This window comes from Cellvibrio sp. 25HG11W-0 (genome assembly GCF_057815475.1).
This window is the reverse complement of the sequence record NZ_CM174230.1, coordinates 4,671,391-4,729,061: the sequence shown is the minus strand read 5'-3', so window position 1 is coordinate 4,729,061 and position 57,671 is coordinate 4,671,391. Positions and strand designations below refer to the sequence as shown.

The following is a 57,671-nucleotide window of genomic DNA, read 5'->3' as shown; positions in this document are numbered from 1 at the left end:
CAAATCAATAAGTGGAACACCCTCTGCTGCGGCCAGCTCGCGCATGGCTTGTGCCCAAGCTCCAGTGCCATTGCCGCCCGTGCAATAGGCCGAGTTGCGCGGGGTCGGGGTGACCAGCGCCACATTGATTCCACGTGCACGTGCACCGGTTATGTATTGCTTTAGGTAGCTTTTGAAATCCGTATTGGGGTCGAGGTAATAGGGAATGGTTTGTCCGTTGAGGGTGTAGGTTGCAGTTTTATGCCCATCATTGGTACCAAACTGAACCAGCAAATAATCACCTGCTTTAGCGGCTCCCCAAATGGAATCGAGGTAGCCTTCATCAATAAAACGACGCGCGCTACGGCCGCCTACGGCGTAATTATGAATAACGACGTTGGACATGTATTGCTGCTGCAACATTTGCCCCCAGCCAGCCTGATCCGTGGTGCTTGCCGTGTCGGTATAACTTTGCACGATGGAGTCGCCGGCCAGATACACGTTGACGGGCGCTGTAGTATTCGTGCTGCGCAGGTGCTGAGCTAGGGGAAGATTTAGGTCCCGCACGCCTTGTACAACCAGATTGCCAATGTCTTTGGCTCCGCCTGCATCAAAATGCGTATGGTCATCACAGAAGAAGGCACCAACAGCGCCACCGGTACTGGCTCCGACATCACCACCCGCAACGGGACAGAAGCCGCGCTGGTTATATAACTGAATACTGCGTTGGTGCAGGTCGATGACCGGGACATTAAGACGCGCGCCCAGATTATTGGTTTCTGATAAAAACCCGCGGGATGCTACAGCGGTATTACCTGAACAACGGATTGCCGATACTGGCGTAATGAAGATGGGTGTTGCGCCGCGCGCGCGCGCTGCTTCTGCCATCATTTGGTATTCCTGCATGAACGCAGTAGAACCTACATGCCGTGGACAGGCCGTATCGCCGTCATTAATCCCGAATTGGATGAACAAATAATCGCCGCGTTTCATGCCCGAAAGCATTGTCTGCCAACGGCTTTGCACGACGGGTTTGCCGCTGGAGTCGGTGGTTAAGGTGCATTCCCCATCACCGCCAAGAGTGGATTTAACATCGTAAAGCCAGGTGCGCACACTGCGCCCGGCAATTGCTAAGTTTTCCACGCTAACGTTGCTGTTGAAGTAACTGGCGAGGTCGCGACCCCACCCGTATGGACAAGCTGAGCCACCATTTGCCACTGTGGAGTCGCCTGCTATCCAAAGGGTAATGGGGCCGTTGGTATCGCCACCGCTGGTATTGCCACACATACCTGCTGTAGGACGGTTGCCGGTGATAGCCACACTATCAATATTTGCCAACCCAGCAGCCCCAGTGGCTTGCAGCCGGAGCAGGTTATTACCTTGGTTCAGGTAGATTATTGCGGAGTTAGTGTCGGCCCAGGTAGTGAAAGCGCCGGTGGCACCGAATGCAATACTGGTCGGACTCCCGCCGTTGACCAGTAAATTTGCTGGGCGTGCAGCAGCACCGTTGGCAAAGCGGAATTGAACCTGATAGTTGCCACTGGCAGGAACCGTAACGGCGTAATCAATACCCTTGCCTTCGACGTTGTCCGAGTTAGCAAATCCTGCACCACGAAAACCCGTGTGGTTGCTGTCTATGGTTCCTTCTACTTGACAGAAACCGGCCGTATTTTCCTCGAGGGTGAAAGTCGTATTAGTTGTGCCAATGGAGGCGCTGGATTTGCTAGAAGCTAGGCTGGACTTGCTGGAACTCAGCCTCAAGCTCGAAGCGGGGCGGCTTGATGCTGGACTGCTCGATAGCGGCGCTGGAGTTGACGAGGCACTTTCACCCTCAGCCGTACAGCCCACAATAGTCGCTGTCGAATTATCACCATTACCCTGAACCCCAAAACGTTGCGAAGCACCCGGCGCAATTTTGCCATTCCAATCCACATGGCGGCCAGTATAAGGATTGCTGCCTGATATCGTCGTATTCCAGGACGAGGTCACCGTGGAGCCGCCATTTTGTTGCCATTGAACCTGCCAGCCAGTGACGGCTTCAGTGCCGTTGTTGGTCACGGTGATATCGGCGGTAAAGCCACTGCCCCAATCATTATTGACGTTATACGTGCATTGCAATGCAAACGCCTCTGACGGCAGTATCAGGCTAGCCAACAGCAAGGAGCCACATTTCACGCTAGGCGCACGCCTGAGCGCTGCTGAGAAAGATGTATTTGAGTAAATCGTCCACCTCAATTGGTGCAAGAGTTTAGGAATAGCGGTAATAAAACAGGCTGTGAGTGACATAGATAAATCCTTAATTATTGTGTTGGATTTGGCTCTTAATGGGGCGCTGAAGCAACCGATAATGCGATATCTACAGGCGCCGCCAGTCGAGCGTCAGACTATTATTAATTTAATCAAGCACTGCGGAATGGGTGGATTAAAGCGCAGGGCTTATACCGTTCGCGAGACATTACCAATTGTTAAATGGCTAACCAGAAGCGCCGTATGCGACTAGCGTAGCTACGGGGTGTGAGAGGACGGAGGCCGTGTGGCCTCCTCCTTGATTTTTACAGTGTTATTGATGGTTAGCGCTTAGTTACAGGCAGCGCCGCTAATAGTTGGTGTTTCTGCGGTACCTGAGTGGGTGCCTTGGAAACCGAACTCTACGGCTTGGCCCGGTTGAATGGTGCCATTCCAGCCTATATCAGTGGCGCTGTAGGGGTTGCTGCCACTGACGGCGGCATTCCAGCTGCTGGTGATGCGGGTGTTGCCGCTGTATTTCCAGCTGATGTTCCAGCCATTGATCGGGCTGGTGCCATTGTTCGCAATACGAATAGCGCCGGTAAAACCTGAGCCCCAGTTGTTGCTGATGACGTAGGTGCATTTACCGCCACCGCTTGCCGCTTGTGAACTGGCTGCGACCGAACTTGGTGCGATTGAGCTAGCAGGTTTGGAGCTGGCGGCTATAGAGCTGGCTGGTGTAGAACTCGGTGCGGTCGAGCTTGGGGCTATAGAACTGGGCGCAACAGAACTCGCGGGCTTGGAGCTCGCAGGTGTTGAGCTGGGCGTCACTGAGCTAGTCGTACCGCCGACGACACCGTAGGGGGCGGGTTGGCTAGTGCAATCACTGCGCGACACACAGCTTTGGCTGTTTTCCCAGCCCCAGCCGCTATTGGTGTTAGCGCAGACAGGGTAGAACGTGCCGTACCAGTTGCACTGGCTGCCTGTTGTACCCGCTTGGCTTGATGCCGGTGTGCTAGAAGCTGGCGCACTGGATGCAGGGCTACTGGATTTAGGTGTGCTCGACGCGGGTGCCGAAGAGGCACCGCCAAGGGTAGTGGCGGTAAAGGTGTTGGAGTTGTGCCACTCATTGTCGGTAGTGCGGTACTTCACCCAAAATGAATAGCTTGTGCCACTGCTTAAGCCCGTTGCGGTGTAGCTGCGATCGCTGGTGGAGAGTGAGTCTAAGCGCACGCGGCCAGCGGGGTCGGTATCGGTATCGTAGTAAATTTCCTGCGCATTAATGTCGCCCGTGAGTGACCAGCTTAGTACCACTTGGTTGCTGCTCGCGCTGCCACCCAATACGGCATTGGCGGTTGCTGGCGCTGAACTTGCCACTGCGCTACTTGAAGACGCTTGAGCGGTGCCGTTGGGATTGGTGCCCACAAAGTTGAGACTCGGTGCGGGTGGTGTCGCCATGCCATCGCCCAAGAAAAAGCTGGGGTGCGGCGGTTGGTTGTAGGCGACGTTTTGCCAGGCGATAGCTTCGCGGTACTGAATATCGTGCATCAGGGTGCGCAGCTTGTGCGTGGTTTCGATATTAGTGGTGAAAATCATCAACTGATTGTTGTTGCTGTTGCGCAACACCACTTCTTCGCGCCAGTCACCAAACAAGTCCGCCAGTAGGTTTGGCGTGGCCTTGGTACCGTTGTTGGTACCAGCGCCGACTTGGTAGCCGGTTAGTAAACGCTGGGTTTTGCTGTTGGCATAGTCCCATTTTTCAATCATGGTGCTGTTGAATTGCTCGCGCAGGAAATCGCCGTCCCACCAGATGCCGAAGTTGACCGAGGCCGGGCGAGTGCTGGTGATTTGCTGGCCCTTAGCTGAGTGGACGCCGCTGGAGGTAGACCAACTTTCGCTGCCGGGGTAGCGCGGGTCAATATCCATGGTCACACCGCGACCCACATCGCCGGTAACGCCGGGGACATTCCACAGTATTTGACCGGTTTTAGCATCGTGCATTTCTACGCCGTTTGCGCCGTAGCTGCTGGGGCTTTCATGCACCATAAATACTTCTAAACCGGGGCGGCTGGGATCGAGATCGCCTAGATGCAAGGCATCACCGTGGCCCAGTTTGGTGGAGTAGAGACCGCTGCCGTTGTCATCAATGACCGCTGCGCCAAACACAATTTCATCTTTGCCGTCGGCATCCACATCGCCCACGGTAAGGCTGTGCGCGCCCTGACCAGCGTAGGCACTGTTGCCTGAGGAGGTGCTGTCAAAGGTCCAGCGGCGGGTGAGTTTGCCGTTGCGCCAGTCCCATGCGACGACGACGGCGCGGGTGTAGTAACCACGGCTCATAATCAAGCTGGGGCGGCTGCCATCCACATAGGCGATACCGGCCAAAAAGCGGTCGACGCGATTGCCATAATTGTCGCCCCAAGAGCTAACGGTGCCGCGTGCCGGTACATAGTCGGTAGTGGCCATGGCCGCGCCGGTTTGACCGTTAAACACCGTGAGAAACTCGGGGCCGGAGAGCACATAACCATTGCTCGCACGATAGTCGGCACTGCTGCTGCCAATCACCGTTCCATTGCCATCGCGGGTGCCATCGGCGGTTTTCAGGGCGACTTCGGCTTTGCCGTCACCGTCTAGGTCGTAGACCATGAATTGGGTGTAGTGAGCGCCCGCGCGAATGTTGCGGCCTAAATCGATACGCCACAGTTGGGTACCGTTCATACGGTAGGCATCGATGTAGACATTGCCGGTATAGCCGCTTTGGGAGTTGTCTTTGGAGTTGGACGGGTCCCACTTAACGATTAATTCATACTGACCATCGCCATCCAAATCGCCCGTGCTCACGTCATTTGGCGAATAGCTATAGGCTTCGCCTGCGGGAGTGGTGCCGTCAGCGGGCCGCTGCAAGTTCACGACTTTGTAGGTATCAGACCAAGTGGCATTGGCCGCGTTGGCGGGCTGTTCTACACCATTGATAATAGGGCGAACGGTATAGGCTGCACTGGTGGTGCCGCTGGCATCAAAGTAGTTGGTGCTGTTGGTGATGGGCGCTGAATTGAGCTTGGTGTTATTGCGGTAGACGTTAAAGCTGATGTTATTGGCATCGTCGCCGAGCATGCGCCAACCGATATAAATACCGGAGCCAGACGGCAGCGCCACTACGCCGCGGTCTAAATATTCCGCTTGGCGGGCAGCTTCGGCGCTGCTAAAGCCGAGGCTGGCGCAGCTGAGTAAGAGCAGCGAGCTGACGAATTTAGTACTGGGTACTTTACGGCTGGTAACCCAGTGCCGCAAGCTCTGCCCTGTTAGGCAAGTCAGTGAGGGGAGTATTTTCATGTTGTGACCTTTAATTATTGATTATTAGGCGAGTCAATTGGCTGGCGGTACTGCGGTCATTGGCAATTGAAAGATATATCCTATATAAATCCTATTTTGATTCAACTGTGAAATACTTTTTATGAGTAATCTGTACACCTAAATACCTTTTTTTCGGGTTTTGATGGGTGTAAGGCTATTTTTAACGACAATAATAATGTTACGGATTTCGCTTATGAGCATTCGCTTGTTGCAGCACCTTGTTGTACGCCCATTCTTTGGGCTGTGCGTTGTACTTTTTTTTAGCCACAGCGCGGTGGCGCACGAACCTTTTGAAATTACCACTACGGCCAAAATTCTGCCTGACAGCATTAGCCTTAAGTTGCTCATTACCGATGCCACCGCCAGCAAAATTTGCTGGGGCAATGACAGCGACAAGAGTCTCTCGGCCACTTCGCTGCAAGAGGATCAAGCGCACTGGCAGGCCTGCGCCCATGAATTATTTATTGTGGAAGAGGCCGGCCAGCGGCGCGCGGCGACCGCATTGATTATGAGTCTCAGCCCAGAAAATGATTGGGAGGTGAGTTTGGTTTACCCTCCCAGCGCGACAGGTCAGCTGCGTTTTACCGCGCAGCATTTGTTAAAGCTCGATGACAGCAGCTACGGCGCGACCTTTACCGCGACTACGGCAGAGCGCTTTTTAGTGCAGCAGTTATTGTTGGCGGAAAATCCCACCTTGGATATTCAACTTGAACAAGCGCCGGTGCAGACTCGCTTTAGCGAATATGTACATTTGGGCATAGAACATATTCTGAGCGGCTACGACCATCTATTGTTCCTTGCCGGTTTGCTGTTGGTCTGTCGCAGCTTGCGCGCTTGCGTGTTGATTATTACAGCCTTTACCTTGGCCCACTCGCTCACGCTTCTCTTGGCGGCGAGCGGTGTTATCACCCTTGCCAGCCGTTGGGCGGAGTTGGCCATAGCGGCCACTATTGTGTTTGTCGGCGTGGAAAACCTGTGGCTTTGGCGCCGTGGGGCGGCTCCGCGCTGGCGCTGGCAGCTGAGTTTTGGGTTTGGTTTGATTCACGGTTTGGGTTTTGCGGGGGCACTGCAGGCCTCGGGTTTAAGCGCGAGTGGCTGGGCGCTGGTGCCGCCTTTATTTGGTTTTAATCTGGGGGTGGAGCTGGGGCAGCTCGCGCTGGCGTTGATTTTTTTACCGCTGTTATTTTGGTTAAAAAAATGGCCCAAGCTGCGTTTGCTTGAGCCATTGTTGTCTTGCCTTGTGTTGTTGATGGGCGCCTTTTGGCTGTGGCAGCGCTTGCTCTAGCCAGCAGGTTTTCAGCAGCTTCGCTTAGGTTGCGATAGGCGTGGTCCAGCGCTCTAACAATTTCGCTTGCGAATCTATAGCGTCGTCTTCGCCCGGTTGTGTCGGTAGATAGCTGCCATCCGCCTGTAATAACCACGCATGGGTATTATCAGACAGGTAGAGATGCATATCTTCAAGGATGCGGTCGCGAATTTTCTTGTGCTTGATGGGGAAGCAGGTTTCCACGCGGTGAAACATATTGCGGCTCATCCAATCGGCACTGGAACAGTACAGCTCTGGGTTGCCGCCGTTTTCAAAGTAAAATACGCGATGGTGTTCCAAAAAGCGGCCTATGACGGAGCGCACGCGAATATTTTCCGATAGCCCTTCCACCCCAGGGCGCAGCTGGCACACACCGCGCACAATCAAATCAATTTGCACGCCCGCTTGCGAAGCGGCATAGAGTTCATTCACCAGCTCTTCGTCGTAGAGCGAGTTCATTTTGGCAATAATGCGCGCGGTCTTGCCCTGTTCGGCATTTTCTTTTTCGGTGCGAATGCGGCGAATCATACCTTTGTGCAGAGTGAAGGGGGCGTAGAGCAAGGCATCCATTTTGGATGCTTTGCCCATGCTCGAAAGCTGCAAAAAGATGCGATAGACATCATCGCCTATTTCTTTGTCGCTGGTGAGCAAGCCGTAGTCGGTGTAAATCTTACTGGTGCGCAGGTGGTAGTTACCGGTGCCGAGATGCACGTAGTAGCGCAGCCCCGCCACTTCGCGGCGCGCAACCAAAATCATTTTGGAGTGGGTTTTAAAACCCACCACTCCGTAAATAACGTGAATGCCATAGCGTTGTAAACGCTCGGCGAGGGCGACGTTTTGCTCTTCGTCAAAGCGCGCGCGCAGCTCCACAATACAGGTGACTTCTTTACCCGCTTTGGCAGCGGCGACCAGTGCGTCCACAATCGGTGAGTTGGAGCCAGTGCGATAGAGGGTTTGTTTTATCGCCAGCACCTGCGGGTCAGCGGCAGCCTCGCGCAGAAAATCCACCACACATTGAAAGGAGTCAAAGGGGTGATGCAGCAAAATATCCTGCTTTTGCAGCACCTCTAAGTAGGAATTGCTGCGTTTGGGCAGCTTGGGCATGGCTTGAATAAATTGGCGGAAGTAATAGTCGCTGTCTTTGATCAAATCAAACAGATCGCCAAAGCGATTCATATTGACTGGGCCGTTAATGCGGTAGAGGTCGCGCTCTTTAATTTCACAGCGCTGCAATAAAAACTGCTCTAGTTCCTGCGGGCAGGTGTCGGTCAGCTCTAGGCGCACTTCGTCGCCGTATTGGCGATAGGCCAGTTCACCTTGTACTGCGCGCAGCAGGTCGTCGGTTTCCTCTTCATCGAGGAAAATATCGGAGTTGCGGGTCAGGCGGAATTGATAGCACTCCATCACCTGCATGCCGACAAAAATTTCGGCCATAAAATGGTGAATGATGGAAGAGACAAACACAAAGGCGCGGCTGCCATTGGCCAGTTCGCTGGGCAGCTCGATCATATGGGTGAGCGAGCGCGGTACCTGCACTATGGCGCGGCCAGAGCTGCGGCCAAAGGCGTCTTTACCGTCGAGTTTGACGATAAAGTTGAGGCTTTTGTTGAGAATACGCGGAAATGGGTGTGCGGGGTCGAGCCCAATCGGGCTGAGCACGGGCAACACATCCGATAAAAAGTAATCGTTGAGATACTGGGTTTGCGCGGGCGTCCATTCATCGCGACGCAAAATATTGATGTTGTGTTCGCGCAGTAATGGCAGTAGTTCGCTGTTGAGAATTTGGTACTGCTCGGTCACCAGCTGATGGGCGCGCACTGACACTTCGCTCAGGGTTTGGGTGGGCGTCAAGCCATCGGGCCCGCTCGCACTTGCGTTGCGCTCGAGCATTTCCACGAGCCCACCAACCCGCACCTCAAAAAACTCATCGAGGTTGGTGGCAAAAATACATAAAAAACGCAGGCGTTCGAGCAGTGGCAGCGTTTGATTGTAGGCTTGATGGAGCACGCGCTTGTTGAACTCAAGCAGGCTTAATTCGCGATTAAAATAGGCGTCTGACACCTGGGAACCCCTATGAAGCAAAGATGTTGCTGCAGATTATGGCAATTGTGTGACAGATATGTGACGGACTGGATTACATACAACACTAGCAGAGATTTGATGCGCAGGGTTGCAGTGTAGCAGCGCGCTATAGGTTGAACTGGTGCGTGAAATAAACGATGGTGCCGGTTAACAGTGCGCGGTCACCCCCTGCGCAGCAGAGAGTGACCTTGTCTTCAGCGCTTAGTTACACTTGTAAACGTCGAAGCTCTGACGGCCTTCTTTGATCAAGCTTACGGGCACTATAGTGTCACCGCCAAATTGAACAGCTTCGTTGCGCGCCATATTGGTCAACTCAGTGGCTACTTTGTTTGGGTCGCGTTTCATGGAACCTACAAAGTTGTCTTTCACTTTGACGTTCACATTGCGCATTTTTTGGCAGTTTTGCACATTGGCCATGTTGGCAACGGCAATGCTGCTGCCTTCTTCGTTAACTTTCACCCAAGTACAGGCACTGGATAGGCTGGCAATAGCGATGGCTAAAACGGCAATTTTTTTCATAGAAAGCTCCTCGAAGTGTGAGAAAAAAGCGGGGGTATGGATAGCGTCGCTACACTAATGCTAAGCGTGGTCGCTTGCAAGCTGCGACTGTTCAGGTGGGCGATATATTTACAGGGCGAATTAGACTTTGGCATTGGCAGCGCAGCAAGGTATCGTAGGGCGCTGGCTCGCGCCGTCACCTTGCTAGGCAATAATAAATACCCGTGTGTAGGTGCGATCTTCATCTGTATGTGCCCTTGCGTCATCTAATAGGAAACCTTCATTAATAGGAGTTATGGCTATGCGCCCTACTGCGTCCCCACTCACTCGTTTGTTTCGCCCGCGCAACCTGCTGCGGTTGCTGTTGTGGCTGCTGCTTATTTCGCTGCCCTTTTTTCTCACCTTAGCGCTGGGTAAGCTTTACCAGAACTGGGACGATGACCCAGACCGCGGCGCCGTTGCTATAGACAATGGTCTGTTCGGAGAAAACTACAGCACCCCTATTTATCTCGACCAGGGTTGGAGCGAATCGGACAGCCTGTGGTACTACACCACGACTCAGGGTTCGGCGCTTATGCCTTACGATATTTTCTTGGCGCTCGAGCAGGCGGATTCAACCGAGTTATTTCGCGCAAATAACAATGTCGATAAGTTTCGCTATCTACCGCAAAAACCGACCTTTTTTAACCCCGATGGCCTGCCAGTAGGTTTCACCAAGGAGGCCTATCAGGGTATGGATTACGTTGGCTATACCTGCGCCGCCTGTCATAGCGGCCAAGTTAACTTCAAAGGCAAAGCCATTCGTATTGATGGCGGCCCTGCGATGGCCGACATGGTCGGCTTCCTCACTAATTTAGAAACTAGCATGAAGGCAACCCTCGCTGACTCGGCTAAAAATCAGCGTTTTGTGGCGCGCGTGTTAGAGCGTAACAATGACTACAGTGAAGCGGCGCAGGTTACCAGTGATCTGAAAAAATGGACAAATACTCTCGAACTTTACAATAACGTCAATCACTCCCACATTGATTACGGCTTCGCGCGTCTCGATGCATTTGGGCGTATTTATAACCGAGTGCTGGAACATGTGATCAGCCGCGCTCAAGTGCGCGATCAGTTGTTGGCAGTGGAAAAGGTCAATGAACAACCGCTCATGACCGTTGCTCAGGTCGATAAAGTGTTGGAAGGTATAAGCCCGACAATTATCGGCGATGTGCAATTTGCACTTATTATTGATCGCCTTGTCTCCAAAGAAGCGGGTTATCCAGGCTTAAGTCAAAAATCCCTGCAGAAAATTAAGCGCCGTATTTTCAATGAACCTAATGCACCTGTGAGCTACCCCTTTTTGTGGGACATAGTGCAGTCTGATTATGTGCAGTGGAATGGCTTGGCGGCCAATGCGGGCGTAGGCCCTTTGGGGCGCAATGCCGGTGAAGTGATCGGTGTTTTCGGCAAGCTCGATTGGACTGCAGAAAAAAGTGGTTGGAGTCTCTCCTCGGTATTGACCGGGCAAGAGAGCAAGAGCCACAAGATCGATTTCAAATCCTCGATTGATTTGGTCAATTTGTCGCGCTTGGAATCGCACCTCAAAACCCTCACCTCGCCGCAATGGCCGGAAGAGATTCTCGGCGCTATAGATCGCCCCAAAGCCGCGCGCGGACGTCATCTTTATGCGGAGTATTGCGAGTCTTGCCACGAGGTGATTGATCGCACCGACTGGGATCGCATAGTGGTTGCCAATATGTCGGCGCTGAATGTGGTGGGTACTGACCGCGCCATGGCAGAGAATGGTGTGAATTACTCGGGCTTTTCGGGCAACTTTAAAAATACCTATCAAAAAGAAGACGTGGGTTCGCTGATTATTAAAGACCGCGCGCCAGTGGTGCAGGTATTAACCGCAGCGACCATGGGCACTGTGGGTACACCCGATGCAGACAAGTGGATTTGGCGTCGCATGTTGGACTGGGTATATATGTTGGCCAAGTCTTTTTTCGACAATGATATTAAAGCCAGTGTAAAAACCGGAAATTATCAGCCGGATACTACCGCGCAGCCCTATCAATCGCTGCTATCCTACAAGGCACGCTCATTGAACGGCATTTGGGCGACAGGTCCATTCCTGCACAATGGGTCGGTGCCGAGCTTGTATGATTTGCTCTTGCCGGAAAAACGTAAAGACGATCCTGAGGCGGGTGAATATCGTCCCAGTGAATTTAAAGTGGGCAGCCGCGAGCTAGATCCGATAAAAGTCGGCTTTAAAAGTGAAGGCTATGATGGATTTACTTTCACCACCCATAGGCGTGGTGATAGGAACATGGGCCACGAATACGGTAGTATTCACGACCCCAGCTTAAAGGATGGTGAAAAGGATGCACTCACCGAGGAAGAGCGCTGGGAATTAATCGAATATATCAAAACCTTGTGATCTAAGGTCGATGCGGTTGGTTAACCACAGTCGCTCCACCGCCAAGATTACAGCGCAGAAAAGTTCTTTATAAACAATCGGTTATAAAGGCAAGCACACAATCAGAACAGCTTTAATCTAAAGCGACGGCATCAAAGGAAAGAGAGCGCCACTGAGTTGATGAAAGCATCGAGCTATAGGTTGTTCGAGGCTCAATCAATTCAGTGGCGTTGTTGTTTTTCACTAAAGGCAACCACACCCGTTAAAAGCGAGAACCTTTGCATCATCATGCGTGAAACCAGTTGTCAAACCAGCCCGGTCCCCTTTTCTGTTTTACGCGCTAAGTCTTGTCTGGGCGCTCGGTTATTGTCTTGTGTTTTATTGCTCGCCATAAGTAGTTTTGTGCACGCCCAAGAGCGACGTGTGACCGTGCCCTTGGCGCTGCCGTTTCAACAAGCGGCGCATAGTTCAGGCGAAAGTGCTTCCAGCACCGCAGCCTATGCCATTAAATCTACTACTTTCACACAATCGGTACCTATTCCGGCCGCGCCGCCAGTGACTGCACCTAGCAGTGCACCTGCAGTGCAGGCCAGTATTCAAGCCGCTAGCGCCGCCGCAAACGTAGTAGCCGCACCCGTTAAGGCCGCGAGTAAACCTGCGCCGGCAAAACCCGCAGCAGAAAAACCGGTACTGGCGGCTCAGCCCAAAGCGGTACCCGCAGCCCCGGTTAAATTGCGCAGGCCTGCGGCACCAACCCTCGCTATAAAAGCGGCCGCTTATCCTGAGGGTAATCGCGAAGCCTTTGTACGTGAATTTGAAAACTATGTGGCGCAGCAGATAGCACCCTACGTGCCGGGTGTAGCCGTAGCGATCATCTCCGAGGGCAAAATTAAATCTCTGCAGGCTTTTGGGGTAAAAACCGCAGGTACGCGCGACAAAATTACGCCCGATACGCTGTTCCGTTTAGCTTCTGTCTCCAAGACCATTGCCTCGACGACTACCGCCCTTGCGGTCGCCGAAGGCAAGTTGAGCTGGGATATGAAGATCGTCGATGAACTAAAAGAGGTGCAATTCAAAACGCCTAAATATGGCAATCAAATCACCCTACGTCACTTGATGTCGCAATCGACAGGTTTACCAACGCACACCTACAGTCACTTTATTGATGCCAATATGGCCTATGCCGAAACCGTACGCCGCCTGCGCTACGTGAATTTTGTATGCCCACCGGGCAAGTGCTACGCCTATCAAAATGTCACCTACAGCCTTGCGGGTGAACTGATTAAAAAGAAAACCGGCGGCAGCTACGAAAACTATGTCGAAAAGAAATTGTTTGATCCGCTCGGCATGACCTCGGCCTCATTCGGCTACGACAGCTTTATGGCCTCGCGCGATCGCGCCGTACCCCATGTGGCCAGTGGCAAACGCTGGGTGCCTACGTCGGTTACGGGCAATTGGTATCATGTGCCGCCTGCGGCAGGGGCCAATGCCAGCATCGCGGATATGGCGCAATTTATGTTGGGGCAATTGGGCCGTAAGCCAGATGTTCTAAGCTCGGCGCTACTCAACCAAATTCAAACGCGTGTCACCCAAAATACCCCGGCGCAAAATCACTATGGCACCCGCAAAGGTGTAGGCAATACCGCCTATGGCTTGGGTTGGCGCGTATTTGATTACGGGCGCTTTAAAAACTTTAACCATCATGGCGGCTGGGTAAAGGGCTTTCGCTCTGAGATGGTTTTTAATCGCGAGCTGCAAATTGGTATGGTGCTACTCACCAACTCTGAAACTCGCCGCGCGCGCGATGTGATTTTTAAATTTATGGATATGCACGAACGCGCGGCCGATGCGGCGCGCAAAGCCCGTTAGTTTTTTGATCAAGGTTTTTCGATTGGCACCTACTGCTTAAGCAAGGGGTTTAGTGCTGCCTTAATAGCTTCAGCCGCAAAAGGATATTTCCATGTCAGGTTTTTTTCTGCACCCGCGCCGCATACTGCAAGCGCTTGATCAACTGGATCAAACGGCGCCTTCCTACAGCATGACGCGCCCACAAGCCCTGCGGCGCGTATTGGTGGTGCTGGCCTGTGTGTCGGTGTGCTTGCTGTTGCTGCACTACGCCAAATACGCGAATAATCTGCATGATTTTTTAGGCTTTGTCGCACACCAGCAAGGGCGCGCCTCCGATTACTATCTCGCTGCCCTCGCTACTTCTGGCTGGTTGGAGTTGGTTGACTATGTATGGTGGACCTCCTGTCACCTGCTGGCCTTTATTCTGCTGCCCTTTGCTGTTATCAAACTTTTCATGCGCACCGAAACCGGCAAACGCCCTGCCATTGCCGATTTTGGCTGGCGCTGGGGCGATGTGAGTGCGCACTGGCGCGGCTATCTGTTGTTGCTCAGTCCTATTTTGGTATTTGTGGTCTTGGTGAGCTTCGGCGAAGACTTCGTTAATCATTACCCCTTTTATCGTCAGGCGGGGCGCAGTTGGTTTGATTTGCTCAGCTGGGAATGCCTCTATCTCTGCCAATTTGTGTTTTTAGAGTTCTTCTTTCGCGGCTTTATGCTCAATGCGCTGCGCCCTGCACTAGGTGCCAACGCTATTTGGGTGATGTGTGTGCCCTATATGATGATTCATCTGCCTAAGCTTTGGTTGGAAGCGACGGGGGCGATTTTATTTGGCTTATTTCTAGGTATTCTCGCTCTGCAATCGCGCTCAATTTGGGGCGGTGTCTTGGTGCATGCGGGTGTGGCCTTGAGTATGGATATAGCCGCACTCATGCGTAAACAGGGTTTGCCGGAGCAGTTTTGGCCTTTTTAACGCGCGCGCTCATGGCGTATTTGGAACCCTGTGCCTTAGCTTGTTGTACTTAACTTCCTCCTATTTTTTGGCCCTGCGACCTTACTCTGTTTCTTTTTGCTTAGAACATTATTCATTTTAATGACGGGCTTTGCGGTGCTCTTGAGACCTGAGTGGCAAAAATACTGTCGGTAATCTATACAAAAGTACCGTTGATGTTATTTTACACGTCAAATTTCTAATGGTTCTAATCAGTTTTCGTGAACAATCAAAAAAGTCTCGATAAGAGCTTTTAGGTTCTTGCACTGGGTAGGTAGGTGCGAGCTACAATGTGACTCGCGTCACACTTTGAAAATGGATGAACTGCTCAAGTCCCGTAATGGGGAGGGAAACGATATGCAGAAGCAATGTTTAGCCTTGCTTAGGTTGGCAATAATAGGCCTAGGGCTTTTGGTGAGCCTAGGTAGTCAAGCGAGTGTTGTGCACTATGACGCTCTAGGTGAACAGGGGATATTTGCTCCAAACTTCGCCCATCAGCCGCTAACGGGTGATAATAGTGTGTCATTGAATAATTCACGTAGTTTAGTTGATTTCTTAATTAGCCCAGCATTATTAGTATCCAATGGTACTTCTTTGACGGTTGCTGCGGGACAAGGGAACGTAACTTTGCCCCTAGATGAGCACCGTGATACCAGTGATGGTCATCATGGTTATGCCGTGCGGGAACAGAGCACTGCGCCCATTTCTGGCGCCTTTATATTGGTGCTGTTGGGTTTTGTGGTGTGGTTTTTGGCTAGAGCTAAGTGCTTGAATACTAAATAAATTTACACCCAGAACGCGCTGCAACTACGCATTACAGCACCCTGTGATAAAAATATCTAATCGTCAGCATCCTTGGATTCTGGCGATTTTGTTTTTTTGGCGTATTCATTTTGCGAAGGTTCCCCTCCCCCGCTTCGAGCTGGTTCTGTTTAGGCAACCCATGACGCCGTGAGCAAATCGCTGGCTTTAGCGCTGCCTCTTAAAATCAAGGGTGGTCATCTGTATATGTAAACAGTAAAATCCCCCATCACTCTTTAGCTCATGGCCCGCTCTTATGGATGTTTCCCTGCTGTTAGATTCACTTAATGATGCCCAGCGCGAGGCGGTATCCGCGCCTGCGACGAATCAATTGATTCTGGCGGGGGCGGGCAGCGGTAAAACGCGGGTGCTGGTGCATCGCATCGCCTGGCTGATTCAAGTAGAGCGAGTTTCCCCCTACTCCATAATGGCGGTGACCTTTACCAATAAGGCGGCGCGCGAAATGCGTGGACGCTTGGATGAGCTATTCAGCCAAACAGGCCATAACATCAACAGCCGGGCCATGTGGGTGGGCACCTTCCACGGCTTGGCTCATCGCCTACTTAAGGCGCACTGGCAAGATGCCAACTTGCCGCAAAACTTCCAGATTCTCGACAGTGACGATCAGCTGCGACTGATTAAACGCGTCTATCAAAACCTTAATATCGACTCGGAAAAGTGGCCGCACAAGCAGGCCCAGTGGTACATCAACGGCCAAAAAGACGAAGGCCTGCGCCCCCAGCACATAGAAGAAACGGGCGATCCCTTTGTGCGGGTGATGTTGCAGATCTACCGTGTTTATGAAGAGGATTGCCAACGCGGCGGCATGGTGGATTTTGCCGAGCTGCTGCTGCGCGCCCACGAGCTCTGGCTTAACAAACCGCATATTCTGCTGCACTACCGCGAGCGTTTTCCGTTTATTTTGGTGGATGAATTTCAAGATACCAATAGTGTGCAATACGCGTGGCTGCGGGTGCTGGCGGGTAAAGAGAGTTGCGTGACGGCGGTGGGCGACGACGATCAGTCCATTTACGGTTGGCGCGGCGCCAAAATCGAAAATATTCAGCGCTTCACCGAAGACTTCCCCAATGCCCAAACGATTCGCCTAGAGCAGAACTACCGCTCCACTGGCAATATTCTGGACGCCGCCAATGCGGTGATCAAAAACAACTTTGGTCGCCTCGGCAAAGAGCTGTGGACCGAAGGCAGCAAGGGCGACAAGATTGCGCTCTACGCCGCCTATAACGAACAGGACGAGGCGCGCTTTATCGTCGAGCGTATTGGCGATTGGGCACGCAAGGGCAACCCCAAGCAATCGGTCGCTATTCTCTATCGCTCCAATGCCCAATCGCGGGTATTGGAAGAGGCGTTGCTGCGCGAGGCCGTGCCCTATCGCATTTATGGCGGCCAGCGCTTTTATGATCGTCTTGAAATTAAAAATGCCTTGGCTTACATGCGTCTTATTAGCAATTGCCACGATGACGCCGGTTTTGAGCGGGTAATCAATACGCCCACGCGCGGTATTGGCGGCAAAACCATTGAAGAGCTGCGCCTGTTCGCGCGCGATCAGGGCTGTTCGCTGTGGATCGCCGCCGAGCAGATGCTCGCCAATCGGGTGTTTAGCCCACGTGCGGGCAATGCGGTGCAGTCATTTATCAACTTGATTAACAAGCTCAAAGTCGCCAGCAGCGATATTGATATAGAAGGGAACACCATTGGGCTGGACGACATTGCCAAGCTGGTGCTCGATGAAAGTGGCTTGTTGGAGTTCCATCAAAACGAAAAAGGCGAAAAAGGCCAGGCGCGCGGGGAGAACTTGCAAGAGCTGATAACCGCCTGCCGTGCCTTTGATGTGGACGAAGCAGACGAAGAATTATCGCCTTTGCAGCAGTTTTTGGACACAGCTGCGCTGGATGCTGGAGAAACCCAAGCAGACGAGTTTGAAGATGCTGTACAATTGATGACCTTACACTCCGCCAAGGGGCTAGAATTCCCATTGGTATTTATGGCGGGTGTCGAGGAAGGTTTATTCCCCCATAAAATGTCGGCCGACGATCCAGACCGTTTGGAAGAAGAGCGCCGCCTTTGTTACGTGGGTATTACCCGCGCCATGGAAAAACTATTCATCAGCTACGCTGAAACCCGTCGCTTGTATGGCACTGAGACATTCAATGCCGTATCGCGTTTCGTCCGGGAAATTCCGGAAACCTGTATTGAGGAAGTTCGATTGAAAGCAGCAGTGACCCGCCCGGTAAGCCAAAAGCGTCCGGCCATGACTCAACCCTCCACCCGTCAACCCATGTATGACACAGGTGAAGGAACCGGCTTGCGTTTAGGCCAACGCGTCAAACACAGCATGTTTGGCGAGGGCGTGATTTTGCAATTTGAAGGTTCAGGCCCCACTGCCGTGATCCAAGTGAACTTTGCCGATGTCGGCAGCAAGCGCTTGGTAATGCAATACGCGAAGTTGGAAGCTATCTAGGTTTTTAACAGCATATTGTTTTGTTACGATAATTGTTTCGTTACAACTAAAGGGCAACCCAGAGGGTTGCCTTTTTGTTATGCGCAATTCGATGATTAAATAACTGAGGTACTAAGTGAGACTGATAAAAACCCTAAGTACGTTATTGCTTTTATGTGCACTGCTAAGCTGTACACCCGCCCCCAAAGACTTTGCGATGAGCATTGAAAAAGTTGATGAGCTGCACGGCTTCGTCCTCAAAGGCTTGTCGGTTTCGGGTAGGATTGAGCAGGGCTGCATCGCCAATGACGATAAGCTGATTATCACGCGCGGCGATAAGGTCGTATTTGAAGAGCTGGCGCGCATACTTAATGTGGCGGATCTTCCAAATCCAGAAGCCTTTAACGGCACGGCAGCGGCGGGTGACTACGCGACGTTCTATCTTCCCGATGCAAAACCGGGTTCAGTATTGCCCGGTGATGCTCTCTCTAGTATTAAAACTTCCTGTAAATCTACTTCTTAAATTTATTACCTGCTATGGCTAACAAAAAACTAAACAAGGGCTCCTCGGGCCAAAATCGCAAAGCCAGTGAAGACTATATGGCGCGCTACAGTCAAAAAGACGGTGTGGTCACTACGGCTTCCGGGCTTTTATACCGCGAGCTAGAGGCGGGCACAGGCTCAGCGCCCAGACTTAGTGATTGGGTTGAAGTGAATCAACGCATTTTATTTGTGAATGGCAAAGTCATTGCCGACACTTACAAATCCGGTGAAACCGATACCTTCAGTATGAAAGAAGCCATTCCCGGCATTCGCGAAGGTCTGCAATTAATGACCGAAGGTGCGCGCTATGAATTTGTCGTGCCGCCCGAGCTTGCCTGGGGTAAGCGCGGTGTGGGCGATAAAATCGGCCCCAATGCGGTGTTGATTTTTGATCTGCGTTTATTGGCGGTGAAGTTTTCTTAAGCTCGTTACTTTAAGTGGCCACCCGCATTAATTAATTTCCCTAAAGTTTTCTGCGTAGCATTCCAGTTCGGCAATAAACCCCTGTTTAGCTTGATCGCTAATAAAGCTGGCGGTAAAACTATTGTGGGCGAGCTGCAAGGCTTGCTCGCGGGTGATGTGAAAGGCGTCCGCCAGCGCGAAATAGTTGTCGTTGAGGTAACCGCCAAAATAGGTGGGGTCATCAGAATTGACGGTGACGCGCAGGCCAGCGCGCATTAATCGTAAAATATTGTGCTGCTGCATATTTTCATAAACGCAGAGGCGCACATTGGACAGCGGGCAAACCGTTAAAGGGATTTGTGTTGAGCACAAATATTCCATAAGAATCATGTCTTCTTCGGCGCGCACGCCGTGATCTATACGTTCAACCTTTAACAATTCTATGGCTTCCCAAATGTAAGCGGGTGGTCCTTCTTCGCCTGCGTGGGCAACAATGCGAAAACCTTTTGCGCGCGCACGTTCGAACACCTCGCTAAATTTACTCGGTGGGTTGCCCACTTCCGAGCTGTCTAAACCCACGGCAGTTATGTGTTCCTTCCAGGGCAGTGATTCTTCGAGTGTTTTCATGGCGCTGGCGACGCTGAGGTGACGTAAAAAATCCATCGTGAGTGCAGAGCTGATATTCCACTGTTGTTTGGCGTCGGCCATAGCGCGCAGTATGCCGCTGATGACAGTGGCAAAAGCGACGCCGCGCTCAGTGTGCGTTTGCGGGTCGAACGACAGTTCTGTGTGGCGGATGTTGTCTGCCTTGCACTTGCCAAAATAATCCCAGGCAAGATCGTAAAAATCTTGCTCGTGGTTGAGCACAGCAGCACCTTGATAATACACATCGAGAAAAGATTGCAAGCTGGTGAACTTATAGGCCGCTTCAATTTCGGCGAGGTCTTTGTAGGGCAGTTGAATCTTGTTGCGCTGCGCCAAGCTCAACATTAGCTGCGGCGAGAGCGCACCATCCAAATGCAAATGTAGTTCGGCTTTAGGCATGGAAGCCAAAAAAGCGCGACTGGCCGCTAGGTGCGCCTGAGGCACCGCCGAAAAATCGGCTTTTATGACGGAGGGTATATTGGCGTCGTTCACAAGCTGGCTCCTTTGGTCGTGTTTATTATTCCCATCATATTAACGTCGTACATAGGTGTGCTGACATGGCTTCAGCATAGATTATTTTTCTTGCGACGTTATTGCTAGGTGGAGTGAGTAAATATCGTTGAACAGTTTGTTGATACAAATGGCTATTATTATTTTGATTAAATCGTTCCGCTTAGCAATAGGGCTTGCCGTATTCAGTGTAAAAATAGTGCAGTCCCTATTGCAAGGTAAATGCTTACAGCGATGAAGGCTCCGCACCAAACGGGATGGTCGCATAGTTTAATTGTGCTGCAAGTTGCAACAGGGCCAAGTCCATCCATTTGGGCCCGAGTAGCGATATGCCCGCGGGCGCTTGATCGAGCAATAAAACGGGGAGATGCACTTGCGGTAAACCCGCTAAGCCCGCTGGTGCTGTGAGACCCAGTAGCAAACTGCGGTAGTGATCAAGGGTTTCATCGCTGGCACTGAGCAGTGGTGCAGCGCCGGGGGTTGTGGGCATGACCACAAGATCCACTCCTTCAAACCATTGGGCGATATCGCGGGTGAGTTTGAGTCGCTCAGCTTGGGCACTGCGTTGCTGTTCGGCACTGAGCTGGCTGGCCCATTCAAAGCGCGCGGCAATATCCTGTGCAAAATGGGGTTTGCGTTGGTTGATCCATACACCGTGGCTGCGCCAGAGTTCGCGCCCTTGCAGTGTACGAAAGCAGTCACTCGCGCGGGTAAACCACTCAGAGCTGATGTGGATGCGCTTGGTGATGGCTATTCGCGACTGCTGCAAGAGCCAGTGTTCATGGGCAGGTGACCAGATTGGCTGAGCGCTCTCCTGCTCAAGGGTTGGTTCAAGCAAAGCAATTTTGAGCGGGCTAGGTGTGTTTTCTCGGTTGTGAATGAAGGTGGAATTAGGCAGTAGTACTTCGCCTACACGCAGCAGCAAAGCTGCATCGCGGGTCAACCAGCCGACCGTATCGAAACTGGGCGCGAGGGGCACCATCTGGGTGCGGCTTATTAATCCATGGCTGGTACGAATACCAAATAAGCCGTTGTAACTGGCGGGTACGCGCACCGAGCCGCCGGTATCGCTGCCGAGTCCTATGTCAATTTCGCCCAGAGCAACAGCAACCGCTGAGCCGCTGCTAGAGCCGCCAGGTAAGCGCGTGGGGCTGCGCGGATTGAGCGGCGCGCCATAGTGGATATTGAGCCCATTAAGACTGTAGGTTAGCTCGTCTGTTTGGGTTTTTGCTACTAACTCAGCGCCAGCGGCCATAAGTTGCAGCACGGCGGGGGCAGTTTCGGTGGGAATGGTGTGGCTGGCAAGCCAATCAGGGTTGCCTGCTCCGGTGGGCAGTTCGGCCACATCGAAGATGTCTTTCACACCTAAACGTAAGCGCGCAAGTGCGCTTGAGCTGGGCATGGCATTGGCGGGTAAATAGGTGCCGCGCCAACTGTAAATGCGTCTATCAAGAGGCATGAGCTTAACTCCGCAGTCATTATCACTTGGGATAAATCGGCTGAGGCATTCTAATTTGCGCATCAGCTTCGTTGGATTAGCTTGCAAGTCTAATACCAGTCGACGAACGCAGACAAAAAACTGAGTCACTAGGTCGACGCAGATTGAAAAATTGACGGCGTAAGCTTCCTTCTTCAATCGCATGGATAAGTGGAGTGACTAACGTATATCCATTAAGTTGCTCATAGTAGCGTTAGTATCTTTAAGTGCTTTAGCTATGCCGCGCCTGTTTTCGCTGGGCTGATTTTGGCTCATTTTAAATTTACCTTGAATGCGGGTCACTGAAATTTCTATGCCTACAATGGCAGGGAGTAATTTATCGATGAATTCGCGTGGAGCATCTTCAATTGTCCAGGGCGTCGGTTGATCTTTTTCATGTGCGTGGGTTAGATTTTGCAAGAGTGCTAGCTTCCATTCGGCATCATGAATGTAAGAAATAACGCCGTATACATGTACGCTTCTATAATTCCACGTAGGCACTACCTGGCCATTTTCTTTTTTCGAGGGAAGCCAATTGGGTGAGATGTAAGCATCCTCCCCCTGGAAAACAATTAACGCAGATTCATTATCCGGGCCATTAATCCAAAGAGGGTTCGATTTCGCAACATGACCTTGCAGCACAAAACTATTATCTGAATGCTGGTTAACCCAAAGGGGAATATGCTCCGCATTCAATTCTAAGTTTTTGTTAGTAATGATTAATGCAAAGGGGAATTCTCGCATAAAATTAATCAAAACATTTTCATCCGCTTTTTCAAAATGCTTTGGTAAATACATGGTGGTTTCCTTCCAATAAAAAAGGTGTTACTTAGATGAAATAGGCCCAATGTAAAAGCGTGGCTAGTTAAAATTAATTATTAGCATGGAAATTAAGAGAGAAACTAGTTTTTACTACAAGTTTCAAGGTATAGCTCTTCTACTTTTTCACGTGCCCAAGGGGTTTTACGTAAAAATTTTAAGCTGGATTTGACGCTGGGGTCTGCTTGGAAACAGCGAATACTAATTTTTTCCCCAAGTACTTTCCATCCATAGTGTTCAACCAATTGAGTGACTATGGCTTCCAGTGTTAGCCCGTGAAGTGGATTGTTTTTTTGTTCGTTCATAGTGCTGCTCATTTTTAGGGTCGCTTTCTTTAACGTATTATCCCGTTAAAGAAATGCATCAGTAAATATAGATTAGGCGTATTCGCTATGGTGTCTAGTTTGCGTCAACCAAATCCACAGCTGACAGATCAGTACGCCTATTACCCCCGCCGCCATTAAGCAAGCAAAGGGCAATGGGCTGCCATCGTAAAAATACACGAGTAGCGGCCCAGCCAAGGCGCCGCTGCCAAACCGCAGTGTGCCAGTAACTGCTGTGGCTGTGCCGGAATTATGCGGAAATTTCATAATAACCAGCGCGTCGCTATTAATACCTATAAGGCTAAGGCCTGCCATTAAGGGGGTTATTGTTACCACCGTAAAAATAATAGGCATATGAAATACTGTGACTATAAACAGCGCTAATGCGCTTACTAAAGCCATCAACAGACCTGTGCGAAGCATGAACATAGCGCCAAGGTGGCTTACGAGCCGACTATTAATGAAGCTCGCTAAAATAAGCAAGCTGACATTCAGCCCAAAGAGCAAGCTGAAGACCTGTTCGTTAACACCAAAAAAATTCATGTATACAAAAGGAATAGCGGTGATATAGCAGAAGAAAGCAAACGAGCCGCAAATCATGCTGATAATAAAAGGGCGTGCCCTGCTGTGAGCAAAAACTATTTTATAGCCGCCAAAAAATTCGGCTGCTTTGAAGCGTGTTTTGTTCTGTTGTGTTTCTGTTGCGGGGAAAAATTTCCAGACTGCAAAGAGAATCAAACCGCCATAAGTAGCTAAAACAATAAAAATACTGCGCCAGTCACTTAGCCATAAAATAAAGCTGCCTATTCCCGGTGCAAGCAACGGCGCCAGCATCATGATCATGGATAAATAAGACATCCCTTTTGCGGTGTGTTCTTGATAAATATGGCGCACCATGCCGGGAATAACCACAGTGGCTGCCGCACCACTAAATGCTTGCATCGCGCGCATTATTAAAAAGCTTTCAATTGTTTGGCTAAAAACCAGAGCAATGCTGGCGAGAGTGAAACCGCTGAGACCAAACAATGCAAGCGGCCTGCGCCCAATGCCATCAGCGAGTGGGCCGAAGAGCAGCATGCCCGCACCATAGGCTCCCAAGAAAATACTGAGTGATTGCTGTAGGCTTCCTATATGGCTGTTAAGGCTCTGTGCAATTTGCGGCATAGCCGGTAAATACATATCGATAGAGAGCGGTGTTATGGCAATGACACTGGCGAGTAAAAAAATAAACCATTTCGAATAAGTGGAGTTGCCTCGATCACTCATGGCGTCGTGCAACTTGTTTTTAGTCGGGCGATAGGCTCTGGGTATTGCATTTCAAGCTGTGTTAATTGCGCACTGCCTAAATATTTTTGTGCAAATTCAAAAGGCGCAACACCATTGTGCCAATCACAATGAATAACGGCGAGGGTCGCCACATTCTGTGCAACTGAGGCCTTAAGGTATTTATCGTAATGTTCGCGACGGCTCCAATCGGCAAACTTATCTAGCTCAGCTTGGTAGAAGGCGGCAGACTGTTTGAGTTCAACCTGATTGACGCCCGCTTGTTCCATAATCGCTTTTACAAAAAGGGGTTTAAGCTCTGGCGCTGTGTCGGACCACTGGGCGAGGGTAAAGCTTCCTTGGGCGAAAGTGGGTAGCGAGAAGAGCAATGAAATAATTAATGAGGCGCCAAATCGGCTGATGGTCTGTAAGGGCACTGTAGTATTTCCGCGAAGAATAAAAGAATTGTCGTTTTGGCATCAGTACGCTAAATCTGTGGGTTCTGAGCTGTAACTGGGGGTTTAACTCGCCGTTATTATAGGGCCTATGGGCAGCAAACGGGATTTATAAGTTGACTCTCAAAAGTTGGCGTGTACAATGAACACAGCTTGAAAGTACGTCTAATATTTATGCACCGCATTTCGAAGTTCCAACCATAGTACCTCGTCCTGTTCTTCATAAGTAATTCCCACATTTCAGCACAACCGCCTTAATTGGCTTTATTACTATGTATTAACAGGAATATGACTATGTCAACTACTACTACTGGCACCGTAAAATGGTTTAACGAAGCTAAAGGTTTCGGCTTCATTCAACAAGAATCAGGTCCAGACGTTTTTGCTCACTTCAGTGCAATTTCAAGCTCAGGTTTCAAAACCTTAGCTGAAGGCCAAAAAGTACGTTTTACCGTGACTCAAGGTCAAAAAGGCCCGCAAGCCGAGAACATCGTAGCTATCTAATTGCAGATAACTACTGGGACTTGATCCCAGCTGCTGTAACAGCAGCCTAAAAAAGGTGAAATCTTAGGATTTCGCCTTTTTTATTGTCTAAAAATTCCCTTTTTGATGGATATTTCATTTACTTCCTCTGTGACCTGTACCGCTCTTTACACTCCTGTTGCTGGTATTTGCACCAGTTTGGGCTAGTCTGAAGGCTCTTAGCGTGTTTTTTCAACAAATGTAGATTTAGACGCAATCAGGTAGGGATCATGGCGAGCGAGCGAGAGGTATCGGACGGCTCGAGAAACGCAATTAGGGCCAAAATTCAGCGGCTGGAGGCGGAGCTTGCCTCTTTAAAACAGCAGCTTCGTGAAAAGCACGATCTTCCGTGTGCAGGTAGCTGTGCAGATAATAGCGTCGCTAAATCACTCAGCACTGCAGCACTGCCTACTCCTTCTCCATTTAAAAATAACTCAGATCAAGTCGTTCTTGACGAGCAATGGCTGAGCTCAGCTGTGCAGTTTTTAATAAAACAGACCCAGCCCGGCGCTGTTAGTGAGCTGCTAGGGTCTGTGGGCGATGCCCTAAGCTTGAGCGCACTAGGTGTATGGCAGTGGGACCCGCGAACTGAAGGGGCGCAGCTGCTAGAGCAGTGGTATGCCGCAGACTTAACAGAGGCGCAGCACCTAGGGTTGCAGCACAATCAATGGCTCGCAGAGGTGGTTAGGGGCGATGCTTTAGGGGATAGGCTATTGTCCCAAGCTCAGCCGTTAGTATTTATCGCAAATGATTCTGCATTGACAGGTGTTACGTCCGTACCTGCATCAGATATCTGCCCTAACACCCTGATTGTTCCCTTCTGCGAGGGTGGCTCCTTGCGTGGACTTATGAGCTTACAGCGCAAAAGCACCTGTGGCTGGCATCAGCAAGATATTAACCTATTGAATCTATTCTTGAATTGGCTGTTATTGTTTATGCAACAACAGCAGCAGTTGCGGCAGCTTGCCGATCGCGATGTACGCTTTCAATATGCGATGGAGGCCACGAATGATGGCCTTTGGGATTGGAATTTACGCACTAATAAAATTTACTTCAATCGCAGTTATTTGCGCATGTTGGGTTATGACTATGAGGGCTTACCCGGTAATCTAGCAACTCTTACGGATTATTTTCTACACCCTGATGATGCCGTTAATGTTTTACTGGAATATCAAATTGCACAGGAGAATCATCAGGAGTCGTTGCATTTACAATTTCGTATGCTGCACCGCGATGGACGGATGCTCTGGGTGTCATCTAAGGCAAAGTTTTTTGAGTTAGATGAAAACGGTATAGCGGGACGTTGTGTCGGGATAAATACCGATATCACTGAATACATTCAGTCGCGCGCAGAACTTCTGAATGCAAAGGCTCAGGCTGATATGGCGAGTAAAACGAAAAGTGAATTTTTGGCACGCGTCAGCCATGAAATTCGCACGCCTATGAATGCGATTATCGGCATTGGTTATTTAATGCATGATACGTTGCTGGATGAGCAGCAGCAAAGCTACCTGAGTAGTATTAGTTCTGCTGCGGATTCGCTTCTGCAGATTATTAATCAGCTGTTAGATTTTTCTAAAATTGAATCAGGGCGTATTATTTTAGAGCATGCGCATTTTGACCTTGAACAACAGTTTGAAAAGATATCGCGTCTTTTTGAAATTACCGCACTGCATAAATCCGTTAATATCGCCTATGACTTAAGAGCCGATGTACCGAAATTTCTGCGAGGAGATGCATCGCGCCTCAGTCAGATTATCGGTCATTTGATTACCAATGCACTGCAGTATTCCAATACTCGTGAGGTGTTAATTGGTGTTCGAAAATTAAACCAAAATAATAAAAAAGTAACTTTAGAGTTTAGTGTTACAGATTATGGTTTAGGGATGTCGCATGCGAAGCTAGAGAAAATAAAATCGCAGTTACTTGATGATAAGCTCTGCACAGACACAGGTAAAAATATTTACGGTCTGGGAATTTGTAATCATTTAATTCATCTTATGGGTGGCGAACTTAACTTAGAATCTGAATTAAATAGAGGTTGTAAGGTAAGTTTTAGTGCTTGTTTTGAGCGCAGTCAATTAGGTGAGAAAACATTGCGAACTCAGTCGCGCGAGCTTAACAATATCCGAGTGTTAATCGTCGATGATAATACTATAGCGCGTACTATTATTGCGAGTACGGCCCGCAGTATTCACCTTCAGGTTGATGAGGCGGATAGCCCACTAGAAGCCCTAGAAAAAATTCGGCAGGCAGACTATATTGGTGAACCCTATCATTTTCTGTTGCTTGATTATCGCATGCCAAAAATAAATGGTTTGCAGCTCACGGGTTTAATTAAATCAGATCGTAATTTAAAAACGAAGCCGCAAGTATTTTTGATATCGGCGTATCATCGCGATGAAATATCCAGTGCCGAGCCGAATTCTATTCTAGTAGATGAATTTTTGAGTAAACCTGTGAGTGAGTCGCGGTTATTTGATGCAATAAGTCAAGCTATAGGGCGTGAGCCCTTTTTACAGGAGCTAAGCCCTGCTATGAATACTCGTACTGATCAAGAGGCGCTGCTTGCTCAGGCTCGGGTTTTGGTTGCGGAAGATAATGTAGTTAATCAACAAGTTATTTGCGGTATCCTAAAGCGTAAAAACATTATTACTGTAATTGCCTGCAATGGTGCCGAAGCGGTGCATTGCATAGAAGCGGCCAGCGAGCCCTTTGATGCCATACTAATGGATTTGGAAATGCCAGAAATGGATGGTCTGGAGGCTACCTCGCACATTCGCTTGCACAGCCAGCAGCAGGATGTACCTATAATTGCGGTTACGGCGCAAGCTATGCGTGGTGATCGCGAACGCTGTTTGGCGGCGGGTATGAATGCCTATTTATCTAAACCCGTTAATCCTGAACTGCTCTATACCACCTTGGCCGATATACTGCGTCTCAAAAAAGTCACCAGTGGCAACTCTCATTAATCGGCTACACTCATATTGCTGCTATCTGTTGTGGTGGTAGCCCTGCCGTATTCCCCCGTTAGGTTGACGTATCATTCTGTAACATAGAGGTCTTTAAGGTTCTGATGTTGTCCAAGCCTATTGATATAGATAATATTCAAGACGGTGTAGACCGCAAACAACTCAGCTCATTAAAAGAGCGTTTTCTCACACTTAATCAACAGCGTTTTACGCGCACCTATAATGCCCTCTCCGATCGACAGCAGCAATTTCTGATGATCTTGCCTCTGCTATTTCATGTGAATCACCCCATGTTGCCCGGCTATATTTCTCACAGTACCCCCGCAGGTTTGGCAGGCTATAAACCTGACAAGGATGTGTTGCGCTGTGTAAAAGCATTTGCGCGCAGTTTTCAATATCGCACGGATTTAAAGCTGCAGGCAGAGCATATAGATGCACTCTATATTATGGGTAGCATAGGCACGATTGCACAAACGGAGCGCAGTGATTTAGATGTTTGGGTGTGTCGCGCGCTAGACCTGAGTGTTGCAGCGGTGGCGGAATTACAAAAAAAATGCGAGGCAATTTCCCTCTGGGCGAAGCAGCAGATACACCTTGATGCACATTTTTTTGTGATGCAAGCTCAAGAATTTAATAGCCATCAAAAACAACAGCTGACGAGTGAAGGTAGCGGCAGTGCGCAACATTATTTACTCTTGGACGAATTCTATAGAACTGCACTCTGGCTCGGCGGCAAGTTGCCGCTCTGGTGGTTTGTACCCGTAAGCCAAGAGCATAACTATGAAGCGTTTACTACCGAGCTATTAAGAAAACGTTTTATTAATGCTCTTGATGTAATCGATTTTGGCGGGTTACCGGAAATTCCCCCCAATGAATTTATCGGAGCAGGAATATGGCAGCTGTATAAAGCCATTGAGTCGCCGTATAAATCCATACTCAAATTATTATTGCTAGAAGTCTATGCCCATAAGCTGCAAGGTGATGCCCAGCTGACCCAGCCTCTGGCTTTGCGCTTTAAAGCGGCGATCTATGCAGACATTCCCAATGCTAATTTGTTAGACCCCTATGTCATGGTGTACCGCTGCATTGAGGCTTATCTTGAAGCGCAGAATCAACCGCAGCGTTTGGCGTTGGTGCGGCGCTGTTTTTATATTAAGGTCAATCAACACCTCTCGCGCAGTAGTCGCAGTGTTAATAAACCTTGGCAGCGAATATTGCTGGAAGGCTTGGTAGCGGAGTGGCAGTGGGATAAGCATCAATTACACATGCTGGATAATCGCAGCTATTGGAAGTCACCCCACGTGCAGGTGGAGCGTAACCTGTTGGTTAATGAGCTGACGCATAGTTATCGCTTATTGAATGAGCTGAGTAAACATCTACAGGAAGATGCGGCTATTAGTAGCGAAGAATTATTGGTACTTGGGCGTAAGTTGCACGCGGCCTTCGAGCGCAAGGCGGGAAAAATTGAATGGATAAATCCGAGTATATCGCGCGATCTGAGTGAGCACTCATTGTGCTTTGTGTGTGACTACGAAGAGGGTGTGCTCAGTTGGCAAGTGTTGCGCGGTCGCTATGCTGATGTGAACCTGCGCAGCCATAATGTGGCGCCAATTAAGCGCGCGCGCAGCTTAATTGAGCTGTTGTTGTGGTGTCAGGTGAATGGCATTTTAGTGAGTGGTACTCATGTAGATATTTTGGGTGAAAAGTTTTTACTGAGCGGTGCTCAAAAGCAACAGCTGTTGCAAACGATTGAATATTGGCTGGCGACAGTAGCGCATGGTGTTGACCATGAGGCTTTTACGCGGCCTGCGCGAGTAGAGCGGGTCATGATGATCTTTAATACAGGTGTTGAGCCGCAGGCAAATTTGCACAAGAAGGGTCTGCAAATGCTCAGTGCACAGAGCGATGCTTTGGGCTTTAGCGGTTTTAAAGAAAATTTGGTGATTAATGTTGATGTTGTGCATATCAATAGTTGGGGTGAATTAATTTGTCGTCATTACCCTGGTGATGCGCTAGTGAGTGCGCTGCTGCATTATTTTCGCCTGCTGCCTGCGCAGCAATTAAAAAAAATACCTGAGCTGAGTTTGCAGTGTTTTAGCAGTGGCCAAGGGCACAATATAGTCCAGCGCTTGAGCGAACTCTGGCGCGATCTTATCAGCTGTTTTTACAGTGCGCGGGCGCAACCTAATAGCCGCTATATTTTCGAAATGGGTAGCGAATATCTAGTGGTGCAGCTCCTGCATCAGCAGCCGCAAATTGGGCGCTTTAATAGTTATGAAAAAATGCTGCATAAACTGAGTATGGCCCAACATGAATTTAGTCCCTTGGTTATAGATCGCTACGCACTATGTGATAAGCCATTGAGGGTGATGAATGAGGTGATAAAAAAGAATTTCATCACTATTTTTTATCAATTGGAGGGCGCAAGTGCACATGTGAATCTGGTAGATGAAAAAGGCTCTTTTTACCATACACAGCAAGAATTCTATAATCAGCAAGCGCTTCTGCGTCCTTTTATCGGTTTCGTGCGTGCAGTATTACAGCGTCAGCAATTTGATGGCGCGAGTCAACCGGTAGCAGATATTAAAATTTTTGAGTTGTGCGGTAACTTTGCCTTGCAGCAGGGTACGTGTGTGGAGCGCCCTATAGGCGCTGAGTTGATTCAGCATCAATTTATTGCGATCAAAGCAGTTGCGGAGTGGGCCGCAGATGAAAGTATTCACTTTAGTATTTTTTGTGAGGAGCAGGAGTTCTCAGCGTTAAGCTATGGTATTGATATTTTCCCTGCAGTTGCACAGTATATTTATCAGCGGCGCAAGCATGGCGAGCGCTATCCCTGTTACATTACTGACTTAGATCTCTCGCAGTGTGGAGATGCAATCGGTCAGCAGACAGGTTTACAGTTGGGACACTATTTGCAAATTAAACGAGAGTTGGAGCAAAAGCTTAATCAGGCACTCGCTGCTTGTTGAGGCTCGGCCGATTCTTAATTGGCTTTTTTATTGAATGTGATTTTTATGGTTTTATATGTTTTCCCATGACGTTTTTTCCACTCAATCTTTCCCCCTGATTGTGAGCAGCCTAAGTCCATTAACGCCTCAGCTGCTTCAGGTGCATTTGCGCGCGCCTGAAGGCGAAGATCTCCCGTTGCTGAGTTGTGGAGCTCAACTGCAAATAATCTGGGTTAATACACAGGGGCAAAGTATACCTTTACCCAGTGCTGTTGCTGCTTGCCGAAGTCAGCAGCAAACCTATGAGCTGGTACTTGAGTGTTCATTTGAATCTGAGCCTTTAGCCATAGGTCAGCAACTTGAATGTCGCCTTGCAGAGCAGCGTTTTCATTTGCATGCGGATGCAGCCCCCGCGCTTTTGATTGGCGTAGGTTTGGGGGCTATCGCTCTTAAACCCTTGGCTGAAACCTTGGCTTTGCGCGGTCGTCGCCAGCATTTTCACTATCTTGCTGCCAACATGGATGCCACAAGTCCTCTACCTTTTGCCGACAGCCTTCACGAGACACTCGGTCGGCAGCTCAGTTGCTATAGCGGCGATCAACTGCAGGCTTGTGAACTCGGCGAATTAATGGCCCAAGTACAGCCTAATACCCAAGTCTATATTTGTGCTCCCCCTGCATTTTTAGCGGAGGTGCGTGATCATGCTGAGCGCCTCGGTATTGCCAAGGATCAGCTCCAGTGCGTCAGCTTGGCGCCAGTAGTAAAAGAAGTGGCGCGCGCTGTGATCTTGGAGTTGGCGCGCTCAGGTAAGCGAGTGTCTGTAGCGCCGGAGCAGCCTTTGCTGCATGCGCTGCAGATGGCGGGAATAGCGGTGAAGTCCAAATGCTGCAGTGGTGAATGCGGCACCTGTATGCAGCAAATTCTCGCGGGCGAGGCGGATCACCGCGATGAGGTATTAAGCCCTGCGCTGCGCGCTCAAGGCAAAATATGCGTTTGTGTCTCGCGGGCAAAAAGCGATGTGCTAGTGCTGGATTTGTGAGGGGTGAACTTCATGTTCTGATTGAGTCACTGCGTCGCTAAGTGGATTTATAGGCCATGCTCGTCGATGCAGTGTTGTATAATCGCCGCCTTTTTAATCAGACTGAGCTGCATACCTAGCTCGTCACTCCGCGTCAGGCAGCAATTTCATGCATTTTATCGTTAAAGTCTTCTCTGAAATCATCATCAAAAGCCCTCCCGTACGTAAGCGTTTTATCAAACAACTGCGCGATAACCTGCGCAAGTTGCTCGCTGATAAAGGCGTTAAGGTAGATGTGCAGCGCGATTGGGAGAAGATCGAAATAGTCGCGCCCGATGCGGATGAATCCGTCATAGCGCAGGTGTCTGAAGTGCTGGCGCATACTCCCGGTATTGCCAATTTCTCGCTGATAAAGGCCTACCCCATTGGCGATTTGGAATATATCTTTCAAACGGTTCTGCCCCATTGGCGCGACGAGTTAGCCGGTAAAACCTTTTGCGTGCGAGCGCGCCGCCACGGCAATCATGAATTTAGCTCTACCGACGTGGAGCGCTATGTAGGCGGCGGCTTGTTACAGCACACAGACGCCAAGGGCGTGGATCTGCACAACCCCGATGTCATAGTGCCCTTAGAAGTTAAGTGGGAGCGTTTGTTCGTGATCGCCCGTAAAACCCAAGGTTTGGGCGGTTTTCCGCTGGGTACGCAAGAAGCGGTGTTGTCGCTTATTTCAGGCGGGTTTGATTCTACTGTTTCCACCTATTTATGCATTAAGCGTGGCTTGCGCGCCCACTACTGCTTTTTCAACCTCGGCGGCCGCGCCCATGAAATCGGTGTAAAAGAAGTCGCCTATTATTTGTGGAATAAGTACGGCGCCTCGCACCGCATTAAGTTTGTGACTGTACCCTTTGAAGAGGTGGTCACAGAAATTCTGGAAAAGGTTGATAACTCCTACATGGGTGTCACCCTCAAACGCATGATGTTGCGCGCCGCGGAAGCGGTAGCGGAGTCGCTGGAAATTCCCGCATTGGTGACCGGTGAGAGCGTGGCGCAGGTATCGAGCCAAACGCTGATCAATCTCAATGTAATTGATCGCGCGACGGAGATGCTGGTGTTGCGTCCGCTTTCCACCATGGACAAGGGCGATATTATCGATATATCGCGCAAAATCGGCACCGAAACCTTCGCGGCGCAAATGCCAGAATACTGCGGTGTTATTTCGGTAAACCCCACCACGCGCGCCAAACTGAGCAGGGTGATTCACGAAGAGTCCAAGTTTGATATGGCGGTATTAGAGCGCGCCATTGCGACGCGCCGTGCCCAAAATATCGATGAAATCGTCGATGAGTTGGATGCTGATTTAACCGTGCCGGTAGTCGGAGAAGTGCCCGCGCCTGCGATCATCATTGATATTCGCCATCCCGACGAGGAAGAAGTAAACCCGCTGCGTCTAATGGATGTGGACGTACGCAAGATTCCCTTCTACAACCTCAATAACAAATTTCCTACGCTGGAGCAGGGCGCGCAATACTATCTCTACTGCCAAAAAGGCGTTATGAGCCAGCTCCATGCCGCCAACCTAAAAGATGCGGGCTATTTAAATGTGGGTGTCTATCGCCCAGAACCCAAGAGCGCTTGCGCCATTTAATTTACGCGACATGCTGGGTACTCTTGCAGGCTAATCCAGAAAGAGGTGCACGTTTTACGTGCTTGTGCGCGCCACGGGAACCCTCTGGCGGGCGCTCATATCCAGCTGTATTGGTAACTTGTACATTGTGAGGTGCCTGAAAAGTTGCGCGCTGGAGCAGCTGTTATCCGAGGCTCTTCATCTTATATTTACCCCTTAAAACCCGCTCCAACTCCCCCTCTTTCCTTTATGAATTATTCGCAATAAATGTAGTGCTTCTTTTTTGCTGCCTAAGCGTTAAATTCTTATATCTAAAACCCTTAAATCACCTGAGCTTCATATTCAAATAATCTACATAAAGCTGATTACCGCGCCAAATTCCGTCATATACTTGAAAAACAGGAAAAGCTGCCTTACCACCTTACCTGAATGACCAATAGAAGACTCGAATAATTTTAATTAAATCCTTTTAGGGGCAATAGATGAATCTCCTCATAAATCCAATAAGGTTCTTGTTTCAAACTTCACGTGCTGTAACGCTCTTAGCAACTACATCTTTACTGCTTATTCCCAGCATTGCACTGTGCGACACAGTGACGGTGAGTAACTATACAGAATTGCGCAGTGCGCTAGCCGGAGCCACAAATGGCCGCGTGATTAAACTCAATGCGGGCACCTATGCGCCGCCCAATGCATCGACTCAGTGGTTAACCCTTGATGGCAGTGTTAATACCTCGCCCATGTTCTTACTGCACGATGTAAGCAATGTAACGATAGAAGCAGCGGCGGCCAACCCCAGCTCCGCTCAAAAGCCCTTGCTAAAAGCGCCCAGTAGAACCAATAACTATGTGTTTTATGGGCAGCGTGTACACGGCTTGAAATTGAAGAATTTGCGCATTCAAAATGCCGATAAAGGCGTGGTGATAGATCGTTCTGACAATGTCAAAGTTGAAGGGGTAGAAATTTTTAACACCGGTACCGAGGGCCTGCATTTTCGCGACGGCAGCGATTACGCCGAAGTCTGGAATAGCAGCATTGCACACACGGGTATGGAGCGCGCCGATCGCGGTGAAGGCGTGTATTTGTGTAACGATCGCAAAATGTGGAATAGCTATTACCAGCCCACGCCTAAAGAGGAAGACAGGCAACAAAACTGTGATTTTGCCAAAATTCACAACAACACCTTTGGCCCCAACATAGGTGCAGAGCCTATAGATATTAAAGAAGGTACCGTCGGCATTCGCATTTACGACAATCATTTCATTATGAAAATGGACGATGCTGGCCTGTTGGCCACCGCTCCCTTAAATTTGCCCAAATATGCAATTCATATGAAAGGCACCGAAGCCATAGTGGATAACAACACTTTTGACTTTACTGGTGCCGTATCAACCTTGCAGGCAGCTATATCGGTTGATCAGCAATTGGATGACGATCCTGCGCTCGCCTATATCCACGGTTATTACAATTGGGCGGTAAATAACAAGGTTACCGGCAACAACAGCAGTCATCGTGTATTTAAAGCGGCAAGTGATGGCGGCGCCACCTATGGCTGTAACACAATTGCGGGCGGCGGCTTAGTGGATGAGGTGCCTTCCAAAAACATCGCGCCAGCGAGAAGATACATTTCTGTGTCGGGTTCGAATTGTGTCCCACCACCAGTACCGGGCGGCAGCGGTGCAAGCTCTTCAGTAGTATCGTCGGTTGCTAGCAGCAACTCATCAAGCCGTAGCTCCGTCACCAGTTCAATTGCAGCCACTAGCTCTGCTGCGAGCGGCAGCTGCCAAACCATTAGCGTAACTACCGCTGTAGAGTTGAATTTAGGGACATCTAATTGCGTTAACTTCACTCACAGTGGTGGCTTAGCCGGTAAAACTTTTGCCGTTTGGGACAGCGACGCCAACAGCTCCTGTGACTTCCGCGGCAGTATTAGCACCAATGGCACCGGCTCTATGACAGTTGCCTCCAACTACATGGCTGCCAGCAATCTATCCGGTAGCAAGGTAACCTTTACTAGCAACAACGGCTGCAACTTCGTTAAGGTTCGCGCTTACTAGCCTCAGACGCTAAGCCTATTAACTAGTCAATAACTCACCCTTTGGGTTAATCCTGAAGGGTTTTTTCGTTTCAGTTGTCGGTGTTCTCCATGGGGTGCGGAGGTTTTTACGAGGCCTGCACCTTTGAGAGGCTAAAAAATCACCAACTAATTGTCCCTAGCCATATCACTGTCATGCCTACATGGGTATAATGCGCCCCTTTTCGAAGAACACTCATTTTTATCCCCAAGAGAATTTCCACTGTGACTGAACAAGATGCAATTCGTAAACTGCGTAATATCGCCATCATCGCCCACGTTGACCACGGTAAAACTACCCTCGTTGATAAGCTGTTAACTCAGTCCGGCACCCTCAATCGCCGCAATGAAGGCGCTGATTTGATCATGGATAGCAATGATCAAGAGCGTGAGCGCGGTATTACCATTCTTGCGAAAAACACCGCTATTACCTGGAATGACTACCGCATTAACATTGTGGACACCCCAGGACACGCCGATTTCGGTGGTGAAGTAGAGCGTGTTCTGTCCATGGTTGACTCAGTATTGCTGTTGGTTGACGCCGTTGGCGGCCCAATGCCACAAACTCGCTTCGTAACGCAAAAAGCGTTCGAACAGGGCTTGAACCCTATTGTTGTTATCAACAAGGTTGACCGTCCGGGCGCGCGCCCTGAGTGGGTTGTTGACCAAGTGTTTGATTTGTTCGATCGCTTAGGCGCTACTGAAGAACAATTAGATTTCCCAATTATCTATGCTTCTGCTTTGAACGGTGTTGCTGGTTTGTCTCCCGATGCTTTGGCAGATGACATGACTCCGCTGTTCCAAATGATCGTTGATAAAGTAAAAGCGCCAGCGGTAAATGCTGATGGCCCACTGCAAATGCAAATCTCTGCATTGGATTACAACAGCTATGTAGGTGTAATCGGTATTGGCCGTATCACCCGCGGTACCCTGTCGCCCAACCAACAAATCGTGGTTGTGCCGCACGAAGGCGAGCAGCGCAAAGCTAAAATCCTGCAGGTTATGGGCTTCCACGGTCTTGAACGTGTAGAAACTCAAATGGCTTCAGCCGGTGACATCGTGTGTATTACCGGTGTTCAAGGTCTCGGTATTTCTGACACCTTGTGTGCGCCAGAATGCATTGACCCAATGAAGCCATTGAGCGTTGATGAGCCAACCGTAAGCATGACCTTCCAAGTAAACGACTCGCCCTTCGCAGGTAAAGAAGGCAAGTACGTGACTACCCGTAATATCAAAGACCGTTTGGATCAAGAGTTGATTGCCAACGTGGCTTTGCGTGTTAAAGAAGGCGAGACTCCAGACAAGTTCATCGTATCGGGTCGCGGCGAATTGCATCTTTCAGTATTGATCGAAAATATGCGTCGTGAAGGTTACGAAATGGGCGTATCGCGCCCCGAAGTAATTGTTAAAGAAGTAGACGGCGAAAAACACGAGCCCTATGAACAAGTAGTTATCGACGTTGAAGAACATCACCAGGGTAAAGTGATGGAAGAACTTGGCCTGCGTAAAGGCGAGTTGCACAACATGGAGCCGGATGGCAAAGGCCGTATCAAGTTGGAATTCTTAATTCCATCGCGTGGTTTGATTGGCTTCCGCGGTCAGTTCCTTACTATGACCTCTGGCTCTGGCATCATGACCAGTATTTTTGACCACTACGGCCCTGTTAAAGAAGGTGAAGTAGCCAAGCGTCAAAATGGCGTGTTGATCTCTATGGTGAAAGGTAAAACTCTCGCTTACGGTCTGCACCCACTGCAAGAGCGCGGTCGTTTGTTCTACGGCGCTGGCGTAGAAGTTTATGAAGGTCAAGTAGTAGGTATTCACTCGCGCAACAATGACTTGGTGGTTAACCCCACTAAAGCCAAGCAGCTGACCAACGTGCGCGCGTCGGGTACCGATGATGCCTTGACCTTGTCTCCGCCAATTCGCCACACGCTTGAACAAGCGCTGGAATTTATTGAAGATGACGAACTGGTAGAAGTAACACCTTTAAGCATTCGTGTACGCAAAAAGTTCTTAACCGAAAACGAGCGTAAGCGCGGCAAGAAAGCTTAATAAGCTTTCGCCAAAGGCTGAACGAAAACCCCCCGCCATGCAAATGGCGGGGGGTTTTGTTTTTTTGGTGAGTTAGCCTTGTGTCAGGTTTAAATTTAACATTATTGCCTCACACCTAATTTTTCACTCACCGCAATTACTGCTTGTTAATAACTAAGCGCCGTCAATTAACTATTAATTAAACTCATTGGCACTTAGGTGCCTTTAGCTGCCATATTTTTAAGCGGCACTAATTTACCTAGTGTTTCAATTTATGCCTGCTTATACTCAAAGACCACCTTAGCTTTGTTTATGTGGCTGAGCGACAATTCTAATAATACTCAGCAGCAACATAACAAACGAAAATTTACAGCAGCGCTCAATGGTTCATCCGAATTCTTCTCTGATTTTTAAGTGTGCTTAAAAAGGATTAGCTACCATGAAAACCCATGCCCCAGCTCCCGCAGAGCAAACCCAACAACATAAGCAGCAATCCACTCAAACTAGCGCGCAATTATTTGCACAGCCGCAAGCCACCTTTGAAGACGCCCGCCCAGAAGCGGCGCAATTGCGCAGGCTGCAATCTATGATGGCCGCCAGCCCGCAGCAACAAAAAATGCAAGCCCTGCAGGCAAAAATGGCGGCAGGATCGTCGGTACAGCGCATGGAAGATGAAGAATTATTGCAGGGCAAGTTTGCAACAGTGCAGCGCATAGAAGATGAAGAATTACTGCAGGGTAAGTTTGAAACAGTGCAGCGCATGGAAGATGAAGAATTATTACAGGGTAAATTTGAAACTGCTCAATTGATGGCAGAGGAGGAACCGCTGCAGGGAAAATTCTCTGAAGCTGCCACAGCGCAGTTAGCCGAAAAGCCCAACAACACAGGTTTGCCCAACCAGCTCAAAGCCGGTATTGAATCCCTCTCGGGCATGAGTATGGATCATGTCAAGGTGCACTATAACTCCGACAAGCCAGCGCAATTAAATGCCCATGCCTACGCGCAGGGTAGCGATATTCATGTGGCGGCAGGGCAAGAGCAGCATTTGCCCCATGAGGCCTGGCATGTGGTGCAGCAGGCGCAGGGAAGAGTTAAGCCGACGGTGCAAATGAAGGGCGGGGTACCGGTGAATGATGATGTGGGGTTGGAGACTGAGGCGGATGTGATGGGGGCGAAAGCACTTGCTGCATGTATAAATGAATCTGCACAAATACAGCCCTTTCAATTCAAAAAAGAGGGAACAACTATCGTGGGTACTGCGCAGATGAAGAAGGTATGGTATGGCAGCGCCACTCAACGTGGTGCAGAAGGAAAGACCCATCATGGCAAAACAATACATTATTTAAGCAAGCACGGTTCGGGAGTAACTGACGATTTTCAAAGTAATCGTTTATTAGGTCAGGAGCGGGCGTTTATAACAGTAAAGGCCAACTTACTGGTCGAGGCAAATACTTCCAAACTTGCTTTGACGGAATCGATTGCTGAGTTCACTAAAGCAATCAGTAAAATGGATCCTAAACACGAAAAATTTGTACAAAAACAAAAGCAGTTGGATACCGCAATTATAAATAAAGCTACAACTATAGCTCGGATAGCGGCGTTAACCGCCATTATTCCAGGATCGACAGAAATGTTCGTGGAAATGGGGGGCCCTAAAAGAAAGAAGTATAGCGACGAACTTAAAAAGCCTGCTAATTTTGGCGCGGGTACACCAACCAAGATAGTTACCAATTTTGCCGAGAATGACACCACCATGTTATCAATGGCAGGACAGATGGTTGACAGTATGAGGGGCGAACTGGAAGCAGTTGTCGGCGAAGCTGGACAGTCAGATACCGATAAAAAGGGCATCATCACTAAAGAAGGTCCGATCAATTCTGATTTTAAAAAGCACACTCTAAGTGGGCCAGGTACTGTAACCGTTGAGACAGTGCGAGGAGAACCAAAAAATGCATCCTTTTCATTTGTAGCGCAGGAAGTCCAGGGTGTTTTACCCGAAAATGTAGCCGACCCTGTTACTTTGCTAGTCGAATCGGGATATATTCGACCGTAGGGTTTTGTACATAATTCTTTGAGAGTAAATGAGTAATAATATTGAGGGCACCCATCAATTAAAAGCACCCAGCGAAGCGTCAAGATTATTTCCTTAGGTGGTAAGAAATTTTTAGTGGAAGCCTTGGCTGCAAAGTGATTAGTATGATTCCAGTGCGAATTATTTAAACATAATATTGTGGGAATCTACCAATTAAAGATGCTGATTGAGTGGCTGCGCAAAACTCTAATAATACTAAGCAGCAATATTACTAGCGCAATATCTACAGCAACACTAAAAACTACATTCACACTCTTCTCTGATTTTTAAGTGTTCTTAAAAAAGGATTAGCATCCATGAAAACCTATACACCCGCTCCCGCAGAACAAACCCAGCAGCAAAAGCCGCTACAAGCAACTCAAACTAGCGCGCAATTATTTGCGCAGCCGCAAGAAACTACCATTGAGGATGCCCGCCCAGAGGCGGCGCAATTGTGCGCGTTGCAAACCATGATGGCCGCAAGCCCGCAGCAGCAAAAAATGCAAGCCCTGCAGGCACAAATGGCAGCTGGGTCTTTAGTGCAGCGCATGGAGGATGAAGAATTATTGCAGGGTAAGTTTGAGTCTACCCAGTTGATGGAAGATGAAGAGTTGTTACAGGGTAAATTTGAAACTGCTCAATTGATGGCAGAGGAGGAACCGCTGCAGGGAAAATTCTCTGAAGCTGCCACAGCGCAGTTAGCCGAAAAGCCCAACAACACAGGTTTGCCCAACCAGCTCAAAGCCGGTATTGAATCCCTCTCGGGCATGAGTATGGATCATGTCAAGGTGCACTATAACTCCGACAAGCCAGCGCAATTAAATGCCCATGCCTACGCGCAGGGTAGCGATATTCATGTGGCGGCAGGGCAAGAGCAGCATTTGCCCCATGAGGCCTGGCATGTGGTGCAGCAGGCGCAGGGAAGAGTTAAGCCGACGGTGCAGATGAAGGGCGGGGTATCGGTTAATGATGATGTGGGCTTGGAGCGCGAGGCGGACGTAATGGGGGCGCAGGCGTTGCAAGCGATGGGCGATGTGCGCGATTTAAGAACTGAATCCGTGTCCCAGATGGGATCAATGCAGTTGAGTCGGCTGGGTGGTGTTGGAATGTTAAAGCTGACATCGCAACGAATGCAACGAAAGTCTGGTATTCAAAGCCAACTGAGAATAGGCAAGTCCCCGGTGGACGCCTCTTCCTATACTCCTTTGCAACGGATGGTTACTCAAATTATCCCCGGCGAAGCCGAAAAAATTAAATCTATAAATGTGGTGGGGCGCCCTGAAAAACTATTCAGCAATAGTATGGGCGATCATACGACTGCATTCGCAACACATATTGCTGGTATCAGGCTGAAGCTAGGGGGGAAAACCTTCCAAAATGCTATTCTGGAACTCACTGAAATTTATAAGCAAGCCAAGAGCCTGCCTGGTTATGCGTTGAAAGACACACTTTCGGCAGAATTTGGATTTGGAAGAACGGCCGGACAAGGATTACGATTAAAAAACGCAGAAACTGAATTAATAGAATTAATCAACACTGCCAATGCCAATACAGATATCACGGCCAAAGCATTGCTCTTGCAAGATGCCATTAGTGCCTATCTTGAATTCCGCGAATTGATTCCACTATCTGGAGTGAACGTAATGGCGGTAGCGCCAGCCCTAGCAGGAAAAGGAAAGGGTGAGTCGGGCCACGTAGCAGCGATGGTGGCGCACGAGAACGGAACCAAACAAGCTCAAGAAACATTAAAAAACGCTGTCTTGGGTACTTTTGATATGTATGCGGCGGTTTTAGTGGCCACCTCGGTAGACAAAGAACAGTTAGCCACACTTGCGCCTGGCGTACCAGTAGCAATGCCGATTAACGAAAGAATTTTGCTCTTGGTTCGGCAACATCTTCAATCACTGTACAATAACTTCCCTAACAGCGTTAAAGATGCTGGAGTCGATGAGAAGTCCTTAGGTGTTTTAATTTTTCATCAGTCGAAAGGACAGCTCCAGCTACTCTTGAAACAAATAAGCGAACGAATAAAGTTAAGGAAAGAGGACTTCAACACTCGTAACGAAAGTATCCAGGCTGGAATAAGTAAAAGTAAATACGATAAGGAAGCTAGGGATGCAGTGGCCTTAGAGATAATCAACCTCGAAGGAAGTTATTCCCTCGTTTCAGGCGCATTGTCGCAAAGCACAGGGTTTGAAATCGAAACCAAACCTCTGATGAATCTAGATCAGAAAGCGGATATCAAGGACGTAGTAAATAAAGAACAGGAAGAAGACAAAGGAGTTGAAGAGGAAGTGGCACGTTCGCCCATAGCTACCCAAGTACGGCTGACAGGTGATGTTCAAAAAGGGTACATCATTAAAAGCCTCGAACTTGCAGGGCGCCCGCCTTCTCCCATCTCGGGAAGTATGGGCGCGCATACCAGCGCCTGGTTGTTACATGAGGCGCGTATCAGAGGCGCGTTGAACGGAAAAGAAATCGGAAAAGCTGTTGCGACAATGGGCATTTTAGTCGAGGAAGCTATTGCGCTTCATACCACATTGGATAGAGCCAACCCGCCACGGGAATATGGTCAGGATGAACTTGCCAAACTTGCGAAGAAAACGCTTCTTACTCGGCGAAAACACCTGAGCGATTTGCCCAAAAAAGATCGAACAGCTACCCGCCTCGCCTTCGAGCTTCAGCAGTATATCAATGAGCTGCTCACCTATACGAACTATATCCCAGGTGTAACACGGGCTGCAGCAAATACAGATGGCAGGGGGGAAGCCATGTGGAAAAAAACTCTAACGAGTATTGAGTATCGCCTTACTAATCGCGATAAAAAAAATAGAACTAGTTATCGATTAATGAAGTTTGAATGCGAACAAGTGAGCGATGCAATCAAGGGACTTTTGGATGTGAAGGACTTACAAAGAAAGGACGTTTATTTACAGGCACATCTTGAGCTTCTAGAGAAAGTTTTTCCAAAAACGTTTAACGCTTATAAAAACAAGGATAATCCGTTTTTTTAGTGGAAGTCGCCTCACCAATAAGAGGCAAAGCTGGGCCAATCAGGTGCAGCAGAAAACGAGGTAGTAGGTATTCACTCGCGCAACAATGAGTTGGTGGTTAACCCCACTAAAGCTAAGCCGCTGACCAACGTACGCGCCTCTGGTGCCGATGATGCCTTGACCTTGTTTCCCCCATTCGTCACACACTTGAGCAAGCGCTTGAGTTTATTGAAAACGACGAATTGTTAGAAGTAACCCCATTGAGTATTCGTGTACGTAAAAAGTTCTTAACCGAAAATGTGCGCATATGCGACAAAAATCGTTAATTAACAACGACTTAGATAATTTGTTAATGAAAATCCTCCGTATGTAAATACGTCGGTTTTTTATGCGTTAATATTTGGTGTGCCTGACTGCGAGTCGCTAAACACCTTAATCAAACCTGTGGCCCGAAGTCATTCAGCTGCTAGACTAAACTTGTTACGCAATTAATGCCTCTCTGCATAATCGAAATAGAGTTTTATATAGCCTATGAATTTGTACTCTCAGCCCTCCTCTATTGAACCCGTCACCATATTGTTAGTTGATGATGATGATGTGGATGCCATGGGCATAGAGCGAGCTATAGCAAAATTGCAAATAGACAATCCCTTAGTGCGTGCCCGCGATGGTGTTGAAGCACTGGAAATTTTGCATAATGGTGCAACTGTAGCTGCACCTTATTTAATCTTGCTCGACCTTAATATGCCGCGCATGAATGGCTTGGAGTTGCTTGCCAAGCTGCGGCAGGACCCTCAGCTGAGCAGCTCGGTGGTGTTTGTTTTTACTACATCTCAAGATGCGCAAGACAAGCTGGCGGCCTATAAACTCAATGTGGCGGGTTATATTTTCAAACAGCGTAAGAGCGATGGCTTTATACGGGTGATGGATATGCTCAATCTCTATTGCAATGTGGTTGAATTACCCGCGCCGTTATAGGCTCGAATAGCGCTCGTGTTTAGAGCAATTTTACGGGTGGAATGGGCTTTCGCTGAGCCTCTTGGTAAACAATGGAGTGACCTATGCTGGATCTCGGCTCATTTTTCGCTATCGAATACTTTATGCCCCATGGTCACTGCTATTTATGGCGGCCCAATATTCTCTGGCTCAATGTGCTCTCAGATGCGGCCATTGCGCTGGCCTATGTCTCTATTCCTTTCACCTTGCTTTACTTTATTCGTAAACGTAAAGACCTGCCGTTCAGTTGGATATTTCTAGCCTTTGGGCTTTTTATCATCAGTTGTGGCGTCACTCATGTGATGGAAATTGTCACCGTTTGGATTCCTATTTACGCTGTTGCTGGATTAATTAAACTTTTTACGGCTGTGGTATCTCTGGTAACCGCGCTGCTCTTAATTAAATTGGTGCCGCTTGCTCTGTCTTTGCCCAGCCCAGCCCAATTGCGCGAAGTCAATATAGAGCTGGGTCAAGTGAATGAGAAGCTGCATCAGGAGATTCTTGAGCGCCGTCAGACGGAAGTTCAACTCACCGCGGCCAATAAAGAGTTGGAAACACTCAACCAAGAAGTGCTCAGGGCGGCGCAACAAACCGCGCGTATGGAAGCCCTGCGCAAAAGTGAACAGCGTTTTATGCAAGTCGTAGAGTCGGCGCCCAATGCCATGGTGTTAGTGAATAGCGAAGGACTTATAGAGCTGACCAATGCCCAGGTTGAGAAAATTTTTGGTTACACTCGTGCAGAACTTATAGGACAGCCAGTAGAAATATTGATCCCCGAACGGTTTCAAGCTCAGCACCCGGGTCTGCGTCATGGTTTCTTTTCTCGGCCGGTGTCACGCCCTATGGGCTTGGGTAGGGATCTGCGTGGATTACATAAAAGTGGGCATGAGTTTCCCATTGAGATAGGACTTAATCCCATAGACTCGGAAGCCGGCACCATGATCTTAGCCTCGGTGGTGGATCTCAGCATGCGTGTCAAAGCAGCGGAAAGTCTATCAGCTCACGCTCAGGCCTTAGAGCGACGTAATATTGAGCTCAATAATTTCGCCTATGTGGCGTCTCATGATCTAAAGTCTCCCCTGCATGGTATTGATCAGCTCGCCTGTTGGTTGATGGAGGACTGGGCTGACAAGCTGGGCCCAGAGGGAAACAGGCATTTGAAATTGATGCGCGTACGCATTAATCGTATGGAAAACCTGCTTGATGATTTACTGGCTTATGCTCGCGCCGGACGTACGGACGAGACACCAGTAGAGATTAATACAGCGACGCTAGTGCAGGATGTGTTTGAGTTTTGTCGTAACGATACTGCTTTTGAACTGTGTCTAGTGGGTGACTTTCCGCATCTGCGGTCACTAAAAACACCCTTAAGTCTGGTATTTCGCAATTTAATAAACAATGCAATCAAACATCATGATCAGCCACAAGGGATTATTACGCTTAGTGCGACTATGCGTGACGCGCAGGTTGAGTTTAGTGTGGCAGACGATGGTCCCGGCATAGATCCTAAATACACAGAGCAGGTATTTACTATGTTTCAAACTCTAAAGCCGAGAGATCAGGTAGAGGGAAGTGGCATGGGCCTAGCTATTATTAAAAAAACGCTAGAAGCATTTGGCGGCACTATTAGTTTGAGCGCCAACAAACCTAGAGGCGCTATATTTACGTTTACGTGGCCGCGTGATTTAGCATCTGTGAAAAGTTTAATGCAAGAAACATAGCCAGCTTAATGCTTGTGATCGATACTCGAATTTAATGTTTATGAAAAGTACTCGAGTTTACGCTGAGTTCTCCGCGCGCTTGGCGCAACACCTGCACGGCAGCTGTCAGTGCTAGGCCTGCCATAAAGCTGGCAACGATTAAGTCTGGCCAAGCGGTACCTGTGCCAAATACCCCCAACGCTGCAATGACCACGGCGATATTGCCTAAGGCATCGTTGCGCGTGCAGAGCCAAACGCTACGCATATTGCTGTCGCCATTGCGATAGGCATAGAGTAAAAACGCCACCAATAGATTTACAGCAAAAGCCAAGAGACCAATTAGGGTCATGGTTTGCGCATCGGGCAGCCCGCCGTTAAACACGCGCCAAATAGCGCTGCCGAGTATCCATAACCCAAACAAACCCATAGATGCCGCCTTCACTAATGCCGCTTTGGCGCGGATTGCAAGGCTCATGGCCAGTACCCAAATACTCAGGCCGTAATTAACAGCATCGCCAAAAAAATCGACTGAGTCGGCAAGGAGCGCTAGTGAACCAGAGCGCCAACCGGCAAACAACTCTACCCCAAACATCAGGAAGTTGAGTATTAGGGCGATCCAGAGCACGCGTTTGTAGCGCGGGTCGATACTTGGATTTGGTTCATGATTACAGCAGTGGGCGCTCATTAGCTTTCTCTACTCGGTCTTATTGATAGGATGGTTTGCGGTGCGAGGGTCCAGTAGCTCTACCTGCAATCTTCCTGAGCGCATGTGTAAATCGCGCTGGGGGAAAGGGATTTCTATGCCGGCTTTACCCAATTCGGTTTCAATCGCCCACATATAAGCTGCGCTTACTCTACCAGGAGAGCTTACGCCTGCTTCGCCAATCCAGACGATGAGTTGAAAATCTAAACTGCTCGCGCCGAAATTCACCAGCCACACATCGGCTTTGTGAAGCTCATCCTCTACCGTGAACTCTACATTGCGTGCTGCGGTGAGGCCTGCGGTGCGCACTTTTTCTTTGTCGGTACCATAGGCAACGCCAAAAGGAATTTGCACGCGGCGCAGTTTATCGCCGTAGGTCCAGTTGACCACGCGTCCGTTTATGAACTCAGAGTTGGGTACAATAATATCCACCGCATCGTTAGTGATGATGCGCGTGTAGCGCATATTGATCTCGGCTACCTTGCCCATAACGCCCGACTGTAAATCCACGAAGTCGCCAACCTTGAGGGTTTTTTCCAGCAAAATAATAATGCCGGAAATGAGATTGCTGAAAATATTTTGTAGGCCGAAACCTATACCTACACCTATGGCGCCGCCCATTAGGGCAAGGCTGCCCATATCCAGCCCGATAAAGTTTAAACCAATAATCGAGCCGACAATCCAAATGACATAGCGCACTATGCGACCCATGGCATAGACGCCGGACTCGCTCATGGATTTGCCGGCGCGGCTGTGGGTAATACGGCGAATACCGTTTTCGACAAAGTGCGCCAGCCACCAAGAGATAACCAGAATGGCAAGCAACCACGCAACGCGCTCAAAGGTTACAGGGGTTTCGCCAATGGAAAACCAACTGCGATTGAGCAGGCCAAGCAATTGCTCCCAATATTGTATAAGCATATCCATAACAGGCTATCTCTAATTATTAAATAGGCGACTTGCAGTGTCTTAGTGTTTGCGAGGCAAGCCGAAGGAGATCAAAGCCGCAACGGCAATCAAACCGCTGGAAACCCACAGGCAAGCTGCTATGCCCGCCGTTTGATAAACCCAACCAGAAAGGACAGTGCCCATGAGGCGCCCGAGTGCGTTGGCCATGTAATAAAAGCCAACATCAAGCGAAGCGCCATCTTCTTGAGCGTAGCTGACAATAAGGTAGCTGTGCAGTGCAGAATTGAGTGCAAAGAGTACACCGAACAATAATAGCCCCAGGATAACAACGCTATTCGCCGGTAAATTTGAATTTAATGCAATGGCTATAGCGGCAGTGGCAAACGCCAACAGCCACGCCAGACTAATTGCCAATCTTCCCTTGGGCGCAGCGCCGAGCATGAGTGGCGCCATAGCCTGCAGTAGACCATAGCCAATAACCCAGAGCGCCATAAATGTTCCAACCTGCCAAAAATCCCACTGCAATTGGCTGCTAAGAAATACCGGTAATGCCACCACAAACCAAACATCGCGCGCTGCAAATAATGCTAGGCGCGCGCCTGACAAATAATTGATAGCGCGGCTTTTTGAAAATATTTCGCGAAATTTGGGTTTTTGTTTAGCTTTACCTAAATCCTTACGTAGCAAAACGATGCTGCTGCACCAGACGAGCAATAGTCCGGCCGCCATGCTTAACACGGCGTCGCGAAACCCCAGTCCAACCAAAAGTACCCCGCCTAGAAAAAATCCGATGCCCTTAAGTGCGTTTTTAGAGCCAGTGAGCAGCGCTACCCATTTAAAAAGTTTGCTTTGCTTGTCGCTGTTTTGCGTTTTAGGTTGGTCGATAGACACACTTTTCTGCGCAGATACGAGCGATTTAATCGCGCTCTTGGCACTCATCTTATTTAAATCTTTCGCTATACCCGAGAGTGCTTGTGCCGCCATCACCCACCCAATACTGAGCAAACTAGTCGGCACCGCCAACATAAGTAGCGCACCGATCTGCAGGCCTAAACCAATATTCATGGTGCGATTTAAGCCAATGCGCGCACCTAAATAACCGCCCAGTAAATTGGTGATCACCCCAAAGATTTCGTAAAACAAAAACAGCGCAGCAATCGCCAGTGGGCTGTAACCCAACTGATGAAAATGCAACACCACCAACATGCGCAAGGCGCCATCGGTAAGGGTAAAGGCCCAGTAATTGCCGGTAATAATGGCGTATTGGCGTAATGACGACGTCATGTTATTCCGTAGGTTGGTGCTGAGCGAAGCGATGCCCAACAGTTACTGAGATTAATGAGTTTGAATTAATGTGCTCCTACCAGGCGCGCCAATTCCACGGTGCGATTCGCATAACCCCATTCGTTGTCATACCAGGCGTAAATTTTCACCTGAGTGCCGTTGATGACCATAGTAGAGAGCGCATCAATAATAGAAGAGAGCGGATTACCGCAAAAATCGCTCGAGACTAAGGGCCGCTCCTCAAAACCTAAAATGTCCTTGAGGTAGGTTTGACTGGCGGTTTTCAGCAGGGTATTTACTTCTTCAGCGCTGGTGGTTCTCTCTACCTCAAACACACAGTCGGTGAGCGAACCTGTTGCGAGCGGCACTCGCACCGCATGGCCATTTAGGCGACCGCGCAACTCTGGAAAAATTTCCGCGATAGCGGTGGCGGAACCCGTGCTAGTGGGAATTAAATTAGAGTGTGATGCGCGCGCGCGGCGCAAATCCTTGTGGGGTTGATCGAGAATAGATTGAGTATTGGTAAGATCGTGAATCGTCGTAATGGCGCCGTGTTTGATACGCAAATTTTCGTGAATCACTTTCACAACTGGCGCTAAGCAATTGGTCGTGCAAGAGGCGGCGGTGACTATGCGATGCACGGCGGGGTCAAAAATGTGTTGATTCACGCCCATCACAATATTCGCGACACTCGGCTCTTTTACCGGTGCACTCACTACCACACGTTTTACACCTTGATCCAAATAAGCTTGCAGCAGTTTTGTAGCGCGCATTTTACCGCTGGCTTCAATTACTAGGTCACAACTCGACCAATCGGTATCGCCAATAGCGCTGTTGCGGCTGAAGGCAATGGATTTGCCGTCAATTAAAATGGCTTTATCGGTAGCGCTTGTTTCCTGCGTCCAACAGCCTTGAACGGAGTCGAATTTAAGCAGATGTGCAAAGGTGGCAGCATCACCCATGGGATCATTAATTTGCACAAATTCAAATTCAGGAAAATGCCAAGCGGCGCGCAACGCTAAGCGACCAATGCGGCCAAAGCCGTTAATACCTATTCTAATTGTCATAATAGATTGCTCTTGTTCGGTAAATTTTAATGTTTGACGTTACGCATTTACATTGTGTTTAGCCCTATTGAGCAGACTAACAACAGCGATTTGGTCTATCTGTCATTTTATGAAGTCGCTGCACATCAGCGCTTAACCAAGCTGTATTGGCATTTAAGATAGTTTCTATTGAGCGACTAACCCACGTAGGTAATTGGGGGTCTAATCGGTAATAAACCCACTGGCCTTGGCGTCTATCCAAGAGCAGCCCTGCATCGCGTAGCAATGCTAAGTGGCGCGATATTTTAGGTTGGCTTTCACCGAGGGCGCAGGTGAGCTCGCACACACAAAGCTCATCTTCACGTGCCATGAGCAGAACTAGCCGCGCGCGCGTGGCATCCGCAAGCGCTTTGCAAAATAAATCGGGGGTTAGTGTGAGCATAATAATAGGCTGAGTTATATTTCTATTGGGAGCGTGCGTTGCAGGATATATGGATTTCCATATGTGGTAAATAGCTTTGGGTGAAATAGCGCGTAATCGTTTTTACTTTTTAAGCGGTACTATAATGACGCGGCTGGCTTCGTGGATGACGAGGTTGATTGATTGAGCCGGATAGCGCAGATGTAAGCGAGAGTTGTTCGGTGGTGCATAAAGAAGCTATGCAGCAAATGGGTGCGTTTGATTGGTGAGCTTTTGGTGCGTTAAACGACCTTATGGCGCGCAAATCATTATTTGTTATTGCATTTAATCGGTGAGCGTAAAAACTAGAAAAATAGCCAAAAAAACTGTGTTAAGATCCGCGTAAATCTATATGTCTGTGCGATTCCACACATAAAAATATTGAAATATAAAATATTGGGGGCCTGATTGATTCAAGCTGCGATCAACCATCTCGCCACGCAACTGAATGCGTACCTCAAGCGCACGAATAATCTCATGGAAGATATAGTGGTGGTGTCCAGCTTGCTTGAGGCTGATGGCAGTGCAGCGGCACATGCTAATAATAAATTAATTTTATTTTTGACCAACATCGAAAAAGATACGGTGCCACAGCGTGCCAGCCAGCGTGTAGCAGGTAGTGATGGACGAGGTATTGCCTCTAGTCAGCCGCTCTATCTCAATTTATATATCATGTTAGCTGCAAACTTTAGCGGTGCTAATTATGCTGAATCGTTAAAATTTATTTCAAAAGCCATAAGCTACTTTCAAATACATTCTATTTTTGATCGTCAATCCTCTCCGGATATGGATGCGCGTATAGGCCGCCTAGTATTAGATATTGAAAATTTAAATATTCAGGATTTAAGTAACATGTGGGGTTTGTTTGGTGGAAAGTATCTTCCCTCTGTTTATTACCGAGTGCGGATGATTAGCCTCACCCCCGATAATATAGTGGCGCAAATCCCGCTGGCCTCGAAGCCGCAATCAGATGTGCGTTAATAACATGAATTGGCGAAATGTTGCCGCGAGTATGCATAGCTAGCGGCACACAGTGCACCGTATAAAAGCAGTTCAAAAATAGGATCGGCAATGGGTCACTATCAGATGCTAATGCGCTTGAATATCAAGCACAGTTATTTTGCTGATGGTTTTTGTCATAATTTAACCATTGTGCCAACACAACATTGCGCGCGTCTGTTGCGGGAATATGAAATTATTCTGAAGCAAACTGGTTCAGGCTTTTATTTGGTAGGCGATATTGCTAAAAATGTGGCTACAGTCACTGCACCTCTGTTACGTTTTGAGGTATTTGCGCAAGATGTGTATTTTAATAGCTACACTGAAGCGAATACAGAAGCTAACACTGAGGTTCAGTTGCGTTATTACGCGACAGCTCAGGCCGCAGCTGATGGCACCATCGCAAATGATTCAAGCATGCTGATGGCAGAAACGGTAGATGTGGCGCCGCCAAGGCGTAAAGTTAATGACTTTATCAAGCCGATAATGATAGTAGATGTGCAGCTAAACCCTCAAGATTTTATCGAGGCTGCAGCTTGCCGTGATTATAGTGTGCAATTGTATGCACGAAAATATCATTGGAAGTATTATTTTTTTGGCGAACTCGCCAAATTAGAGCTACACATAGAAGATTTACGTACTCAGGAACCCATCGGCTTCGACGCTCTCAATGAAGCCACTGCCAACGACGGCAAAACCTTGATCTCGAAAATTCCGCTGCCACTTAGCGAAAATTCAGATCTGCGATTTCAATTAAAAGATAAGCAAAGTTTTGGTAAGGTCTTGATCAAGCGATTGCCTAATGCGGGTGTTCAAATGATCGGTAAAGGTAGGAATTCCAGCGGACACTCGGTATTCGTCGCGGAAATTTATATTAATCAATAGCATTGAAAGGAAAAACTATGGCTGGCGCATATAAAACTCCCGGTGTATACATCGTCGAGAAAGATGCTTTTCCCAACTCTGTAGTCGAAGTTGCAACTGCAGTTCCCGCCTTTATAGGCTACACCGAATTTGCCGACAACAAAGGCAAAACACTGCTGAACAAACCTTGGCGTATATCGTCTATGGCGGAGTTCATCGGTTATTTTGGCGGCCCGCCTCCAGCTGTTTTTAATGTGGTGCGCAAAGGTGCTGCAGCGCCTGAGGCAGTGGCTGTCACCGCGGATGCAGGTGCCAGTGAAGAAGAAATAAAAGTCGTCGACGCTATTAATGCGGCGCGTACGGCTGCGATGCAAATTGCAGCAAAAGATGAAAGTAGTGATCCTTTTGCTACGCACGAAGAAGATTTCTCTGTAGGAAAAAATGATAAGTATTACCTAGATCTAGACGGTAGCTATTTCTTATTGTTCCGCAGTATCGCGATGTTCTTCCAAAATGGCGGTGGTACTTGCTACATAGTGTCAGTCGGAAATTACAGCGATGGCCTTAAAGAGGGCGAATTATCTGGCGCGCTTGAACTGCTGAAAAAAGAACAAGAGCCAACCATGATTGTGGTTCCCGATGCGGTTTCACTTCCACAAGCGGATTGCTTCAAGTTGCAACAAGCAATGATCAGTCACTGTGGTTACGACATGAAAAATCGCTTTGCGATTTTAGATGTGTTTGCTGGCTACCGCGATAATCGCGACAATGAATGTATTGATATTTTCCGTGATCAGCTGGCGTCTAATTTCCCTGCGTATGGCGCGACCTATTATCCTTGGCTAAATACTTCAGTTGTGCCTATTACAGAAGTGTCTTTCCGCAATATTCATAGTGACAGTCTTGCTGCACTCGTGAGTTTATTGACGTTAGAAGTTCGTGAAAGCGGTGTGTCTCTAAAGAAACAAGAAAGCATCATCGCTGAAATTAATAAGTTGAGCACAAGTGCGAATGCGAGCAATGCAACCAACAATGAATTGCACAAAACCCTCAGTGCTGTTTGTCCTCTCTACACCAAGGTGCTTGCCGGCATTCAAAATAAGCTGAATCTACTGCCACCGAGTGCTGCCATGGCGGGAGTGTATACCATGGTGGATAACACCCGTGGTGTATGGAAAGCGCCAGCAAACGTTAGCCTGAGTGCGGTCTCATCGCCTACGGTTAATATTACGCACGAAGAACAAGAAGATTTAAACGTAAATACGGCGGGTAAATCAATCAATGCAATTCGTACTTTTATTGGTGAAGGTACATTAGTGTGGGGCGCGCGTACCCTCGATGGCAATAGTCTTGACTGGCGCTATGTGAATGTCCGTCGCACCATGATTATGCTTGAAGAGTCGATAAAGTTGGCGACTAAAGCTTATGTGTTTGAGCCGAACGTATCGAGTACCTGGATTAACATTGAAAGTATGATCACTAACTTCTTGACTAATATCTGGAAACGCGGTGGTTTGGCGGGTGCAAATCCTGGTGATGCTTTCAGCGTACATGTTGGTTTAGGTCAAACCATGACTGCAGAAGATATTCTTGAAGGTATTCTGCGCGTAACTGTGCTGGTGGCGCTCAGTCGCCCTGCTGAGTTTATTGAAATCACCTTTCAGCAACAGCTACAAAAATCTTAAGAGTGAAATCTGAAAAAGCCTTTTGCTCAACGGCTTTTTCAGTTTGCTAACTAAATTAGACGTAATAGTGATTACTACAGTTTCATTATTGCGTTCAAATAATTCGTAAAATTTTTGCATAGTAGGTACAAGTTATGGCAGATGAAAACGGCGCAGCACAGTCAGCGAATATATGGCCTCTTCCTAAGTTTCACTTTCAGGTTGAGTGGAACAAAACCAAAATGTCATTTCAAGAAGTGAGTGGTTTGGATATTCAGTCTGAAGAGATTAAATATCGTGCGGGTGACAGCAAACAATTCTCGGTAATTAAAATGCCAGGTATGGTGAAGTACAGCAACGTCACCATGAAAAAAGGTGTCTTTAAAGGCGACAATAAGTTCTGGGAATGGTTGTCGCAAATTAAAATGAATAGTATCGAGCGTGTACCGGTAACTATTAGCCTGCTCGATGAAGAGGGTACGGCGACAATGGTTTGGGTGCTGCAAAATGCTTGGCCTACTAAGATTACCTCTACGGACTTAAAAGCCGAAGGTAATGAGGTGGCGATTGAAACGATTGAAATTGTTCACGAAGGCCTTACCATTTCGAGTGGCGATTCTAAAAAGAAACTCGGTGAACGCTAAACGTTTGCAGGGTAATCGTCGATGAATATGCCTGTTGCATTTTCTTTCTCGGTATCATTTGGCGATACAACCAACGACACTTCCTTTCAGGAAGTGTCGGGTATTACCAGTGAAATATCTACCGAGGATGTGGTTGAAGGTGGCGAAAATAGATTTGTGCATAAATTGCCTAAGGGCATTAAACGCGGCAATCTCGAATTAAAGCGTGGTATTGCACCTCTTTCTTCGCAATTAGTTACTTGGTGTAAGTCAGTGTTAGAGAGTGATTTTTCCGCGGCTATAGTCCCCAAGGATATTACGGTTAATTTATTAGATGAAGAAAATAACCCTGTGCGCTCTTGGAATTTCGTTGCGGCATTTCCGATTAAGTGGGATGTGGAAGGCTTTAATTCTACAAAGAACGAAATTGCTATTGAAAAAATCGTATTAAGTTACACCTACTCCACTCGTAAACTTTAAATTCTGTGCGCTTGGCGTACAACTGCAGCGTCTGTTATGGCAATAGAAATTAAACAGTTAGTTATTAAGTCGAGCATCTCTGATGATGGGGATGACGACGCAGAAGATTCTAGTATACAAACAGTTGCCGCTATTAAAAAAGAAGTGCTGGATGAATGCCGTCGTTTAATCAGTGAGTCGTTCAGGGACAGGGGGCAGCGCTAAACAATGACTAACGGCACTAAAACAAAACTTAAAATTTCACCTTGCGATGTAAAGAAAGGCGTGGCGAAGGTTAATAAAGGTGAAACACCTTTTGAAGCCATGATTAATCCCTCCGGTTATAAATACAGTTCATCGATTGAATATTCGAAGCCTGATAAAAAAGCTATGGGCGCTGGTATTGAAAAAAAATTCTCGCGCGCCAAGCCCGATAAGGTTGAATTTAAAGAGCTAATTCTCGATGGCACCGGTGTAGTGGACAATGGCGGTAAAGCAGTAAAAGATCAAATCGCATTGTTGCGCAAAGTTGCCTATGACTATAAGGGTAGCGGCCATGAGCCTCCTGTTGTTGAGGTATCTTGGGGGACTCTGTTAATACAGGCGCGTTTAGATTCGCTCAATATAGATTACACTCTCTTCAAGCCGAGCGGCGAACCGCTGCGCGCGAAATTATCTCTTACCTTTTTTGAATATAAAAGTACTGAAGAAACCTATCAGGAAGTTGCCCAGCAATCGCCAGACTTGACGCATCTTGTTGCAGTTAAGGCGGGTGACACACTGCCTATGTTGTGCTTTCAAATTTATCAGGATAGCTCGCATTATTTGGCTGTGGCACGTTTAAATAATTTAAGGCAATTTCGCAATTTACAGCCCGGGCAAGTGTTGCGCTTCCCGCCCTTGGTGTAGCCCTATGGCCGGATCTCCTCTGCTCGATAGTGATGGCATACTTAGTTTTGTGGTAATGGCAAATGGTGTAGCTATAGCCAATACCATTGAAGTTGTTTCGCTGGAAATTACTCATAGTATTAATCGTATTGCCACGGCAAAACTGGTGTTTAGTGATGGCGATATGCCTGCTGCAAGTTTTCCCCACAGCGATGCTGATGTATTTGTGCCAGGTACTGAAATAAAAATTCAACTAGGTTATAGCGAGCAGCTCAAAGATATTTTTACCGGCATTATTATTAAGCACGCAATTACCATTGACGGAGTGAATGATGCGCGTTTAATTATAGAATGCAAAGATAAAGCCTTGGCTATGACGCGTGGGCGTAAAAATGCCAATTTTATTGATATGAAAGACAGCGATATTATTCGCCAGCTCATAGACGATTACCCAGGGCTTACTGCCACGGTTGACGTCACCACGGTCCAGCATAAAGAGTTGGTGCAATATTATGCGAGCGATTGGGATTTTATGTTGGCGCGCGCCGAAGTAAATGGCCTCTTAGTGACTTTGGATGCGGGCAAAGTAAGCGTCAAGGCTCCAGATGGTGCGAGTGCGCCGGTGTTAGCGCTTACCTATGGCAATGACATGCTCAGCTTCGAGGCCGAGCTAGATGCGCGCAATCAATACACAAGTGTTGAGGCCAGTAGTTGGGACTTGGCAACGCTTGCAATAACCCAGCAAAATGCTGCATCTGCTGCACTCACTAAACAAGGCAATATTACCGGCGCTACCTTGGCAAATGTGCTGGCGTTGAATAAATTGCAATTGCAAAGTGATGTTCCTCTTGTTAATGGCAGCCTGACCGCTTGGGCTAAGGCGCAACAAACCAAGTCTGAACTTTCGCGCATTCGCGGTCGCGTGAGCTTTCAGGGAAGTGCGCTGGTTAAGCCCGGTGATCTAATTACGCTAAATGCTGTAGGTGATCGATTTAATGGCAATGTTTTTGTTAGTAGCGTGATGCACCGTGCGCAAGATGGCAACTGGATAACCACGGTTGAATTTGGCCTTGCAGCGAGTTGGTTTACGGAAGCCCACGCGCTAGAAGCGCCGCTCACGAGTGGGATGAGTGCGGGTATAAATGGTTTGCATATTGGTATCGTAAAAAAATTAGATGCTGATCCAGAGGCACAATATAAGGTGCAGGTATCCATTCCCATTATGCAGGCTGAAACTGATGGTGTCTGGGCGCGCCTGGGCAATTTCTATGGCTCTAATGGCTTTGGCAGTTTTTTTATTCCAGAGATTGGCGATGAGGTGATTTTGGGGTTTTTGAATGATGATCCTTCCCACCCAGTAATTTTAGGTAGCCTCTATAGCAGCAAGCACAAGCCACCCTATGAGCTCACCGCTGATAATTTCATTAAAGCCATAGTGACGCGCAGTAAATTAAAAATGGAATACGATGATGATAAAAAAATCATCACCCTCATCACACCAGCCAATAATAAAGTTGTGATTAGCGATGAAGGAAAATCGATTCTATTGCAAGACCAAACCAACAATAAGGTTGAGTTAACTACGAGTGGTATTAGTCTCGATAGCCCTAAAGACATTAGTATCAGCGCTAAGGGAAAAATTTCCCTCGAAGCCGTTGGCAATGTAGAAATCACCAGCAAGGCCGATGTGAAAGCATCGGGCCTTAATATTTCACACACTGCCAACGTAGGTTTTACCGCTAAGGGTAATGCTACTGCGGAAGTATCTGCATCAGGCAATACCACCATAAAAGGCGCTATGGTGCTGATTAATTAATGGGGAGATCTTAATTATGCCACCCGCAGCACGGATTACCGATATGCATGTTTGTCCTATGGTGACTGGGGTAGTCCCTCATGTAGGTGGACCAATTAGTGGGCCTTGTGTGGCGACGGTTTTGATTGGCAGCTTGCCCGCAGCAGTGGTCGGTGATATGTGCGTCTGTGTCGGACCGCCAGATACTATTGCTAAGGGTTCTGCGACTGTCATGATTAACAAAAAGCCTGCCGCGCGCATGGGCGATACCACGGCTCATGGCGGTAATATCGTGCTTGGACTTCCCACAGTGATCATTGGTGGTTAATAAAAACGATGAGCAGTGATAAATCATTTCTTGGAACTGGCTGGGCTTTTCCTCCACGCTTTAATACCCAAGGTGCAGAGCTGGTGCGAGCCGAGCAGGACATAGAGGAGAGCCTCAGGATTTTACTCGCGACGGCACCTGGCGAGCGTGTTATGCAACCCACTTATGGTTGCGGTCTTAAGTTGCACGTGTTCGATTCGATTGATGAAAGTACTATCACCATTATCATGAATGTTGTTCGTCGAGCTATTTTATTTTTTGAGCCGCGGATAACAGTAGAGAATATATCCATTAAAGATATGGATGCACTGGAAGG

The 57,671-nt window shown here is 48.5% G+C and carries 45 protein-coding genes (2 of these 45 only partly in view); 30 read left to right on the top strand and 15 right to left on the bottom strand.

Annotated features, from left to right (window positions below):
* Together AC0KUT_RS19815 and AC0KUT_RS19810 are read right to left on the bottom strand one after the other, a co-directional pair.
* Window positions 1-2,265: the 5' portion of a cellulose binding domain-containing protein gene (locus AC0KUT_RS19815; RefSeq protein WP_488832259.1), read on the bottom strand. Its footprint begins 189 nt before the window's first position; the window shows 2,265 of its 2,454 coding nt (coding positions 1-2,265); its start codon is at window positions 2,263-2,265; its stop codon lies beyond the left edge, outside the window.
* A 291-nt stretch (window positions 2,266-2,556) separates the two neighbouring features.
* Window positions 2,557-5,538: a rhamnogalacturonan lyase family protein gene (locus AC0KUT_RS19810; protein WP_488832257.1), complete on the bottom strand. Its 2,982-nt coding sequence runs from the start codon at window positions 5,536-5,538 to the stop codon at window positions 2,557-2,559.
* 214 nt (window positions 5,539-5,752) lie between these two features.
* Here AC0KUT_RS19810 and AC0KUT_RS19805 point away from each other — a divergent pair, with 214 nt between their 5' ends.
* Window positions 5,753-6,844: a HupE/UreJ family protein gene (locus AC0KUT_RS19805; protein ID WP_488832255.1), complete on the top strand. Its 1,092-nt coding sequence runs from the start codon at window positions 5,753-5,755 to the stop codon at window positions 6,842-6,844.
* Between the two features lie 24 nt (window positions 6,845-6,868).
* Here the strand turns inward: AC0KUT_RS19805 and ppk1 are convergent, their stop codons facing one another.
* Window positions 6,869-8,926 carry a polyphosphate kinase 1 gene (gene ppk1, locus AC0KUT_RS19800; RefSeq protein WP_488832254.1) on the bottom strand — a complete coding sequence of 686 codons (2,058 nt, stop codon included), beginning with the start codon at window positions 8,924-8,926 and terminating at the stop codon, window positions 6,869-6,871.
* A gap of 222 nt (window positions 8,927-9,148) precedes the next feature.
* Entirely contained in the window at window positions 9,149-9,466 is a 318-nt protein-coding gene (locus AC0KUT_RS19795) for a DUF4156 domain-containing protein (RefSeq protein WP_488832253.1), read from the bottom strand.
* 280 nt (window positions 9,467-9,746) lie between these two features.
* On the opposite strand from AC0KUT_RS19795, the gene AC0KUT_RS19790 reads away from it, so the two are divergent.
* The 7 genes from AC0KUT_RS19790 (at window position 9,747) to AC0KUT_RS19760 (ending at window position 18,910) form a co-directional block, all read left to right on the top strand.
* Window positions 9,747-11,867 (top strand): di-heme-cytochrome C peroxidase, encoded by a 2,121-nt coding sequence (locus tag AC0KUT_RS19790; RefSeq protein WP_488832252.1) that lies wholly within the window; start codon window positions 9,747-9,749, stop codon window positions 11,865-11,867.
* Window positions 11,868-12,134: 267 nt separating this feature from the next.
* Window positions 12,135-13,715, top strand: a complete 1,581-nt coding sequence (locus AC0KUT_RS19785) for a serine hydrolase domain-containing protein (protein WP_488832251.1) — start codon at window positions 12,135-12,137, stop codon at window positions 13,713-13,715.
* A 91-nt stretch (window positions 13,716-13,806) separates the two neighbouring features.
* Complete coding sequence (locus AC0KUT_RS19780) at window positions 13,807-14,664, top strand: CPBP family intramembrane glutamic endopeptidase (protein ID WP_488832250.1); 858 nt, start codon at window positions 13,807-13,809, stop codon at window positions 14,662-14,664.
* A 375-nt stretch (window positions 14,665-15,039) separates the two neighbouring features.
* Window positions 15,040-15,465, top strand: coding sequence for a hypothetical protein (locus AC0KUT_RS19775; protein WP_488832249.1), 426 nt, complete (start codon window positions 15,040-15,042; stop codon window positions 15,463-15,465).
* Between the two features lie 274 nt (window positions 15,466-15,739).
* Window positions 15,740-17,965 carry a DNA helicase II gene (uvrD, locus tag AC0KUT_RS19770; RefSeq protein WP_488832248.1) on the top strand — a complete coding sequence of 742 codons (2,226 nt, stop codon included), beginning with the start codon at window positions 15,740-15,742 and terminating at the stop codon, window positions 17,963-17,965.
* Window positions 17,966-18,080: 115 nt separating this feature from the next.
* On the top strand, window positions 18,081-18,467 hold the full coding sequence (locus AC0KUT_RS19765; RefSeq protein WP_488832246.1) for a hypothetical protein: 387 nt from the start codon (window positions 18,081-18,083) through the stop codon (window positions 18,465-18,467).
* Window positions 18,468-18,481: 14 nt separating this feature from the next.
* Window positions 18,482-18,910, top strand: a complete 429-nt coding sequence (locus AC0KUT_RS19760) for an FKBP-type peptidyl-prolyl cis-trans isomerase (protein WP_488832245.1) — start codon at window positions 18,482-18,484, stop codon at window positions 18,908-18,910.
* A 27-nt stretch (window positions 18,911-18,937) separates the two neighbouring features.
* Here AC0KUT_RS19760 and AC0KUT_RS19755 read toward each other — a convergent pair whose 3' ends face one another.
* The 6 genes from AC0KUT_RS19755 to AC0KUT_RS19730 all read right to left on the bottom strand — a co-directional run bounded on the left by AC0KUT_RS19755 (window position 18,938) and on the right by AC0KUT_RS19730 (window position 24,363).
* Complete coding sequence (locus AC0KUT_RS19755) at window positions 18,938-20,026, bottom strand: adenosine deaminase (RefSeq protein WP_488832244.1); 1,089 nt, start codon at window positions 20,024-20,026, stop codon at window positions 18,938-18,940.
* A 244-nt stretch (window positions 20,027-20,270) separates the two neighbouring features.
* The gene (locus AC0KUT_RS19750; protein WP_488832242.1) at window positions 20,271-21,503 is read right to left on the bottom strand and encodes an amidase; all 1,233 of its coding nucleotides are present in this window, start codon (window positions 21,501-21,503) and stop codon (window positions 20,271-20,273) included.
* Window positions 21,504-21,701: 198 nt separating this feature from the next.
* Entirely contained in the window at window positions 21,702-22,319 is a 618-nt protein-coding gene (locus AC0KUT_RS19745; protein WP_488832241.1) for an FMN-binding negative transcriptional regulator, read from the bottom strand.
* A gap of 104 nt (window positions 22,320-22,423) precedes the next feature.
* Complete coding sequence (locus tag AC0KUT_RS19740) at window positions 22,424-22,645, bottom strand: VF530 family protein (RefSeq protein ID WP_488832240.1); 222 nt, start codon at window positions 22,643-22,645, stop codon at window positions 22,424-22,426.
* Between the two features lie 72 nt (window positions 22,646-22,717).
* Entirely contained in the window at window positions 22,718-23,929 is a 1,212-nt protein-coding gene (locus AC0KUT_RS19735) for a Bcr/CflA family efflux MFS transporter (protein ID WP_488832239.1), read from the bottom strand.
* Window positions 23,926-24,363, bottom strand: coding sequence for a hypothetical protein (locus AC0KUT_RS19730; protein WP_488832238.1), 438 nt, complete (start codon window positions 24,361-24,363; stop codon window positions 23,926-23,928). Before AC0KUT_RS19730 ends, AC0KUT_RS19735 begins: the two co-directional genes overlap by 4 nt.
* A gap of 312 nt (window positions 24,364-24,675) precedes the next feature.
* Here AC0KUT_RS19730 and AC0KUT_RS19725 point away from each other — a divergent pair, with 312 nt between their 5' ends.
* The 12 genes from AC0KUT_RS19725 (at window position 24,676) to AC0KUT_RS19670 (ending at window position 45,354) form a co-directional block, all read left to right on the top strand.
* The gene (locus AC0KUT_RS19725) at window positions 24,676-24,885 is read left to right on the top strand and encodes a cold-shock protein (RefSeq protein ID WP_488832237.1); all 210 of its coding nucleotides are present in this window, start codon (window positions 24,676-24,678) and stop codon (window positions 24,883-24,885) included.
* Between the two features lie 248 nt (window positions 24,886-25,133).
* Window positions 25,134-27,875 carry a PAS domain-containing hybrid sensor histidine kinase/response regulator gene (locus AC0KUT_RS19720; protein WP_488832236.1) on the top strand — a complete coding sequence of 914 codons (2,742 nt, stop codon included), beginning with the start codon at window positions 25,134-25,136 and terminating at the stop codon, window positions 27,873-27,875.
* 104 nt (window positions 27,876-27,979) lie between these two features.
* On the top strand, window positions 27,980-30,847 hold the full coding sequence (locus AC0KUT_RS19715) for a class I adenylate cyclase domain-containing protein (RefSeq protein WP_488832235.1): 2,868 nt from the start codon (window positions 27,980-27,982) through the stop codon (window positions 30,845-30,847).
* A 55-nt stretch (window positions 30,848-30,902) separates the two neighbouring features.
* A complete protein-coding gene (locus tag AC0KUT_RS19710) occupies window positions 30,903-31,865 on the top strand; it encodes a flavin reductase family protein (protein ID WP_488832234.1) in 963 nt (320 codons plus the stop codon).
* A gap of 148 nt (window positions 31,866-32,013) precedes the next feature.
* Entirely contained in the window at window positions 32,014-33,489 is a 1,476-nt protein-coding gene (gene thiI, locus AC0KUT_RS19705; RefSeq protein ID WP_488832233.1) for a tRNA uracil 4-sulfurtransferase ThiI, read from the top strand.
* Between the two features lie 461 nt (window positions 33,490-33,950).
* The gene (locus tag AC0KUT_RS19700) at window positions 33,951-35,525 is read left to right on the top strand and encodes a hypothetical protein (RefSeq protein WP_488832232.1); all 1,575 of its coding nucleotides are present in this window, start codon (window positions 33,951-33,953) and stop codon (window positions 35,523-35,525) included.
* A 242-nt stretch (window positions 35,526-35,767) separates the two neighbouring features.
* Window positions 35,768-37,594, top strand: coding sequence for a translational GTPase TypA (typA, locus tag AC0KUT_RS19695; RefSeq protein ID WP_488832230.1), 1,827 nt, complete (start codon window positions 35,768-35,770; stop codon window positions 37,592-37,594).
* A 418-nt stretch (window positions 37,595-38,012) separates the two neighbouring features.
* Window positions 38,013-39,626 (top strand): eCIS core domain-containing protein, encoded by a 1,614-nt coding sequence (locus AC0KUT_RS19690; RefSeq protein ID WP_488832229.1) that lies wholly within the window; start codon window positions 38,013-38,015, stop codon window positions 39,624-39,626.
* A gap of 335 nt (window positions 39,627-39,961) precedes the next feature.
* Window positions 39,962-42,658, top strand: a complete 2,697-nt coding sequence (locus tag AC0KUT_RS19685; protein WP_488832228.1) for an eCIS core domain-containing protein — start codon at window positions 39,962-39,964, stop codon at window positions 42,656-42,658.
* A 93-nt stretch (window positions 42,659-42,751) separates the two neighbouring features.
* Window positions 42,752-42,886 (top strand): hypothetical protein, encoded by a 135-nt coding sequence (locus AC0KUT_RS19680; protein WP_488832226.1) that lies wholly within the window; start codon window positions 42,752-42,754, stop codon window positions 42,884-42,886.
* Between the two features lie 282 nt (window positions 42,887-43,168).
* Window positions 43,169-43,615 (top strand): response regulator, encoded by a 447-nt coding sequence (locus tag AC0KUT_RS19675; RefSeq protein WP_488832225.1) that lies wholly within the window; start codon window positions 43,169-43,171, stop codon window positions 43,613-43,615.
* A gap of 83 nt (window positions 43,616-43,698) precedes the next feature.
* Window positions 43,699-45,354, top strand: a complete 1,656-nt coding sequence (locus tag AC0KUT_RS19670) for a sensor histidine kinase (RefSeq protein WP_488832224.1) — start codon at window positions 43,699-43,701, stop codon at window positions 45,352-45,354.
* Window positions 45,355-45,385: 31 nt separating this feature from the next.
* Here the strand turns inward: AC0KUT_RS19670 and AC0KUT_RS19665 are convergent, their stop codons facing one another.
* The 5 genes from AC0KUT_RS19665 to AC0KUT_RS19645 form a co-directional block, all read right to left on the bottom strand.
* Window positions 45,386-46,018 (bottom strand): cation efflux transmembrane domain-containing protein, encoded by a 633-nt coding sequence (locus AC0KUT_RS19665; protein ID WP_488832223.1) that lies wholly within the window; start codon window positions 46,016-46,018, stop codon window positions 45,386-45,388.
* 9 nt (window positions 46,019-46,027) lie between these two features.
* Window positions 46,028-46,963: a mechanosensitive ion channel family protein gene (locus tag AC0KUT_RS19660; protein WP_488832222.1), complete on the bottom strand. Its 936-nt coding sequence runs from the start codon at window positions 46,961-46,963 to the stop codon at window positions 46,028-46,030.
* A gap of 42 nt (window positions 46,964-47,005) precedes the next feature.
* Entirely contained in the window at window positions 47,006-48,229 is a 1,224-nt protein-coding gene (gene arsJ / locus AC0KUT_RS19655) for an organoarsenical effux MFS transporter ArsJ (protein ID WP_488832220.1), read from the bottom strand.
* 65 nt (window positions 48,230-48,294) lie between these two features.
* Window positions 48,295-49,296 (bottom strand): ArsJ-associated glyceraldehyde-3-phosphate dehydrogenase, encoded by a 1,002-nt coding sequence (locus AC0KUT_RS19650; RefSeq protein WP_488832219.1) that lies wholly within the window; start codon window positions 49,294-49,296, stop codon window positions 48,295-48,297.
* 76 nt (window positions 49,297-49,372) lie between these two features.
* A complete protein-coding gene (locus tag AC0KUT_RS19645) occupies window positions 49,373-49,717 on the bottom strand; it encodes a metalloregulator ArsR/SmtB family transcription factor (RefSeq protein ID WP_488832217.1) in 345 nt (114 codons plus the stop codon).
* 426 nt (window positions 49,718-50,143) lie between these two features.
* On the opposite strand from AC0KUT_RS19645, the gene AC0KUT_RS19640 reads away from it, so the two are divergent.
* The 10 genes from AC0KUT_RS19640 to AC0KUT_RS19595 all read left to right on the top strand — a co-directional run.
* Window positions 50,144-50,716, top strand: a complete 573-nt coding sequence (locus AC0KUT_RS19640; protein WP_488832215.1) for a Pvc16 family protein — start codon at window positions 50,144-50,146, stop codon at window positions 50,714-50,716.
* 90 nt (window positions 50,717-50,806) lie between these two features.
* A complete protein-coding gene (locus AC0KUT_RS19635) occupies window positions 50,807-51,619 on the top strand; it encodes a hypothetical protein (protein ID WP_488832213.1) in 813 nt (270 codons plus the stop codon).
* Window positions 51,620-51,636: 17 nt separating this feature from the next.
* Window positions 51,637-53,283 (top strand): phage tail sheath family protein, encoded by a 1,647-nt coding sequence (locus AC0KUT_RS19630; RefSeq protein ID WP_488832212.1) that lies wholly within the window; start codon window positions 51,637-51,639, stop codon window positions 53,281-53,283.
* A gap of 134 nt (window positions 53,284-53,417) precedes the next feature.
* The gene (locus AC0KUT_RS19625) at window positions 53,418-53,906 is read left to right on the top strand and encodes a phage tail protein (RefSeq protein WP_488832211.1); all 489 of its coding nucleotides are present in this window, start codon (window positions 53,418-53,420) and stop codon (window positions 53,904-53,906) included.
* Between the two features lie 21 nt (window positions 53,907-53,927).
* Window positions 53,928-54,365, top strand: a complete 438-nt coding sequence (locus AC0KUT_RS19620) for a phage tail protein (protein ID WP_488832209.1) — start codon at window positions 53,928-53,930, stop codon at window positions 54,363-54,365.
* Window positions 54,366-54,401: 36 nt separating this feature from the next.
* Window positions 54,402-54,569 carry a DUF5908 family protein gene (locus tag AC0KUT_RS19615; protein WP_488832207.1) on the top strand — a complete coding sequence of 56 codons (168 nt, stop codon included), beginning with the start codon at window positions 54,402-54,404 and terminating at the stop codon, window positions 54,567-54,569.
* A gap of 3 nt (window positions 54,570-54,572) precedes the next feature.
* Window positions 54,573-55,253, top strand: a complete 681-nt coding sequence (locus AC0KUT_RS19610; RefSeq protein WP_488832205.1) for a CIS tube protein — start codon at window positions 54,573-54,575, stop codon at window positions 55,251-55,253.
* Between the two features lie 4 nt (window positions 55,254-55,257).
* Window positions 55,258-57,048 (top strand): type VI secretion system tip protein VgrG, encoded by a 1,791-nt coding sequence (gene vgrG / locus AC0KUT_RS19605; RefSeq protein ID WP_488832203.1) that lies wholly within the window; start codon window positions 55,258-55,260, stop codon window positions 57,046-57,048.
* A gap of 16 nt (window positions 57,049-57,064) precedes the next feature.
* Window positions 57,065-57,355 (top strand): PAAR domain-containing protein, encoded by a 291-nt coding sequence (locus AC0KUT_RS19600; RefSeq protein ID WP_488832201.1) that lies wholly within the window; start codon window positions 57,065-57,067, stop codon window positions 57,353-57,355.
* Window positions 57,356-57,363: 8 nt separating this feature from the next.
* Window positions 57,364-57,671, top strand: partial view of a GPW/gp25 family protein gene (locus AC0KUT_RS19595; RefSeq protein WP_488832199.1) — the 5' portion only. It continues 103 nt past the right edge of the window; only the first 308 of its 411 coding nucleotides appear in the window; its start codon is at window positions 57,364-57,366; the stop codon falls past the right edge of the window.

What these genes read in the sequence shown, in the direction of transcription:
- AC0KUT_RS19805 (WP_488832255.1), top strand. Translation starts at nt 5,753, where the DNA reads ATGAGCATTCGCTTGTTGCAGCACCTTGTTGTACGCCCATTCTTTGGG.
- AC0KUT_RS19630 (WP_488832212.1), top strand. Translation starts at nt 51,637, where the DNA reads ATGGCTGGCGCATATAAAACTCCCGGTGTATACATCGTCGAGAAAGAT.
- AC0KUT_RS19720 (WP_488832236.1), top strand. Translation starts at nt 25,134, where the DNA reads ATGGCGAGCGAGCGAGAGGTATCGGACGGCTCGAGAAACGCAATTAGG.
- AC0KUT_RS19685 (WP_488832228.1), top strand. Translation starts at nt 39,962, where the DNA reads ATGAAAACCTATACACCCGCTCCCGCAGAACAAACCCAGCAGCAAAAG.
- AC0KUT_RS19790 (WP_488832252.1), top strand. Translation starts at nt 9,747, where the DNA reads ATGCGCCCTACTGCGTCCCCACTCACTCGTTTGTTTCGCCCGCGCAAC.
- AC0KUT_RS19710 (WP_488832234.1), top strand. Translation starts at nt 30,903, where the DNA reads ATGTTTTCCCATGACGTTTTTTCCACTCAATCTTTCCCCCTGATTGTG.
- thiI (WP_488832233.1), top strand. Translation starts at nt 32,014, where the DNA reads ATGCATTTTATCGTTAAAGTCTTCTCTGAAATCATCATCAAAAGCCCT.
- AC0KUT_RS19600 (WP_488832201.1), top strand. Translation starts at nt 57,065, where the DNA reads ATGCCACCCGCAGCACGGATTACCGATATGCATGTTTGTCCTATGGTG.
- AC0KUT_RS19795 (WP_488832253.1), bottom strand. Translation starts at nt 9,466, where the DNA reads ATGAAAAAAATTGCCGTTTTAGCCATCGCTATTGCCAGCCTATCCAGT.
- AC0KUT_RS19690 (WP_488832229.1), top strand. Translation starts at nt 38,013, where the DNA reads ATGAAAACCCATGCCCCAGCTCCCGCAGAGCAAACCCAACAACATAAG.
- AC0KUT_RS19665 (WP_488832223.1), bottom strand. Translation starts at nt 46,018, where the DNA reads ATGAGCGCCCACTGCTGTAATCATGAACCAAATCCAAGTATCGACCCG.
- AC0KUT_RS19615 (WP_488832207.1), top strand. Translation starts at nt 54,402, where the DNA reads ATGGCAATAGAAATTAAACAGTTAGTTATTAAGTCGAGCATCTCTGAT.
- AC0KUT_RS19715 (WP_488832235.1), top strand. Translation starts at nt 27,980, where the DNA reads ATGTTGTCCAAGCCTATTGATATAGATAATATTCAAGACGGTGTAGAC.
- AC0KUT_RS19635 (WP_488832213.1), top strand. Translation starts at nt 50,807, where the DNA reads ATGGGTCACTATCAGATGCTAATGCGCTTGAATATCAAGCACAGTTAT.
- AC0KUT_RS19645 (WP_488832217.1), bottom strand. Translation starts at nt 49,717, where the DNA reads ATGCTCACACTAACCCCCGATTTATTTTGCAAAGCGCTTGCGGATGCC.
- AC0KUT_RS19675 (WP_488832225.1), top strand. Translation starts at nt 43,169, where the DNA reads ATGAATTTGTACTCTCAGCCCTCCTCTATTGAACCCGTCACCATATTG.
- AC0KUT_RS19610 (WP_488832205.1), top strand. Translation starts at nt 54,573, where the DNA reads ATGACTAACGGCACTAAAACAAAACTTAAAATTTCACCTTGCGATGTA.
- AC0KUT_RS19775 (WP_488832249.1), top strand. Translation starts at nt 15,040, where the DNA reads ATGCAGAAGCAATGTTTAGCCTTGCTTAGGTTGGCAATAATAGGCCTA.
- AC0KUT_RS19725 (WP_488832237.1), top strand. Translation starts at nt 24,676, where the DNA reads ATGTCAACTACTACTACTGGCACCGTAAAATGGTTTAACGAAGCTAAA.
- AC0KUT_RS19780 (WP_488832250.1), top strand. Translation starts at nt 13,807, where the DNA reads ATGTCAGGTTTTTTTCTGCACCCGCGCCGCATACTGCAAGCGCTTGAT.
- AC0KUT_RS19620 (WP_488832209.1), top strand. Translation starts at nt 53,928, where the DNA reads ATGAATATGCCTGTTGCATTTTCTTTCTCGGTATCATTTGGCGATACA.
- AC0KUT_RS19750 (WP_488832242.1), bottom strand. Translation starts at nt 21,503, where the DNA reads ATGCCTCTTGATAGACGCATTTACAGTTGGCGCGGCACCTATTTACCC.
- AC0KUT_RS19670 (WP_488832224.1), top strand. Translation starts at nt 43,699, where the DNA reads ATGCTGGATCTCGGCTCATTTTTCGCTATCGAATACTTTATGCCCCAT.
- AC0KUT_RS19785 (WP_488832251.1), top strand. Translation starts at nt 12,135, where the DNA reads ATGCGTGAAACCAGTTGTCAAACCAGCCCGGTCCCCTTTTCTGTTTTA.
- AC0KUT_RS19700 (WP_488832232.1), top strand. Translation starts at nt 33,951, where the DNA reads ATGAATCTCCTCATAAATCCAATAAGGTTCTTGTTTCAAACTTCACGT.
- AC0KUT_RS19650 (WP_488832219.1), bottom strand. Translation starts at nt 49,296, where the DNA reads ATGACAATTAGAATAGGTATTAACGGCTTTGGCCGCATTGGTCGCTTA.
- AC0KUT_RS19625 (WP_488832211.1), top strand. Translation starts at nt 53,418, where the DNA reads ATGGCAGATGAAAACGGCGCAGCACAGTCAGCGAATATATGGCCTCTT.
- AC0KUT_RS19745 (WP_488832241.1), bottom strand. Translation starts at nt 22,319, where the DNA reads ATGTATTTACCAAAGCATTTTGAAAAAGCGGATGAAAATGTTTTGATT.
- AC0KUT_RS19740 (WP_488832240.1), bottom strand. Translation starts at nt 22,645, where the DNA reads ATGAACGAACAAAAAAACAATCCACTTCACGGGCTAACACTGGAAGCC.
- AC0KUT_RS19660 (WP_488832222.1), bottom strand. Translation starts at nt 46,963, where the DNA reads ATGGATATGCTTATACAATATTGGGAGCAATTGCTTGGCCTGCTCAAT.
- arsJ (WP_488832220.1), bottom strand. Translation starts at nt 48,229, where the DNA reads ATGACGTCGTCATTACGCCAATACGCCATTATTACCGGCAATTACTGG.
- AC0KUT_RS19735 (WP_488832239.1), bottom strand. Translation starts at nt 23,929, where the DNA reads ATGAGTGATCGAGGCAACTCCACTTATTCGAAATGGTTTATTTTTTTA.
- vgrG (WP_488832203.1), top strand. Translation starts at nt 55,258, where the DNA reads ATGGCCGGATCTCCTCTGCTCGATAGTGATGGCATACTTAGTTTTGTG.
- AC0KUT_RS19810 (WP_488832257.1), bottom strand. Translation starts at nt 5,538, where the DNA reads ATGAAAATACTCCCCTCACTGACTTGCCTAACAGGGCAGAGCTTGCGG.
- uvrD (WP_488832248.1), top strand. Translation starts at nt 15,740, where the DNA reads ATGGATGTTTCCCTGCTGTTAGATTCACTTAATGATGCCCAGCGCGAG.
- AC0KUT_RS19760 (WP_488832245.1), top strand. Translation starts at nt 18,482, where the DNA reads ATGGCTAACAAAAAACTAAACAAGGGCTCCTCGGGCCAAAATCGCAAA.